Source organism: Acinetobacter sp. ANC 4973, from assembly GCF_002135275.1.
Lineage (GTDB): Bacteria > Pseudomonadota > Gammaproteobacteria > Pseudomonadales > Moraxellaceae > Acinetobacter > Acinetobacter kyonggiensis.
The window spans coordinates 1-57,671 of record NZ_NEGM01000001.1; the positions used below are offsets into that span (position 1 = coordinate 1).

Annotated in this window: 54 protein-coding genes, 2 tRNA genes and 1 riboswitch; of the genes, 35 read left to right on the forward strand and 21 right to left on the reverse strand. The window is 39.7% G+C overall.

The features are described from left to right. The first annotated feature begins 96 nt into the window (after positions 1-96). The 7 genes from B9T30_RS00005 (at position 97) to ribB (ending at position 3,921) form a co-directional block, all read left to right on the forward strand. Positions 97-171 (forward strand) — tRNA-Gln (locus B9T30_RS00005). Between the two features lie 93 nt (positions 172-264). Then, positions 265-339 (forward strand) — tRNA-Gln (locus tag B9T30_RS00010). Between the two features lie 36 nt (positions 340-375). Next, positions 376-1,329 (forward strand): ribose-phosphate pyrophosphokinase, encoded by a 954-nt coding sequence (locus tag B9T30_RS00015; RefSeq protein ID WP_004651241.1) that lies wholly within the window; start codon positions 376-378, stop codon positions 1,327-1,329. Positions 1,330-1,430: 101 nt separating this feature from the next. After that, the gene (gene rplY, locus B9T30_RS00020) at positions 1,431-1,727 is read left to right on the forward strand and encodes a 50S ribosomal protein L25 (protein WP_086164331.1); all 297 of its coding nucleotides are present in this window, start codon (positions 1,431-1,433) and stop codon (positions 1,725-1,727) included. A gap of 19 nt (positions 1,728-1,746) precedes the next feature. Beyond that, positions 1,747-2,328, forward strand: coding sequence for an aminoacyl-tRNA hydrolase (pth, locus tag B9T30_RS00025; protein ID WP_086164332.1), 582 nt, complete (start codon positions 1,747-1,749; stop codon positions 2,326-2,328). 144 nt (positions 2,329-2,472) lie between these two features. Next, positions 2,473-2,853, forward strand: coding sequence for an aspartate 1-decarboxylase (panD, locus tag B9T30_RS00030; protein WP_086164333.1), 381 nt, complete (start codon positions 2,473-2,475; stop codon positions 2,851-2,853). A gap of 147 nt (positions 2,854-3,000) precedes the next feature. Further along, positions 3,001-3,167, forward strand: a riboswitch (FMN riboswitch). Positions 3,168-3,261: 94 nt separating this feature from the next. Continuing rightward, positions 3,262-3,921 (forward strand): 3,4-dihydroxy-2-butanone-4-phosphate synthase, encoded by a 660-nt coding sequence (gene ribB, locus B9T30_RS00035; RefSeq protein ID WP_086183235.1) that lies wholly within the window; start codon positions 3,262-3,264, stop codon positions 3,919-3,921. A gap of 150 nt (positions 3,922-4,071) precedes the next feature. Here ribB and B9T30_RS00040 read toward each other — a convergent pair whose 3' ends face one another. Further along, positions 4,072-4,557: a DUF1289 domain-containing protein gene (locus B9T30_RS00040; RefSeq protein WP_086183236.1), complete on the reverse strand. Its 486-nt coding sequence runs from the start codon at positions 4,555-4,557 to the stop codon at positions 4,072-4,074. 205 nt (positions 4,558-4,762) lie between these two features. Here B9T30_RS00040 and B9T30_RS00045 point away from each other — a divergent pair, with 205 nt between their 5' ends. The 3 genes from B9T30_RS00045 to B9T30_RS00060 all read left to right on the forward strand — a co-directional run bounded on the left by B9T30_RS00045 (position 4,763) and on the right by B9T30_RS00060 (position 7,326). Beyond that, on the forward strand, positions 4,763-5,695 hold the full coding sequence (locus B9T30_RS00045; RefSeq protein ID WP_086183237.1) for a rhodanese-related sulfurtransferase: 933 nt from the start codon (positions 4,763-4,765) through the stop codon (positions 5,693-5,695). A 562-nt stretch (positions 5,696-6,257) separates the two neighbouring features. After that, entirely contained in the window at positions 6,258-6,869 is a 612-nt protein-coding gene (locus tag B9T30_RS00055; RefSeq protein ID WP_086183239.1) for a DedA family protein, read from the forward strand. A 40-nt stretch (positions 6,870-6,909) separates the two neighbouring features. Next, positions 6,910-7,326 (forward strand): ABZJ_00895 family protein, encoded by a 417-nt coding sequence (locus tag B9T30_RS00060; protein WP_227518928.1) that lies wholly within the window; start codon positions 6,910-6,912, stop codon positions 7,324-7,326. Between the two features lie 119 nt (positions 7,327-7,445). On the opposite strand, the gene B9T30_RS00065 is transcribed toward B9T30_RS00060, so the two are convergent. Next, positions 7,446-7,970, reverse strand: a complete 525-nt coding sequence (locus tag B9T30_RS00065; protein ID WP_086183240.1) for a YecA family protein — start codon at positions 7,968-7,970, stop codon at positions 7,446-7,448. Between the two features lie 69 nt (positions 7,971-8,039). After that, complete coding sequence (locus B9T30_RS00070) at positions 8,040-8,249, reverse strand: PA3496 family putative envelope integrity protein (protein ID WP_004651227.1); 210 nt, start codon at positions 8,247-8,249, stop codon at positions 8,040-8,042. Positions 8,250-8,620: 371 nt separating this feature from the next. Between B9T30_RS00070 and rpoD the strand changes: the two genes are divergently transcribed. The 6 genes from rpoD (at position 8,621) to B9T30_RS00100 (ending at position 15,195) form a co-directional block, all read left to right on the forward strand. Continuing rightward, positions 8,621-10,507 (forward strand): RNA polymerase sigma factor RpoD, encoded by a 1,887-nt coding sequence (rpoD, locus tag B9T30_RS00075; RefSeq protein WP_086183241.1) that lies wholly within the window; start codon positions 8,621-8,623, stop codon positions 10,505-10,507. A gap of 120 nt (positions 10,508-10,627) precedes the next feature. Beyond that, positions 10,628-10,915 (forward strand): YbeD family protein, encoded by a 288-nt coding sequence (locus B9T30_RS00080; protein WP_086183692.1) that lies wholly within the window; start codon positions 10,628-10,630, stop codon positions 10,913-10,915. 147 nt (positions 10,916-11,062) lie between these two features. Beyond that, a complete protein-coding gene (gene lipB / locus B9T30_RS00085) occupies positions 11,063-11,737 on the forward strand; it encodes a lipoyl(octanoyl) transferase LipB (protein WP_413772542.1) in 675 nt (224 codons plus the stop codon). A gap of 76 nt (positions 11,738-11,813) precedes the next feature. Then, positions 11,814-12,347, forward strand: coding sequence for a hypothetical protein (locus B9T30_RS00090; protein WP_086183243.1), 534 nt, complete (start codon positions 11,814-11,816; stop codon positions 12,345-12,347). Between the two features lies 1 nt (position 12,348). After that, a complete protein-coding gene (locus tag B9T30_RS00095) occupies positions 12,349-13,533 on the forward strand; it encodes an iron-containing alcohol dehydrogenase (protein WP_086164344.1) in 1,185 nt (394 codons plus the stop codon). Positions 13,534-13,797: 264 nt separating this feature from the next. Next, positions 13,798-15,195 carry an APC family permease gene (locus B9T30_RS00100; protein WP_086183244.1) on the forward strand — a complete coding sequence of 466 codons (1,398 nt, stop codon included), beginning with the start codon at positions 13,798-13,800 and terminating at the stop codon, positions 15,193-15,195. 140 nt (positions 15,196-15,335) lie between these two features. On the opposite strand, the gene B9T30_RS00105 is transcribed toward B9T30_RS00100, so the two are convergent. The 8 genes from B9T30_RS00105 to rplU all read right to left on the reverse strand — a co-directional run bounded on the left by B9T30_RS00105 (position 15,336) and on the right by rplU (position 22,652). Further along, entirely contained in the window at positions 15,336-15,815 is a 480-nt protein-coding gene (locus B9T30_RS00105) for a tRNA (cytidine(34)-2'-O)-methyltransferase (protein WP_086183245.1), read from the reverse strand. Positions 15,816-15,851: 36 nt separating this feature from the next. Next, the gene (gene cysG, locus B9T30_RS00110) at positions 15,852-17,228 is read right to left on the reverse strand and encodes a siroheme synthase CysG (protein ID WP_086183246.1); all 1,377 of its coding nucleotides are present in this window, start codon (positions 17,226-17,228) and stop codon (positions 15,852-15,854) included. A gap of 90 nt (positions 17,229-17,318) precedes the next feature. Next, positions 17,319-18,590 carry a serine--tRNA ligase gene (gene serS / locus B9T30_RS00115; protein ID WP_086183247.1) on the reverse strand — a complete coding sequence of 424 codons (1,272 nt, stop codon included), beginning with the start codon at positions 18,588-18,590 and terminating at the stop codon, positions 17,319-17,321. 119 nt (positions 18,591-18,709) lie between these two features. Further along, positions 18,710-19,501, reverse strand: a complete 792-nt coding sequence (locus B9T30_RS00120; protein WP_086183248.1) for an RsiV family protein — start codon at positions 19,499-19,501, stop codon at positions 18,710-18,712. A 290-nt stretch (positions 19,502-19,791) separates the two neighbouring features. Continuing rightward, a complete protein-coding gene (lolA, locus tag B9T30_RS00125) occupies positions 19,792-20,490 on the reverse strand; it encodes an outer membrane lipoprotein chaperone LolA (protein WP_086183249.1) in 699 nt (232 codons plus the stop codon). A 227-nt stretch (positions 20,491-20,717) separates the two neighbouring features. Further along, positions 20,718-21,776 (reverse strand): YadA family autotransporter adhesin, encoded by a 1,059-nt coding sequence (locus B9T30_RS00130; protein WP_227518929.1) that lies wholly within the window; start codon positions 21,774-21,776, stop codon positions 20,718-20,720. A 288-nt stretch (positions 21,777-22,064) separates the two neighbouring features. Beyond that, complete coding sequence (gene rpmA, locus B9T30_RS00135) at positions 22,065-22,322, reverse strand: 50S ribosomal protein L27 (RefSeq protein ID WP_004651212.1); 258 nt, start codon at positions 22,320-22,322, stop codon at positions 22,065-22,067. Positions 22,323-22,340: 18 nt separating this feature from the next. Next, positions 22,341-22,652, reverse strand: a complete 312-nt coding sequence (gene rplU / locus B9T30_RS00140) for a 50S ribosomal protein L21 (RefSeq protein ID WP_067723976.1) — start codon at positions 22,650-22,652, stop codon at positions 22,341-22,343. Between the two features lie 438 nt (positions 22,653-23,090). On the opposite strand from rplU, the gene sdsA reads away from it, so the two are divergent. From sdsA to B9T30_RS00180, 8 genes are all read left to right on the forward strand, one after another. Further along, entirely contained in the window at positions 23,091-24,068 is a 978-nt protein-coding gene (gene sdsA, locus B9T30_RS00145; protein ID WP_086183250.1) for an All-trans-nonaprenyl-diphosphate synthase, read from the forward strand. 33 nt (positions 24,069-24,101) lie between these two features. Next, positions 24,102-26,156: a site-specific recombinase gene (locus B9T30_RS00150; RefSeq protein WP_086183251.1), complete on the forward strand. Its 2,055-nt coding sequence runs from the start codon at positions 24,102-24,104 to the stop codon at positions 26,154-26,156. A gap of 144 nt (positions 26,157-26,300) precedes the next feature. Further along, entirely contained in the window at positions 26,301-26,906 is a 606-nt protein-coding gene (locus B9T30_RS00155) for a phosphatase PAP2 family protein (RefSeq protein ID WP_086183694.1), read from the forward strand. 32 nt (positions 26,907-26,938) lie between these two features. Then, positions 26,939-28,201, forward strand: a complete 1,263-nt coding sequence (locus B9T30_RS00160; protein ID WP_086183252.1) for an efflux RND transporter periplasmic adaptor subunit — start codon at positions 26,939-26,941, stop codon at positions 28,199-28,201. A gap of 12 nt (positions 28,202-28,213) precedes the next feature. Beyond that, complete coding sequence (locus B9T30_RS00165; RefSeq protein WP_086183253.1) at positions 28,214-31,402, forward strand: efflux RND transporter permease subunit; 3,189 nt, start codon at positions 28,214-28,216, stop codon at positions 31,400-31,402. Continuing rightward, on the forward strand, positions 31,402-32,862 hold the full coding sequence (gene adeK, locus B9T30_RS00170; protein ID WP_086183254.1) for a multidrug efflux RND transporter AdeIJK outer membrane channel subunit AdeK: 1,461 nt from the start codon (positions 31,402-31,404) through the stop codon (positions 32,860-32,862). The genes B9T30_RS00165 and adeK overlap by 1 nt, the downstream gene beginning before the upstream one ends. Positions 32,863-32,966: 104 nt before the next feature. Next, positions 32,967-33,317, forward strand: a complete 351-nt coding sequence (locus tag B9T30_RS00175) for a YbjQ family protein (RefSeq protein WP_086183255.1) — start codon at positions 32,967-32,969, stop codon at positions 33,315-33,317. A gap of 8 nt (positions 33,318-33,325) precedes the next feature. Beyond that, a complete protein-coding gene (locus B9T30_RS00180; protein ID WP_086183256.1) occupies positions 33,326-33,766 on the forward strand; it encodes a YbjQ family protein in 441 nt (146 codons plus the stop codon). 62 nt (positions 33,767-33,828) lie between these two features. Here B9T30_RS00180 and B9T30_RS00185 read toward each other — a convergent pair whose 3' ends face one another. The 3 genes from B9T30_RS00185 to B9T30_RS00195 are packed head-to-tail and all read right to left on the reverse strand — an operon-like array spanning position 33,829 to position 36,046. Next, on the reverse strand, positions 33,829-34,536 hold the full coding sequence (locus tag B9T30_RS00185; protein ID WP_086183257.1) for an ATP-binding protein: 708 nt from the start codon (positions 34,534-34,536) through the stop codon (positions 33,829-33,831). After that, positions 34,533-35,339, reverse strand: coding sequence for an SDR family NAD(P)-dependent oxidoreductase (locus B9T30_RS00190; RefSeq protein WP_086183258.1), 807 nt, complete (start codon positions 35,337-35,339; stop codon positions 34,533-34,535). Before B9T30_RS00190 ends, B9T30_RS00185 begins: the two co-directional genes overlap by 4 nt. Positions 35,340-35,383: 44 nt before the next feature. After that, complete coding sequence (locus B9T30_RS00195; RefSeq protein ID WP_086183695.1) at positions 35,384-36,046, reverse strand: hypothetical protein; 663 nt, start codon at positions 36,044-36,046, stop codon at positions 35,384-35,386. Positions 36,047-36,232: 186 nt separating this feature from the next. Between B9T30_RS00195 and B9T30_RS00200 the strand changes: the two genes are divergently transcribed. Genes B9T30_RS00200 through B9T30_RS00210 form a run of 3 tightly spaced genes read left to right on the forward strand, consistent with a single transcriptional unit; the run spans position 36,233 to position 41,051 of the window. After that, positions 36,233-39,124, forward strand: coding sequence for a valine--tRNA ligase (locus B9T30_RS00200; protein WP_086183259.1), 2,892 nt, complete (start codon positions 36,233-36,235; stop codon positions 39,122-39,124). 60 nt (positions 39,125-39,184) lie between these two features. Continuing rightward, positions 39,185-40,324, forward strand: coding sequence for an AAA family ATPase (locus tag B9T30_RS00205; protein ID WP_086183260.1), 1,140 nt, complete (start codon positions 39,185-39,187; stop codon positions 40,322-40,324). Continuing rightward, positions 40,317-41,051, forward strand: a complete 735-nt coding sequence (locus tag B9T30_RS00210) for a DUF4435 domain-containing protein (RefSeq protein WP_086183261.1) — start codon at positions 40,317-40,319, stop codon at positions 41,049-41,051. The genes B9T30_RS00205 and B9T30_RS00210 overlap by 8 nt, the downstream gene beginning before the upstream one ends. A 192-nt stretch (positions 41,052-41,243) precedes the next feature. On the opposite strand, the gene B9T30_RS00215 is transcribed toward B9T30_RS00210, so the two are convergent. Both B9T30_RS00215 and B9T30_RS00220 read right to left on the reverse strand, forming a co-directional pair. Beyond that, positions 41,244-41,609, reverse strand: a complete 366-nt coding sequence (locus B9T30_RS00215) for an endonuclease domain-containing protein (RefSeq protein WP_086183262.1) — start codon at positions 41,607-41,609, stop codon at positions 41,244-41,246. Between the two features lie 210 nt (positions 41,610-41,819). Next, positions 41,820-42,881 carry a molecular chaperone DnaJ gene (locus tag B9T30_RS00220; protein ID WP_086183263.1) on the reverse strand — a complete coding sequence of 354 codons (1,062 nt, stop codon included), beginning with the start codon at positions 42,879-42,881 and terminating at the stop codon, positions 41,820-41,822. A gap of 175 nt (positions 42,882-43,056) precedes the next feature. On the opposite strand from B9T30_RS00220, the gene B9T30_RS00225 reads away from it, so the two are divergent. The 7 genes from B9T30_RS00225 to B9T30_RS00255 all read left to right on the forward strand — a co-directional run bounded on the left by B9T30_RS00225 (position 43,057) and on the right by B9T30_RS00255 (position 50,791). Continuing rightward, complete coding sequence (locus tag B9T30_RS00225) at positions 43,057-43,587, forward strand: hypothetical protein (RefSeq protein WP_086183264.1); 531 nt, start codon at positions 43,057-43,059, stop codon at positions 43,585-43,587. A gap of 203 nt (positions 43,588-43,790) precedes the next feature. Beyond that, positions 43,791-44,960, forward strand: coding sequence for a sterol desaturase family protein (locus B9T30_RS00230; protein ID WP_086183265.1), 1,170 nt, complete (start codon positions 43,791-43,793; stop codon positions 44,958-44,960). A gap of 819 nt (positions 44,961-45,779) precedes the next feature. After that, positions 45,780-46,721: a transporter substrate-binding domain-containing protein gene (locus B9T30_RS00235; RefSeq protein WP_086183266.1), complete on the forward strand. Its 942-nt coding sequence runs from the start codon at positions 45,780-45,782 to the stop codon at positions 46,719-46,721. 67 nt (positions 46,722-46,788) lie between these two features. Then, complete coding sequence (locus B9T30_RS00240) at positions 46,789-47,532, forward strand: amino acid ABC transporter permease (RefSeq protein WP_086183267.1); 744 nt, start codon at positions 46,789-46,791, stop codon at positions 47,530-47,532. After that, a complete protein-coding gene (locus B9T30_RS00245; protein WP_086183268.1) occupies positions 47,532-48,215 on the forward strand; it encodes an ABC transporter permease subunit in 684 nt (227 codons plus the stop codon). The genes B9T30_RS00240 and B9T30_RS00245 overlap by 1 nt, the downstream gene beginning before the upstream one ends. A gap of 14 nt (positions 48,216-48,229) precedes the next feature. Next, entirely contained in the window at positions 48,230-48,955 is a 726-nt protein-coding gene (locus tag B9T30_RS00250) for an amino acid ABC transporter ATP-binding protein (RefSeq protein ID WP_171065358.1), read from the forward strand. A 648-nt stretch (positions 48,956-49,603) separates the two neighbouring features. Further along, positions 49,604-50,791: an ammonium transporter gene (locus B9T30_RS00255; protein WP_086183269.1), complete on the forward strand. Its 1,188-nt coding sequence runs from the start codon at positions 49,604-49,606 to the stop codon at positions 50,789-50,791. 114 nt (positions 50,792-50,905) lie between these two features. On the opposite strand, the gene B9T30_RS00260 is transcribed toward B9T30_RS00255, so the two are convergent. Continuing rightward, the gene (locus B9T30_RS00260; RefSeq protein WP_086183270.1) at positions 50,906-51,592 is read right to left on the reverse strand and encodes an HAD family hydrolase; all 687 of its coding nucleotides are present in this window, start codon (positions 51,590-51,592) and stop codon (positions 50,906-50,908) included. Positions 51,593-51,806: 214 nt separating this feature from the next. On the opposite strand from B9T30_RS00260, the gene B9T30_RS00265 reads away from it, so the two are divergent. Next, entirely contained in the window at positions 51,807-52,490 is a 684-nt protein-coding gene (locus B9T30_RS00265) for a phosphatase PAP2 family protein (RefSeq protein ID WP_086183271.1), read from the forward strand. Between the two features lie 23 nt (positions 52,491-52,513). Here the strand turns inward: B9T30_RS00265 and B9T30_RS00270 are convergent, their stop codons facing one another. From B9T30_RS00270 to B9T30_RS00285, 4 genes are all read right to left on the reverse strand, one after another. Further along, entirely contained in the window at positions 52,514-53,818 is a 1,305-nt protein-coding gene (locus tag B9T30_RS00270; protein ID WP_171264107.1) for a sensor histidine kinase, read from the reverse strand. 18 nt (positions 53,819-53,836) lie between these two features. Then, positions 53,837-54,514 (reverse strand): response regulator transcription factor, encoded by a 678-nt coding sequence (locus tag B9T30_RS00275; protein WP_086183273.1) that lies wholly within the window; start codon positions 54,512-54,514, stop codon positions 53,837-53,839. A 10-nt stretch (positions 54,515-54,524) separates the two neighbouring features. After that, positions 54,525-56,183, reverse strand: coding sequence for a phosphoethanolamine transferase (locus B9T30_RS00280; RefSeq protein WP_086183274.1), 1,659 nt, complete (start codon positions 56,181-56,183; stop codon positions 54,525-54,527). Between the two features lie 141 nt (positions 56,184-56,324). Next, positions 56,325-57,431, reverse strand: coding sequence for a porin (locus tag B9T30_RS00285; RefSeq protein ID WP_086183275.1), 1,107 nt, complete (start codon positions 57,429-57,431; stop codon positions 56,325-56,327). Between the last annotated feature and the right edge of the window lie 240 nt (positions 57,432-57,671).

Below are 57,671 nucleotides of genomic sequence, written 5' to 3' on the forward strand. Positions count from 1 at the left end.
AGGCACCGGGTTTTGATCTCGGCATCCGTTGKTTCGAATCCAGCCGCCCCTGCCATTTAAACTTATTGTTTAAATCAATTTACAGTGATCAAATTTAGGGGCGTCGCCAAGTGGTAAGGCACCGGGTTTTGATCTCGGCATCCGTTGGTTCGAATCCAGCCGCCCCTGCCATCTATTTTCAAAAAAGACAGAATAAAGTTTGCTGGTTCATTTGTTAATTTACCTTGACATTGAACAGTAAAAATATTAAAGTTCTGCCGCATTAGGGGCGTCGCCAAGTGGTAAGGCACCGGGTTTTGATCTCGGCATCCGTTGGTTCGAATCCAGCCGCCCCTGCCATCTATTTTCAAACATTCCAACCGCCAAGGGTGCTTCATGCCCAATCTTGTCGTTTTTAGTGGAACTGCACATCCACAATTCGCCCAAAAAGTCGTAAGCCACCTGCACATTCCGTTAGGAGCTGCTGCTGTCGGTAAATTTTCTGATGGTGAAATCACTGTCGAAATTACCGAAAATGTTCGTGGTAAAGACGTATTCCTTGTACAGCCTACTTGTGCACCAACGAATGACAACCTTATGGAAGTCCTCGTTATGGCTGATGCCTTACGTCGCGCAAGCGCAGGTCGTATAACTGCTGTCATCCCTTACTTCGGATATGCTCGCCAAGATCGTCGTCCTCGTTCAAGCCGTGTTCCAATCACTGCAAAAGTTGTCGCAGACATGCTCACAACTGTAGGGATTGACCGTGTTGTAATGATCGACCTTCATGCCGACCAAATCCAAGGTTTCTTCGATATTCCTGTAGACAATATCTACGGTACTCCTGCTTTACTTGCTGATCTTCGTCAACAGCAACACCATAATCTTATGGTTGTTTCTCCTGACGTTGGTGGTGTAGTACGTGCACGTGCTGTAGCTAAACAAATGGGTGATATCGATCTGGCAATCATTGATAAACGTCGCCAAAAAGCAAATGAATCACAAGTGATGCATTTGATTGGTGATGTAAAAGATCGTGACTGCGTAATCGTGGATGATATGGTTGATACCGCAGGTACATTGTGTAAAGCTGCTGATGCACTGAAACAATTTGGTGCTCGCCGTGTTGTTGCCTATGCAACTCACCCTGTACTTTCTGGTAAAGCCCTTGAGAATTTGAAAAATTCTGTACTCGATGAACTCGTGGTAACAGATACGATTCCTCTTTCTCAAGAAGCATTAGAACTTGGTAAGATTCGCCAAGTTTCAGTAGCCGGCATGGTTGCTGAGACAATTCGTCGTATTAACAACGAAGAATCTATTAGCGCGATGTTCGATAGTTATTTATAATAGCGCAAATTTTTTGAAGCTCTGCCCTTAAAAAGCAGGGCTTTCTATCACTGGACTGGTCGAAGGTTCAGTCAATTTAAACTCAATGAGGAAATGTCATCATGGCAAACTTCGTATTAAATGCAGTAGCTCGTGACGAATCAGTACAAGGGAAAGGTTCGAGCCGCCGCCTTCGTCTTCAAGCTAAAGTTCCAGCAATCATCTACGGTGGCGAAGCTGCTCCTGTAACTGTTACTTTAGAACTTCGTCAACTTGTTAAAGCACTTGAAAACAATGCTTTCTTCGAAGAAGTTATTGAAATCAATATGGGCGATAAAGTTGAAAGCGTTAAAATCCAAGCTTTACAACGTCACCCAGCTAAAAACACGCCTATGCACGCTGACTTTAAACGCGCATAAGTGTTGATGGTGTAAATTAGTGTCAAAACTTTCACTGATTGTAGGTTTGGGTAATCCGGGAACGGAATATGCCCAAACCCGCCATAATGCAGGCTTCTGGTTTGTTCAACGCCTTGCAGAACAATATGGTATTCAACTCAAAGCTGATCCCAAATATAAAGGGATAAGCGGTCGTGGTAATATTGAAGGTCAAGACGTTCGTCTGTTATTACCCACAACCTTTATGAACCTCTCGGGTCAAAGTGTTGTACCCTTCGCCAAATTCTATCAAATTGCTCCCGAAGCAATACTCATTGCGCACGATGAACTTGATATGAACCCCGGTGTCATTCGCCTAAAAACAGGTGGTGGTCACGGTGGACATAACGGTTTAAAAGATATCGTACCGCATATTGGTTCAAATTTTCATCGCTTACGTATTGGCATAGGACATCCTGGTTCTAAAGAACGTGTCTCTGGTCATGTACTCAGCAAAGCACCAAGCAGCGAACAAAATTTAATGGATGATGCCATTGCTCACGCTTTATCTCGCATTCAATTGCTGGTAAACGGTGACACACAGCAAGCCATGAATCAAATCAATGCTTACAAACCGAACTGATCAATCCACACATTGTTGAACAATCCTTCTTGCCATGATGCTTGTTTCAGAGCAAAATGCGTTTTCTGCGGATTACTTACCCAGTAAAAAGTGATTGATTTAACCATAAGATAAAATCTTAGCTCGACTAAGGAGACGCCAGCCATGCTATCTCGTTTATTAAAATGCAAAATTCACCGTGCTCAAGTTACTCATGCAGAGCTTCACTATGAAGGTTCATGTGCAATTGATGGCGTACTCATGGATTTAGCAGGTATTCGTGAATATGAAGAAATCCACGTATGGAATGTCACGAATGGTAAACGCTTTGCCACTTATGCGATTCGTGGTGAAGATCATTCAGGGATTATTTCTGTCAATGGTGGTGCTGCACATCAAGCTGACGTCGGTGATTTAGTGATTATTGCGACCTTTGGTGATTTTACCGTAGCTGAAGCCAATGCACATAAACCACGCCTTGTTTATGCCAATCCAAACAATACTGTAAATCACACTGCGAACTGTATTCCTGTTCAAGTGGCTTAAGTCCAAAAATACGAAAAGCTCGCAATATGCGGGCTTTTTTATTGCCTACTGATTTTTACTTTATTATTCACATAATTACTATAGATATGACTGATTGATCTATAGAAAGCTGCACCCTTGATTAAAAACAGGTCTATAATCATTACACATCGCTTCAGGGCGGGGCGAAATTCCCCACCGGTGGTAAGTTAAACTTAACAAAAATGATAAGATTTAATCAGCCCACGAGCCTGTCAATTTTTATTAAAAGATTGACTCGCAGATTTGGTGAGAAACCAAAGCCGACGGTATAGTCCGGATGAAAGAAGACGACGTAACGGATATTTATATTTGATATATCGCTGCGACCCCATTTCTACATCAGTCCTGAAATGTTCAACCGTATTTTTATTTTACGAGAGCGTTTCAATGTCTAGTTTAATTCAACCCGAAATTTTCTTTTCAGCCCTTCCTCCTGCTGAACAACGTATTCAAAAAGCTTTAGAAGATATCCGCCAAGGCAAACCAGTGTTGGTGATGGATGATTTTGAACGCGAAAATGAAGCCGACTTAATTGTTGCGGCAGAAACACTGAATGTTGAAACCATGGCACGTATGATTCGTGATGGTTCTGGCATTGTCTGCTTATGCCTAACAGATGAGCTAGCCAATCATTTAGAACTCCCACCAATGGTGGCTGACAACTCAAGCCAGTTTAAAACAGCATTTACCGTGACAATTGAGGCAGCTGAGGGCGTGACCACCGGTGTATCTGCCAAAGATCGAACCACCACGATAAAAACCGCCATTAAAGATGGTGTTGTTGCGAGCGACCTTAACCGCCCTGGACACGTCTTTCCTTTACGTGCACGTGAGGGTGGTGTTTTAGCTCGTCGTGGTCATACTGAAGGCACTATCGATTTAGCACGCTTAGCAGGCTTAAAACCAGCAGGTGTGTTATGTGAATTGACCAATCCCGATGGCACAATGGCTTCTGGCATTCAAGTTTTGGCTTATGCTCAAACTCACCATTTAACCGTAATTACCATTGAAGAAATTGTGCAGTATCGTTTAGCACATCAGCTCTAAAACTCAATACATTGATTATAGAAAAAGCCTCAGTTCAATACTGAGGCTTTTTAATTTAAAATTTGATTTAAGAACTATTTATAATCAATACAATCAAGTAACCGCATCCAATTATTGCATTCAAAAACATTCCCATAAAGAACAATACATTCAGTCTTGTTCCAACATATGCAATAAACTAGAACGAATACCATCTGCACGTAAAAAAGCAAAATCATAACTTGCTGTAGCCAACGCTAAGACGCGGCGTTCAAATTCCTGCCAAAGTGGTTTCACTTGTTTATCCTGAATTCCTAAACCACTTTCTTCGGCTAAATTTTTATTCTTCTCACAAATTTTAAGTGCATGATAAAGCTTACGCCCGTTTGATGCATCATCACGTAAACGCACGCGTTTCGACAAGACAAAACCTTCTACATGATGCAAATCAGCATGCGGCAACATCGGCACTAAAATTTGATCCAATTGAGCATCCAGTCGTTTCCACACAGCCGTATGCTGTTCAGGGCTATAAGTATTCCATTGAATAACCTCATGATTAAAACGACGACATCCACGACATACCGAATCACCAAACACCGTAGAACAACGCCCTGCACATGGGGTCAAAGAAGCAATTCGACGATCAGTACTCAAAACACACTCCTACACATTTAATACTTAAATAAAATCAATCATCTAGAATCATTTAAAATGATAATTTTAATCAACACCAACTTACGAGCAACTTCTTTCAGTTAAAAACCATATTTTAGTTATGGTTTTCTCGCTTATTCGCACAATTCACGTTAAAATACGCGCCTTGAATTTTATCCCTATCATAATACATTTGGAGTTATCCATGAACGCTACTGTAGAACAGCTTGCACCTGTAGAACAGCAAGCGACCACAAGTTGGGTTGTTGCCGCACTATATCAATTTAAAGAAGTTCAAGATCCTGCCGATCTTCAACAACGTCTTTTAGACTTAGTCAACAGCATTAACTTGTGTGGAACTCTAATTGTAGCGGGCGAAGGGATTAACGGTACTGTCGCTGGGGATCGTAAATCGATTGATCAAATTCAAGCCTTTCTTCTTAATGAAGGGTTTAAGGCGATGGAATACAAAGAATCTCATAGCGATGAAAAACCTTTCCGTAAAATGAAAATCAAACTTAAAAGTGAAATTGTCACTTTAGGTGTAGAAGTTCAACCACGTGATCTTGTCGGGCATTATTTAGACCCAAAAGAATGGAATGAACTGATTGCACGTGATGATGTCATTTTGATTGATACACGTAATGATTATGAATATAAAGCAGGTACATTCAAAGGTGCTGTTGACCCTAAAACAGAAACATTCCGTGAATTCCCTGAATATGTAAAACAAAATCTTGAACAACATAAAGACAAAAAAATTGCCATGTTCTGTACGGGCGGTATCCGCTGTGAAAAATCAACTTCTCTTCTGCTTCAAGAAGGCTTTACAGATGTTTATCATCTGAAAGGTGGCATTTTAAAATACCTAGAAGAAACTCCAGCGTCCGAGAGTATGTGGGAAGGTGAATGCTTTGTATTTGATGGTCGTACTGCCGTAACTCATGGTGTAGAAGAAGGTCAAAATATTAAATGTCATGCCTGTGGTTGGCCTCTACTTCCAGCAGAAGTTGAGCTTCCAAGTTATGAACACGGTGTATCATGCAAATATTGCATCGAAAAAACCACAGAAAAGCAAAAAGAAGGTTTTCGTATGCGTCAGTCACAAATTGCAGCAGCAAAACGTAAACGTCTGTAATTCTAGATTTTAAGATCATCTATTAAAAAACCTCAGCACACGCTGAGGTTTTTTTTATTTACAAAAAGAACAAAGCTTAAACAAAAAGACAATCAGCACTATTTATCAATTCATTAAAAATTTGATAATCTGAGATTTGCAGAACATTAATTAAGCAACTTATTCATAGATAATGTGAAAAAGGAATTAAATTATGCCAAGATCAATTAGTCATTCAGCCGAATATACGCGGCGATTTCACTTAGTTCGTGAAAAAAATCATCAAAAAACAGCAGCAATAAAAAGTATTTTAAATCAAGAATCTCATCTGTTTATTGTGGTTTTAGGCACAGTGATTGGTGCTATTTTATCTATATTTATTGTTTACCATTTAAACTCCAATCCGCTTAGTTATACATTAATCAGTGTGGTTCCATTTTCGCTCGCATATAGTTTAAGAAAAGTCTACATACACACATTGATCCATAGCCAAGAATAATCTGACTTGATGACTTGACCGTACTTTACCCTGCAACGAATAGTCTTTAGGATAGTTCAGATATCATTGTTATTTTATACACTCATGAATCTGACTGAATGGATTATTTCTATTATGGAACAATTGGGCTACTTCGGTATTGCTCTACTGATGTTCCTCGACAATATTTTTCCCCCCATTCCCTCTGAAGTGATCATGCCTTCCGCAGGCTACTCTGCATCTCAAGGGCAACTTCTCCTTGTTGGCGTGATTATCGCTGGTTGTATTGGCTCATTGACTGCGGCTGCAATTTTATATTGGATTGGGTATAAATTTAATCATGATAAAATTTTTCGATGGGTCGATCGCTATGGAAAATACTTATTTATCAAATCCAGCGATGTACAGAAAGCATTAACATGGTTTGAACAGTATGGACACCGTATTGTCTTTTTTGGACGCATGATTCCTGCTGTACGCTCACTGATTAGTATTCCTGCGGGCATGAGCCATATGCCCTTTTGGAAGTTTATGCTCTACAGTGCGCTTGGTACAATCATCTGGACAACATTCTTAGCCTGTGTCGGATTTTATTTTGGTGAAAACCAAGCATTGATGCACGATATTTTTAGCCAAGTGGGCTATGTCATTATCAGCATTGTGGCACTTATCATTATTTGGGTTCTATACCATCGACATAAATATAAAATAAAATAATGGATATATTTTTAGTTCAATTTAATTGGGGAAAATTTAATTGATAAAACATTATTTGATCTACTTTGCTGCTGTTTACAGCATCGCATTATTACTTTTAGGCATCATGTTCAGCTTACTCAATTTAACGGGTTCAACCAGTGTACCCACACTGATTGCAGCTGGATTTATTACAGCGGGACATTTTGTTAAACGGGAACAACGTATTCCCAACTCTGATGAGAAAATTCAATTGGTTTGGGGTTGCACCATCGTTTCACTATTCATTTCCAGCATACTGGTGTTCTTATATAGCTTGGTCGATCCTACTACGGGAAATATATTAAAAACCGTTGAAAATACAGGTTTAATTCTGATCGCAATTGTAATGCTGCTGCTCATTTTAATTCATGCTGCAATCTTTTTTGTTAGTTTTGGTTGGTATGCCAAGATCTGTGCACGAAAACTAAAACCATAAATACCACCATCACAAATATAACGCTAAAAAAACACCTCTATTGAGGTGTTTTTTGATTTCAATGAATTAAGTTGGTGTGTGATACATGAGCCGCGATTGTAGCGGCGCAAGATGTAACATCACGCTGGCGTGTGGTACATTAAATAAATTTCATTTAAGTTCTCTGGAATTTCTTCTGCAATTTCGTCCATAAGCTGACCATTGCGACGGAAAGATTCCATTTGCGGATCTTCATCGTCCACACCACTAAATACCATCATTGGTAAAGTTAAATCCACCAACTGTTCTTCATGTTCAGGTGTAAACCAAGCATCTTCATTTAAGAACATTGCATCGACGAAGCCAACACTCCAATCGCCTAAACTTGACTCAACATCAGCTTCTTCAATTTCAAAAGGAAACTCAATTCCTTCCTCATTGGCTAAGTTTTGACGAATTGCTTCTAACCATGCTTTTATTTGTACAATGATTTCAGCTGGTACTTTCTTTTGATTGTTATCGAAAAGTTCATCGAGCCATTTATCAAAAGTTGGTCCAACCGCAGTTGCACATAAAAAACCATGAGTTGCCGCAAAATCTAGACCATGTTCATTTTGGTCACCATCTAGATATTCGCTCAATAAGTCTAAATCTAAAGCACTCATTTAAAATCCAAGTTCAGTAAAATAACTGTGGATAGCATAGCATTTTAGTGCGCTATGCTGAATCACAATTTAGTCTTCATCGTCATCAAAGCCGTCATCATCATCAAGATCATAATCAAAATCTTTCAGTTCACGTTCTAAACGACGTTGTGCGAGAAGGTCATCAATTAGACGACGTTTTTCTAACGACTCTTTAGCACTAATTTTGCTTGATGCCTCATCAAAACTAACATCATCATCATTGTAGCTATCATCTAATTCGAAATCTGTAGAAGACACTAAAACCACCTCATGGTGAAAAAAGTAAATGGGTCTAGGCGCTATTTATCTTTGTTAGCAAATCTTGTCAAGTTATTTTTACTTTTTATTCTAACAAACTCAATTTACACTTGTTTTTTGACCCTAAAATTGTGTATTTATGGGTATGTAAAATTTTAATGAGAATGCCGATAAAAAATTAAGATATTTTTGAATGCATTCCATGCAAGAGACTTGAAAAAAAAAATTCCAACCCAATATTGAAAACAATTGTTAAATCAAAATGCTATTTCCCAATAGCATTTGAGCAAGCAATTCAAAACAATTTTAAGCGAATTGTGCTATCATGCACGGTTTTTCACTGCCACAGATTCAACGAAGAGTAAGCAAAGATGAGCGATATGACTTCCCCTACTTCGCAAGTAGCGGCTCTGATTAGCCGAGGCAAAGAGCAAGGTTACTTAACTTACGCTGAGGTTAACGATCATCTCCCAGACTCGATCACGGAAAGCGAACAGATTGAAGACATTATTCAAATGCTTCAAGATGTCGGCATTCCAGTGCATGAACGTGCGCCTGAATCTGATGACACCATGTTCGACGGTAACAATGCCGAAGCAACCGATGAAGTCGCTGAAGAAGAAGCGGCAGCTGTTCTTGCTTCAGTTGAAAGCGAACCTGGTCGTACCACCGATCCAGTACGTATGTACATGCGTGAAATGGGAACGGTTGAACTATTAACGCGTGAAGGCGAAATTAGCATTGCGAAACGCATTGAAGAAGGTATTCGTGACGTTCTTCATTCGATTGCGTATTGGCCGAATGCAGTTGAAGTTGTATTAAAAGAATATAGCGATGTTGCTGAAGGTGAACGTCGTCTTGCTGATATTTTATCTGGTTATTTAGACCCAGAATCTGACGAAGAAATTCCAGAAGTTTTAGAAGAAGAAGCTGAAATTGTTGAAAATGATGAAGCGACGACTAAAACCACTAAAGATGTAAAATTGGATGATGACGAAGAAGAAGAATCTGAAAGTGATGATGATTCTGAAGGTGAGTCTGGTCCAGATCCAGAAATTGCACGTGTTCGTTTCACTGAACTTGAAGATGCGTGGAAAGTAACCAAAGCCGCGATTGAAAAGCATGGTCGTAACAGCAAACAAGCAGATGAAGCGCTTGAAGCACTTGCGACTGTGTTTATGATGTTCAAATTTACCCCACGTTTATTTGAAATCATTTCAGAAATGATTCGTGGTACGCATGAACAAATTCGTACAGCTGAACGTGAAGTAATGCGTTATGCCGTTCGTCGTGGTCGTATGGATCGTACTCAATTCCGTACATCATTCCCAGGTCAAGAGTCAAATCCAGCTTGGTTAGATGAACAAATTGCTAAAGCACCCGCTGATCAAAAAGGTTATTTAGAAAAAGTACGTCCAGATGTTGTTGCATTCCAGCAAAAAATTGCCGATATCGAAAAAGAATTGGGCTTAGATGTTAAAGACATTAAAGACATTTCTAAACGTATGGCTGTTGGTGAAGCAAAAGCACGTCGCGCGAAAAAAGAAATGGTTGAAGCAAACTTACGTTTGGTAATTTCGATTGCGAAAAAATATACCAACCGTGGTTTGCAATTCCTTGACTTGATTCAAGAAGGTAACATCGGTTTGATGAAAGCCGTAGACAAGTTTGAATACCGTCGTGGTTATAAATTCTCGACCTATGCAACTTGGTGGATTCGTCAGGCGATTACACGTTCTATTGCCGATCAAGCACGTACCATCCGTATTCCAGTACACATGATCGAAACTATTAACAAGATCAACCGTGTATCTCGTCAACTTCTTCAAGAAATGGGCCGTGAGCCAACACCTGAAGAATTAGGTGAACGTCTGGAAATGGACGAAGTTAAAGTACGTAAAGTGCTTAAAATTGCCAAAGAACCAATTTCGATGGAAACACCGATTGGTGATGACGAAGATTCGCATCTTGGTGACTTCATTGAAGATGGTAATATTACCTCTCCAATTGATGCTGCGACTTCAGAAGGCTTAAAAGAAGCAACACGTGAAGTGCTGGAAAACTTGACTGAACGTGAGGCGAAAGTCTTAAAAATGCGTTTTGGTATTGATATGCCAACTGACCATACTTTGGAAGAAGTGGGTAAACAATTTGATGTAACACGTGAACGTATTCGTCAGATTGAAGCCAAAGCTTTACGCAAATTACGTCATCCTTCTCGTTCTGAACACTTACGTTCATTCTTAGAAAATGACTAATTTTTGATGATACCAATGGAGACTTGAAATCTAAATGTCAGTCTCCATTAAGTATCTAAGAGAAATACAACGCCTGCATTCACGCAGGCGTTTGATATATGAGGACTGGCTCTCATGACGATGTTAGACCGTACACCATCACGTGAACTTCAAGAAGAACTATGGGTTTTCCCTATGGATTATCCAATCAAATTGATTGGTGAAGCGCATGAAGATTTACATTGTGCTGTTGTTGAAATTTTAGTAAAACACTTCCCTGATTTTGATAGTACAACCATCAAAGTACAACCATCGCGTACAGGTAAGTATCACTCGTTAACGGCACAAATTATTTTTGTGGAACTTGAACAAGTTCATGCACTATATGCAGATTTAGCTGCCTGCACATTGATTAAAACAGCACTTTAATCAATATAAAAAACACGCCTCGAAGCGTGTTTTTTTATGTATGTAGAAAAATATTGCATCCAGACCAATAAAAATAGCAAATCATCTGGGTATCATCTCCCATCTCACCCCAATTTCATTATAATCATTTCTCATGTTTAAACTTTTATGGACGCACTTCACGTGACTGATGCTGTTCTAAAACCTAATTTAATTATCCGTCAATTTAATCAACTTACCCCTTATCTCGACCGTTTTCAGGACATGAAAAAGTTAACTGAAACCCGTGATGAAAATACCCCAGATGAACTGTGGATTTTGCAGCATCATGATGTTTTAACCCAAGGGCAAGCAGGAAAACCAGAACATATTCTAATGTCGAGTACGATTCCTGTGGTACAAACGGATCGTGGTGGACAAGTCACTTGGCATGGGCCGGGTCAGCTGGTTGCCTACTTCATGTTTGATTTAAATCGCTTAGGCTGGAACGTCCGCACGTTAGTTTCCTATGCTGAAAATTTAATGATCGACCTACTGAAAAAATACCACATTGAAGCCTATGCCAAACCCGATGCACCAGGCGTCTATGTCAATGAACGTAAAATTGGCTCATTGGGTTTTAAAATTCGCAAAGGACGTAGCTATCATGGCCTTGCACTCAATATTGATTGTGATCTGTTTGGATTTCACACCATTAATCCATGTGGTTATGCAGGATTAGAAATGGTTCGCGTCATGGACTTGGTTGAAAACCATCCTCATTTTAATGATTTATGTGTGGATGTGATTGAAACTTTAGATCACAGCGGTTACTTTAATAAAGTCCAAGTCATGCAACAATAACTTTGCTTTTGCGATAAAAATAAATTAGAGTATTTACTCTAAACTAATAAATATTTTTTAGATAAGGGATGCGCGAGTGATTTCAACCAAATCCGTAAAGCCCGCTTTACAACTAACCTATGTCAAACTCATGATGGATGTCATTGGCAGAGGTTTAGTCATGGCGAGCCAAGTCGATAAAGAAGTAAAACAGGAAGTTGCCAAATTCCCTGTTGGTTTTGTTCTTTCGATGAAAGTATTTCCCAATGGCCCCGCTTTTATTGCAAAAGTCACGGAAGACCATCAATTAAAATTACTACAATCCGTAGCAACTAAGCCTGATTTAACCATTACATTTAAGCATTTAAGTCATGCTTTTTTAGTGTTTTCTTTCCAAGAAAGTACTGCTCAAGCCTTTGCCCATGACCGCATGATTGCAGACGGTGATTTAGCATATGCCATTCGTCTGGTGCGTTGTTTAAATAAAATGGAATCACTTATTTTACCTAAACTCTTAGCCGAGCTTGCTGTAAAACAATATCCAAGTGAATTAAGCCTAAAAGAAAAATTAACAGGAGCTGCAAATATTTATTTGAAAGTGGCTCAATCCTATTTTAAACGGAGTGTATAACATGGCTAAGCCTTATTACGAATTTTTCTGTCCAGTAAAAGTCATCGCAGGTCATGCCGCGTTAGAACATATTCCTTTTGAACTTGCAACCTTAGGTGCAAAACGCCCACTGATCATTACCGACAAAGGCGTACGTAGTAATCATCTACTTGCTCCAATTGAAGCAGCTTTTGAATCTACCGATGCCGTGATTGGCTATATTTTTGATGATGTTCCACCCGATTCAAGCGTAGAAACAGTGCGTAGTGCAGCAAAAGCCTATCGTGAAAATAATTGTGATGCGATTATTGCTGTCGGTGGCGGTTCTGTGATTGACACTTCAAAAGCGACCAATATTTTGGTGACTGAGGGCGGTGACGACTTACTGAAATTTTCAGGTGCGCACAATCTTCCAAAAGCACTGAAACCATTTTTTGTGATTCCAACCACATCAGGCACTGGTTCTGAAGTAACTATGGTTGCTGTGGTTTCCGATCTGGAAAAAAATGTCAAAATGGCATTTGCATCTTATTATTTGATGCCGCATGCAGCGATTCTTGACCCGCGTATGACGCAAACTTTACCCCCCCATTTAACAGCTATGACCGCTATGGATGCACTAACGCATGCGGTTGAAGCCTATACTTGCATGGCTGCAAATCCAATCAGTGATGCTTATGCCACTGCTGCAATCAAAAAAGTAAGCAATAATTTATTTAAGGTACTTGACCATCCAACAGATGAGTTTGGTCGCCTTGAATTGGCGCAAGCTTCAACCATGGCAGGTATTGCATTCTCTAATTCGATGGTTGGTTTAGTGCATTCATTAGGACATGCTTTAGGTGCTGTAGCACACCTGCCCCACGGGTTATGCATGAATTTATTCCTACCATATGTACTTGAATATAATAAAGAAGTAAATGGTGACAAAATTGCAGACCTACTACTTCCTTTAGCTGGAGCAGATATTTTTGCACAAACACCTGCACATTTACGTGCCGATAAAGCGATTGCAACCATTTTAACCATGCGCGATCGTTTATATACCCTCACCAAATTACCACGTACTTTACGTGAAACGGGTAAAGTCTCTGAAGCACAATTAGATGAAGTCGCAGAAAAGGCTTTAAATGATGGATCTATTATTTACAACCCTAAAGAAGCGACCTTCAGTGACTTAAAAGCACTGTTAGAAAAAGCTTGGTAAATATTGAAAAATAAGCGGATATAGTGGAAAAATTAGCCTGATGTTTTTTTAAGCATCAGGCTTTTCCTTTGTGAAAATCAACGACCGTTTTTTATTAAATGGCACATTTCATGCTATAAAAAGTTTATAAAGTGATTGGCAAAAGGTATTCAATTGGAGTAGATTGGCGCACTTTTGTTTTATTCATATAGGGGGGATCGTTCGTCTCAAACGATCCTTATAAACATGACTGATCCTTGATCAACGATTAAGAGGATAACGCCGTTGACAAATATCTCTGGGACTCCATCGGTAGCTAAACTACAAAAAACGCTGGGACTCTGGCACATCATTATTATTGGTTTAGCTTATATACAGCCCATGACGTTATTTGACACTTTCGGTTTAGTCGCGGAAGAAAGTCATTTTCACGTACCGACATCCTACATATTTGCACTCGTTGCAATTTTATTAACATCTCTAAGTTATGGTCATATGATTCGTCGCTACCCGTCTTCGGGTTCGGCCTATACTTATGCCCAAAAGTCGATTCATCCCAATGTTGGTTTCATGGTGGGTTGGTCATCTTGGTTAGATTATTTATTATCACCAATGGTCAACATCATTCTTGCTGTGATTTATCTTGAAGCATTGTTTCCAGATGTAAACCACTGGGTATGGGTCATTATACTGACTGCATTTATGACAGGTGTAAACTTAAAAGGTGCGCGCTTTGTTGCCAACTTTAATAGTTTAATCGTAGTGATTCAGCTGGTTGTGATCGCTGTCTTTACCTATTTGGTTTATAGCAAACTACAAGCAGGTTTTAATGCAGATGGCCCTATTTCTGCTGAGCAACGTTATCAGCTTTGGAGCCTTGAGCCATTTTGGAATGAGTTAACTTCAGTCGGTGCATTGGTTACTGGTGCAACCTTACTGTGTTTCTCTTTCACTGGTTTTGACTCTCTCAGTTCACTTGCCGAAGAAACCAAAGATACTGAAAAGACCTTGCCTAAAGCGATTTTCTTAACTGCTTTAATTGCAGGTGTGATTTTCATTGTCAGCACCTATTTCATGCAAATTTACTTCCCAAATGATCCAAAAACCTATTTTGCAGATGTAGCGGCTACTCAACCTGACATTTTAATGTTGGTTGGCGGTTCACTATTCCAATCTTATGTGCTGGCTTTTGCAATCGTGACGGTTATGGCATCGGGTATTTCAGCGCATGCGGGTGTATCACGCCTCATGTTTGCCATGGGCCGTGATGGCGTGATTAACAAGAAAATCTTTGGTCATATCAGCCCTAAAAGCCTCACCCCGTCATACAATATTTTAATTGTAGGCGTTGTTGCCTTAACTGCTGGTTTTATGAATCTGGATACTGTGATTTCTTTAATCAGTTTTGGTGCTTTAACTGCATTTACCTTTGTCAATTTGTCGGTCATTTCACGTTATGCATTACGTGATGGGCGTACCAAAAATACGAAAGACATTTTAAACTTTGTGGTTGTTCCATTACTTGGCTTTATCAGTGTATTTGCACTCTGGCTAGAAATTGAAGAAACCTCATTAAAATATGGTTTATGGTGGGCAATGTTCGGTATTTTATACTTAGGTTATAAAACCAAAGGTTTTAAACAACCTGCACCACAGCATAACGAATTTGATGATTCACACTAACCTACTGATTCATTCAATAAAAAAGACGCTTTATGCGTCTTTTTTATATGCTTAATGTTTTCTGTAGCCAATGATTCTTCATCTTTTTGAAATTTTAGACATAAAAAAGCTGCTTGAAGCAGCTTTTTAACCATCTGTTTTTAAACTAATGCTTCAAAACCTTGTTGACGCCATGCTTCATAAAGAATAATCGCTGTCGCATTCGATAAATTCAAACTGCGTGAATTTGCTGCCATTGGCAAACAAATCCAATGTTTTTCTGGGAACATCATACGTACACTTTCAGGAAGACCACGTGTTTCAGGCCCCATTAACAATGCTACTGGACGGTTTAAATTTGAAGTATGTGGCGTTTCAGAACCTTTGGTGGTTAAAGGATAAATCGCATCATTTTCAATACCCTGTTCTTTTAAATGCGCGACACATTCAGCAAAGTTTTCCCATACTTTCATATGCGCCCATTCATGATAATCCAAGCCTGCGCGTCTGAGCTTTTTATCATCCAGTTCAAAACCTAATGGCTTCACCAAGTGCAATTGCGCACCAGTATTAGCACATAAACGAATGATATTTCCTGTATTCGCAGGAATTTCCGGCTCATATAAAACAACATGAATCACAAGATTTCTCTACTCTTTCAATGCAACAGGGCTTGTTTAGCCCTGCCACTGTAATTGTTCACGTAAACTGACGACCTCACCAATAATAGTGAGGGTTGGCGCTTGAATTTGATGTTCTGTCACTTTCGATGCAATATCAGCCAAAGTTCCCACCACAACTTTTTGCTCTGGTGTCGTGCCTTTAGAAATAAGGGCAACGGGCATATTCGGACGCTGACCATGTGCAATTAATTGAGCACATATTTTTTCTAAACCCACCAAGCCCATATACAACACCAAGGTTTGGTTTTCATAAACCAGTTCCTTCCACGGTAACTCGGGTGAACCTTCTTTCAAATGCCCGGTTAAGAATCGAACACTTTGAGCATAATCACGGTGTGTTAAAGGAATACCAGCATAAGCCGAACAGCCCGATGCTGCGGTAATCCCAGGGACGACTTGAAAAGCCACACCCGCCGCAAACAGCTCTTGAATTTCCTCACCACCACGACCAAAAATAAATGGATCTCCGCCTTTTAAACGACATACCCGCTTACCTTTTGCAGCATATTCCACCAATAAAGCGTTGATGCCTTCTTGAGGAACGCTATGATTGGAACGTGCTTTTCCAACATAGATTTTATCTGCATCACGACGGCATAATTCTAAAATCGCAGGAGAGACCAAACGATCATAAATAATCACATCCGCTTGCTGCATTAAGCGTAAGGCTTTTAAGGTCAATAATTCAGGATCGCCCGGCCCTGCACCCACTAAATAGACCTCACCTTTAGGTGTTTTCCACTCTAGCAATGCCTGCTCAATTAATCGATTTGCTTCCGCAATATTGTCATTAAACACCTGTTCTTTGAGTGGGCTGGCATACAAGTCCTCCCAAAAAATACGACGCTCATCTGGATTGATAATTTTCGCTTTAACGCTAGCACGCCATTGTCCAGAAAAATCAGCCAATTTCCCCATCCCATGTGGAATTGTTGCTTCAAGCTGGGTTCGAATTTGGCGCGACAACACGGGAGATGTACCATTGGTCGCAATTGAAACCACCAAAGGTGAACGGTCAATAATTGCAGGAACCATAAAACGACAATGCGGAGGATCATCCACACTATTGACCAATATTTTCTCTGCTTCACAGGCTTCAAAAACTTGAATATTGGTCGCTTTATCATTGGTTGCTGCAATCACCAAACGATAATTGCGCAGTTGAATATCTAAACTAAAAGGTGCTTGAACATATTGCCCTTGGCTTGATTCAACAAGCTCAAGTAAATTACTTTCAATTTCAGGGGCAATCACATGAATCACTGCACCCGCTTTTGCCAAAAGGACGGCCTTACGATAGGCAATATGCCCGCCACCGACAATCAGACAAGGTTGCTGTTGCAACTTTAAAGAGATTGGAAAGATATCCACGGACTACCTCAACATTTTAGATCTGATTGTCTTAAGCAATTTTCATGCACAAAACTGTGCCATTCATCTATTTAATAATCAAGCTACTGATTAATCAATAAATTCCGTACCACCCATATACGGACGTAGTGCTGCTGGAATCTCAATAGAACCATCTTCGCGTTGGTAATTTTCCATCACTGCCAGTAATGTACGACCAACGGCCAAACCAGAACCATTCAAAGTATGGACGAATTCAGTTTTCTTTTGGTCTACACGGTAACGTGCTTTCATACGACGTGCTTGGAAGTCACCCATACATGAACAGCTTGAAATTTCACGATAGGTATTTTGGCTCGGCACCCAAACTTCTAAATCATAGGTTTTGATTGCGCCAAAGCCCATATCGCCACCACATAAAATGATTTTACGATATGGAAGACCCAAGGCTTGCAAAATACCTTCTGCATGACCCGTCAATTCTTCAAGTGCGTCCATTGATGTTTCAGGTTTAACAATCTGCACCATCTCAACTTTGTCAAATTGATGCTGGCGGATTAAACCGCGAGTATCACGGCCATATGACCCTGCTTCACTGCGAAAACAGGGTGTATGCGCTGCATATTTTAACGGTAAGCGATCTGGATCAACAATTTCATCACGCACGAAATTGGTCACAGGCACTTCGGCAGTTGGAATTAAATAAAGTTCTTTTTCACCTTGTAATTTGAATAAATCTTCTTCAAATTTAGGTAGTTGACCTGTACCACGTAAAGAATCAGCATTGACTAAATATGGCACATACGCTTCGGTATAGCCATTTTTCAAAGTGTGCGTATCCAACATGAACTGAGTCAATGCACGTTGTAAACGCGCCAATGGCCCTTTTAAAACACTGAAACGTGTACCTGTAAGTTTGGTGGCAGTTTCAAACTCTAAACCACCCATCCATTCGCCCAAGTCCGTATGATCTTTAATTTCAAAATCAAACTGACGCGGTGTACCCCATTTTAGGATTTCAACATTATCGTCTTCATCTTTACCTTCAGGTACAGATTCATGCGGCATATTTGGAATGCTTAACGCTTTATTTTCAATTTCGGTTTGTAATGCAGCAAGCGCAACTTCAGCAGCTTTAATGTCATCACCAATGGCTGCCATACGCGCCATAATTTCGGACGCATCGCCACCAGATTTTTTAATTTGGCCAACTTGTTTAGCACCCGAATTACGCTCTGCCTGCAAAGCTTCAGTTTTGGATTGAAGCTCTTTACGCTGCGCTTCAAGCGAAGCCCACTCTTCTACATTCAGCTGTACGCCACGTTTTGCTAAGGCTAAATTTACAGCCTCAATATTATTTCGGATTAATTTCGGGTCGATCATAGCCAATCTTTTGCAAAGAAAAAAACTGGCTATAGTGTAAGCGCTAAATGTTAAAAAAGACAGTGACCGAGCTTGTAGCTGCGCCTTATTACAGCAAATTTAACCGAATTAAGCTGAAATTATGGGCTTGGATACTTTGGCAAACTTGGCAGATATTCTGCTTTAACCAGTTTGGTCAATGTTACATAAGGCAAGGTCAGTTCAGTCATGCCTTCGGCATAAGAAGCCAACTCATATAAGGGATAAACAAAAACAAGACCGTTGGCACCATAGTAAAAATTATCACTTAATTTCAGCTTGTCTCTTTCAATGCTATGTTGATCCAGCCACATTGTATTGGCGTCATATAAGGCATCTAAAACTTGTTGCTCTGCGCCTTTGACTAAAATATCAGATAAAGCCAAACGCTTTTGGGTGTTTAAATCAAAATTTACAAATTCTTGATGATACATACCATGTGCTGCACCCGCCGAATAACTATAACTCTGAATGGCAAATGTCGCCTGATCATAGTATTGACTGACGAAATGCACATAGGTCGAACTCTGACTTAAATTAGGTGCAGCTCCGTCTGAGGTATTTATTTTTTGATTTGGTTCGGTAGAAAATGCGATTGGGTCAGTTTTTTTAATTCGAGCAACAAAATAATCATCAATCCATTTAAGATTGGTATTAACCGTTTGAATATCATATTGAATACACCCTTCAGCATCACAGGCTTCAGGTTTGGTCAGTTTAACTGGCACTACTTTGGCTTGAATAGCGCTAATGGTATTCTCTTTATTTTGTGCTTGTTGCTGCTTTGGTGCTTCAGCTTTCACATCAGCTTTAGGTTGACATCCCGCAAGTACTCCGCCCCCAATAACCAGCGTACAAACCAAGAACCATGGCTTTAATTGTGTTTGTTTCATGCTGTAACCCTATACTTTTCTTAAAATGAATCATCGCACTATACAAACGCAACCCGCCAGATAAAATTACAAAATGTAGCAATGAGCAAAACCCATTCAAAACACTATTTAATTTTCGAGAACTGATGTTTTTACGCACATATTTGAAGCAAATTCATTTTTATCAGGATGATTTTGCATTCAAAGTGATCAACCTGCTTTTTCTGACCATAAGGCGCGCCAATATATTTTCCATGATGACAATTGCAATAAAAAACCACCCGAAGGTGGCCCTTTATGGAACAGCGATATTATTGATCAATAATATCAGTGCCCTTAGGTGGTGCAAAATTAAAGGTTGATGCTGCAATTGAAGGATTTAATTTCACGTTATTGAAACGAACATAAGTCGTTTGCCCCAAGGAGTCTTCCAAAATCATCAAACTTGGTGCTTTATTTGCACCAAAACTGATGGTTAAACTTTGAAATGCCCCATCACGATCCTTAGGCAGCAAAGTGTAATAGGTCTTGGTTTTATCTGGTTGCGTCACACGATATGACTGCATAATTTGATTGGTATTACCTGACAATAACAATGCGGGGGTATTCGCCACTTGATCATCTAGACTTTGACGAACCGCTTGTTGTAAATCAGGGTCATAAATCCAAACGGTTTTACCCGAAGTCACAATCGTTTGTTTGGATGGACTGGTGGTCTCCCAAAAAAACTTACCGGGACGAGCAACTTTCATAACCCCTTTAAAAGTCTGATTCATGTGCTGGCCAGTCAAACCTTTTTTCTGTGGTGCTTTACTTGCAGACGTAGCTTTGGTGGTTTGCTCAAAATTTGCCGACAAACTATGAATGCCACCCAATTGTTTGACCAAATTTGCGGTTGCTTGTTGCTCCGATGCTGCAACAGGTGCAGCAAAAACAGTAGTACTCATTAGCGGTGCAAGCGTTGCTGCACCTAATGTCATAGCACATAGGGTTGTACGAAGCATTTTCATATCATTACCTTTTTATTTGCTGTATCGCTATTTATTCAATGTCTCATCTTAAACCAATTTTTATTTGTAATAATTGAGAAAATAAGAAGTTTTGTATTGTTATTAATATTGAATGTACAAATTTCTACATCATGATGAAGAACAAGAACAGTTTTAACTCATTTCTCGAAATAAAAAACCCACATTTTGCTGTGGGTTTTTATGCTGACTAAGCTCAATATATTGCATTATTTCCATTGCCAACCCACCGCAGCGCCGCCCCCTAAATTACCTTCAGTATTGGTTGTTGCCGCCGCTTTGTAGACAAATTTATTATTTTCCGTTACGCCACTTACACCGATAGCAAAACCTTGTTTATTTTCCCACGTACCCATCCCCACGCTCAGCATACTATAACCCGCTTCGGTTGGTTGCGGTAAGGATGCGATTGCTAAGCTGGATGCAACAGCAGCATAAGTCTCATTTTCAAATTCACTCATATTACGATTTAATGCATCAACACGGCTATTAATATATGCATTCGCTTGACGCATTTGCACCACATTTACAGCATCGGTATCTTGTGTACCTGCTGCAACATTAGTAATTTGTCTTTCCGCACCTGCTGCACCCACCGAAACGGTATTATCCCGATTCGATGTAGAGCCATGACCTAAGACCACGCTATTGTTTGCCGCTGTGGTGACATTATTACCAAGCACATAGCTATTATTGCCACTGACATTGTTATTACTCCCAATTGCCCCTGAGTTTTGACCTGTAATATTGTTATTTACACCCAGTCCTATCGATTGCCCACCTGATACATTCGTGGCAGTTCCTATTGCAATCGCACCTTGACCTGTTGCTGTCGGTTTAGGTACGGTATTCAATTGATGTGACTCAATTTCAACATAAGGATTATCTCCAATTAAGCTGGCTAGCCACTCACGTACTGTACCAGCATAACCATCGTTTACAGCAATTTCATAGGCACTAAACCCAGCTGCGCCTGTAGCTCCAGTATCGCCTTTTGGCCCTTTAGTTCCAGAAGAATGATGTGGCTTAGGATGATGACCATATCCATTACCATGAGATTGATGGCTATTTCCAGCATTTGCCAAAGCACTGCTACCCAAAGCCAACATAATACTTAACAACAATAATTTCGGAGTTTTAATGGTTTTTATTTGTGCAAATAAACCAAGATGATGAATTTGCTGTATTGCTATTCTTGGCATTTGGCCTTGTTCAATTTTACAATCATCTTTTGATGCATCAACATGATGGTAAAGTAATTTATTCAAGACCTTTCTGAATATTCTTCTCATGTCTGTTAGCCTTTTTTCTAATTTTGCTCTTAATATTTTACATCCAAAAAATGAGACTTAAGTCTCAATATGTCACAGTATTGCGACTTATTTGTAATAAAAAACAACAGGAAATATGCAAAACAAAAAACAAGTATTTGATTTTTATTATTTTAAAATAAAGCACAGCCAATCCCCATATTTCTTGACTGTAGCTAATTAAAAAGAAATCATCCAGACATAAAAAAACCCGCAAAAATGCGGGCTCTTTTTAAAAATTAAAACTTATACAGTTTCAACTTTTACGTAGCGACGGCCAAATTGACCCTTCACTTCGAATTTGATCACGCCATCAGCGGTAGCAAATAAAGTATGGTCACGGCCCATACCTACGTTTGCACCAGCGTGGAATTCTGTACCACGTTGACGAACAATGATGTTGCCCGCAGTCACAGATTGACCACCGAACATTTTAACGCCTAACATTTTAGGGTTCGAGTCACGACCGTTACGTGTCGATCCACCAGCTTTTTTAGTAGCCATGTTTCATAATCCTCGTAATTAGCCTGAAATAGCAGTAATTTTCAACTCGGTAAACCATTGACGGTGACCTTGTTGTTTACGGTAATGTTTACGACGACGCATTTTAACAATACGGATTTTGTCGTGACGACCGTGGCTAACTACTTCAGCAGTTACTGTAGCACCAGCAACAACTGGAGCACCAATTTGAATGCTTTCGCCGTTTACAAGCATTAATACGTCATCAAACGTAATAGTTGTACCGGTTTCAGCTTTCAATAATTCTACTTTAAGGGTTTCACCCTCAATAACACGGTGCTGTTTACCACCGCTTTGGATTACTGCGTACATAATGTACTCCAAACATGCCCGTGTCGTCGTGTCGATAAAGGAATATATCGATCTTAATACGAGCGCCACTGGGGGATATCTAAGGGCAAACATATTAAGTGATAATAAATCAAACGACAAGCCATTTTAGTGTTTTTTTGCGCCTTACCCATGTTTATTTTATAAACAATCAAATTGCTAAAAAGAAATGATTGCGACATCTAAAGCTGAGATTTTATAAAATGAAATAGATTTTTAAAATCAATTCGCTACTATATGGCATAGACTACAAAATGCCAGCTAAGTCACATATTATATTGGTTGTTAGAATTAGGCCTAAGATAAAACCATTTGCTTAGCCATGATTTAAACATCTATATTAAGATCTTCGCTATATCACTAGATATAATTGCTACACTATATAATAAGCAATTCAATTTTATAGAGGTTTCTCTTCATATGGCCATCGACTTTAAGCAAGATATTCTCGCTCCTGTTGCTTCCGACTTTGCTGCGATGGACACATTTATTAATGAAGGGATTACGTCAAAAGTCGCCTTAGTCATGGCTGTGAGTAAACACGTGGTTGAGGCAGGCGGAAAACGCATGCGTCCTATTATGTGTTTATTGGCAGCAAAAGCATGTGGTGCAACCGATTTAGAACGTCAACGTAAGTTAGCGGCCATTATCGAAATGCTGCATACTGCAACACTGGTGCATGATGATGTAGTCGATGAGTCAGGCTTACGTCGTGGTCGTCCTACTGCCAATGCCACATGGAACAATCAAACTGCGGTTTTAGTCGGTGACTTCCTGATTTCCCGTGCTTTCGATTTGTTGGTCGATTTAAACGACATGACCTTACTGAAAGATTTTTCCACGGGAACCTGTGAAATTGCCGAAGGTGAAGTGCTACAACTTCAAGCACAACATCAACCTGAAACCACAGAACAAACTTATCTCGATATTATTCACGGTAAAACTTCACGCTTATTTGAATTGGCCACTGAAGGTGCAGCCATTTTAACCGGTACGCCAGAGTACCGTGAACCACTGCGAATCTTTGCAGGTCATTTTGGTAATGCCTTCCAAATTATTGATGACATCTTAGATTACACCTCTGATGCGGAAACATTAGGTAAAAATATTGGTGATGATTTAATGGAAGGTAAACCTACTTTGCCATTAATCTCAGCATTACAGAAAACCACAGATCAAGAACATGAAATTGTGCGTTCAAGTATTGCAACTGGCGGTATCGCTCAACTCGACCGTGTCATTGAAATTGTGCAAAACTGTGGTGCACTCGATTATTGCCGCCAACGTGCTACAGAAGAAACTCAATCTGCGCTACATGCTTTAGACCGACTACCAGAGAGCGAATATCGCCAAGCACTGGTTAACTTGACTCAACTTGCTTTAAATCGAATTCAATAATGAATTTCATGAAAATAGATTTTACACTCGCCTATGCATATAAATTTTAATGATCTATTTTTAACCATGCAAGAACAGCTTGAATCTCATCAAGCTGTTCTTGATGATTCGCTGCTCATTGAATTGGTCAATCGTATTCGACCCAATGATGCTACTGATAACGAAGAAATTCAGCATAAATTTCAAGCTTTTCTACAAGCCCTCCTGATTACACCCCATGCTACATCTACTTTACAAACTTTTATCTTAAAACTGATTAGCCAATATAAACAGACCAGTTTATATGCCGACACGGGTATTTTATCACTGGATGGATTTTGGAATCAGCTCGCCCAACGTTTAGGCGCTCACTTTCTGCCCCTGATTAATGATGAAAGCCAACTGCAAGATTTAGTCCGTCGTGTCTTTTATCAACGTAGTGATAAATATTGGCTGGACAGCATTTCTCATGCTGATTGGCAAAAGTTATTTACACTACTAAATCAAGGTCATGGCAATCAATCAGAAAAGCTTAAAATTAAAAGTGAGCTGATTAAAGCGATTACTGTTTTATCTTATCGAATTAGTGGGATTGGGCTGTATCCAGAGTTCATCAATGCACAACCCGACTTAACCGAATATGAGTCACCTTTTCTGGTGCAAAATCGCGAAATTGTAGAGTTTATTCAATACTATAAAAAGCTACATCAACATACAGACACTATAGCCGTGACGGTTCCACCTGATGCCGCACAAGCCTTGGTGATGATTGAGCAATGTCGTGATGTGGTGTTAAAAATTCGCCGTGCCACCAAAAGAATTGGCGTTAGCCTTAGTCTGACCTATTTGCTGTCTTTACTTGAGCAATGTTTAGACCGAATTGAACTGTTACTCAATTTGATTGTGGATGAAAATAAAATTCGCTATGAATCTTTAGGCTTACTTATGGTGGATATCACCACCGCAATTTACAGTGAGCGTAGCGTTCGATCCCTTTTGGCCACCAACAGTGAATTAATTGCCTTACAAGTCACAGAAAATGCCAGTAAAACGGGTGAGCATTATGTGAGTACGGACAAGCAAGGCTTTTGGTCGATGTACAAGTCCGCTGCTGGTGCAGGCGTGATTATTGCTACCATGGCAACATTAAAAATATTGTCAGCACGTATGATCATGGCACCCATGATGCAGGCTTTTATTTTCAGCATGAACTATTCACTTGGTTTTATGTTGATTCACGTTTTGCATTTTACTGTTGCAACCAAGCAACCTGCGATGACAGCCGCTGCACTTGCTGCCACAGTACAGCATCGTAAAGGCTCTAAAACAGCACAGATTGCTGAACTTGCAGCACTGATTATTAATATTATCCGCACTCAATTTATTGCAATTTTAGGAAACATTTCAATTGCCATTCCAACTGCGGCAATCATTACCCTGCTCTGGCAATACGGAATGGATGAACCTCTTTTGAGTCATGCCAAAGCCACCAGAACCTTGCATTCACTCAACCCTTTTACGTCATTAGCCATTCCACATGCTGCCATTGCAGGTGTCTGTTTGTTTTTTTCGGGGCTAATTGCAGGTTACTTTGACAACATGGCCGTGTACCGCAAAGTCGGTCCACGTTTACAAGCCCATGCGCATCTCAAACTGATATTAGGACAAGAGCGTCTTAATACATTTGCTGCTTATATTGAACGTAATTTAGGTGCTTTGGCTGGGAATTTTTTATTCGGAATTATGCTCGGAAGCATGGGCACCATTGGTTTCATCTTAGGTCTTCCCCTCGATATTCGACATATTGCGTTTGCTTCTGCCAACTTTATTCAAGGCTTAATCAATATTAATGGTAGTCCTGAAATTGGCTTAATTTTTGTATCATTTTTAGGGGTGTTATTGATTGGTCTGACAAACTTATTTGTCAGCTTTACCCTGACCATTATTGTGGCACTTCGTGCACGACGGGTTCGATTTGAACAGTGGAAGCCTTTGGCTAAACTTGTACTCACTCATTTTTTAACCAGACCAAGTGACTTTTTTTGGCCACCCAAGACCCCCTTGGAAGTGGATGAATCTTCTCCATCACAAAAAATTATACATAAATAATTTTTTGTTTTACTTCTCATTTAAAAATGAGTAAAAAAGAAATGAGCATAATTTACACGCACTTGAAATAAAGTGTACTGATGAGTACACTTTAAGCATTAATTGGCCATGCTCCAATCGGCCAATATAACAAAGGTCAATCAAATGCCTTATTGGTTGCTTGGTGTAGGATTTTTCTTATTTTTTTTCAATGTATTAGTGATTTTCACTCCTTCACTCAGTCACTTTGATCTCGTGATTGTCGAATGGATAAGCCAACATCGCACAGTACATTTAAATACGATCTCCATGACACTTTCTGCTATGGGGGGCATACCATTTGTTCTATTTTTGACCTCCTTATGGTGTTTTCACCAAGGCTGGTACAAAAAGTATACAAATGTTGTTTTTATTGGTTTAGGCCTTATAGGGAGTACTGCCACAGTTTGGCTACTCAAATATATATTTTCAAGACCGCGACCACCTGAAATGTATCATCTGGTTCAAAGCTATGGTGCTTCATTTCCCAGTGCTCATAGTGTTTATGCCGCGACGTTGAGCTGTCTTGTCATTTATTTAAGCCAAAAACATTCAAAGCACCAACTTATTTGTGTCTGTGCTGTTACATGGTTGTTGATCATGGGAATTTCAAGGGTTTACCTTGGTGTGCATTTCCCCTCTGATGTCTTAGCAGGTTGGAGCATAGGTTTTATTTGGATCACACTACTTTATATGTTGTATGCCAAATTCAGTAGCGCGAAAACAAATTAATTTTTAGATAATAATCTAATCGAGGTGGAACAATGATGTCTGCAAAGCTATGGGCGCCCGCCCTAACCGCTTGCGCATTAGCAACAAGTATTGCACTTGTTGGTTGTAGCAAAGATCCCAAGGATGCACAGCAAGCTGCTGCTGCCCAAAAAATGCCTCCGACTGAAGTCGGTGTCATTGTTGCTCAACCACAAAGCGTAGAGCAATCGGTAGAACTTTCAGGCCGTACCACGGCATTTGAAATTTCTGAAGTCCGTCCTCAAACCAGTGGTGTGATTCTCAAACGTCTATTCACTGAAGGTAGTTATGTTCGTGAAGGTCAAGCGTTGTATGAAATTGACTCACGTACCAACCGTGCTAGCGTTGATAGTGCACGTGCTGCACTAAATCGCCAACAAGCAAACTTAAATGCTTTACGTGTTAAAGAAAGCCGTTATCGTCAACTTGTCGGCAGCAATGCCATTTCAAAACAAGACTATGATGATATGGTTGCCCAAGTTAAGTTAGCTGAAGCAGATGTAGCATCCACTCAAGCTGAACTGAAAAATGCTGAAATTAACCTCGGTTTTTCTACAGTTCGTTCACCTATTTCAGGTCAAACCAACCGTTCAACAGTAACAGTTGGTGCATTAGTCACGGCAAGCCAAGCAGATCCTTTAGTGACTGTTCAGCGCTTAGACCCGATTTATGTCGACATTAACCAATCTAGCTCTGAATTGTTACGTTTACGTCAACAACTGAGCCAAGGTCGTTTAGATAGCAGCAACAATACCAAAGTAAAATTGAAGCTAGAAGATGGTAGCTACTACCCAGTTGAAGGTCGTCTTGCATTCTCTGATGCCAGTGTGAATCCAGATACTGGAACCATTACCATACGTGCAGTATTCCCGAATCCAAATCATTTATTGCTTCCGGGTATGTATGCCACTGCTCAAATTGTACAAGGTGTTATTCCGAATGCCATCTTGATTCCTCAAGCTGCAATTACCCGCACCCCGACTGGTCAAGCAATTGCCATGGTGGTGAATGCCAAAGGTGTTGTTGAGACACGCCCTGTTGAAACGGTCGGTGTACAAGGCAAAGATTGGATCGTAACGAGTGGCTTAACCACTGGTGAAAAAGTAATTGTTGATGGTGTAGCGAAGGTCAAAGAAGGTGCAACAGTCGTTGCTAAACCTTATCAACCTCAAGCAGCTGCACCTCAAGGTGATGCTGCACAACCTGCGGCAGAAGCAAATAAAGCAGACAAACCAGCGCAGCCTAAAGCTGAACAAAAAGCTACTTCAAATACATAAGGGGTAGACTGAATGGCTCAATTTTTTATTCATCGCCCAATCTTTGCATGGGTGATTGCATTGGTGATTATGCTGGCGGGTATTTTAACCCTCAGCGGCATGCCAATTGCACAATATCCGACCATTGCTCCACCGGTGGTCACCATTGCTGCAACTTATCCAGGTGCATCTGCTGAAACTGTAGAAAATACAGTGACACAGATCATTGAGCAGCAAATGAACGGTCTTGATGGCTTGCGCTATATTTCTTCAAATAGTGCAGGTAACGGTCAAGCTTCTATTTCTTTGAACTTTGAACAAGGTATCGACCCCGATATTGCTCAGGTTCAAGTACAAAATAAATTACAATCCGCGACTGCACTGCTTCCTGAAGATGTGCAACGTCAGGGTGTAAAAGTAACGAAATCTGGCGCAAGCTTCTTACAAGTACTGGCATTTTATTCTCCGAATGATGCACTTACAGATGCCGACATTAAAGACTATGTGAATTCAAATATTTCTGAACCACTCAGTCGTGTAGCGGGTGTAGGTGAAATACAAGTATTTGGTGGTTCTTATGCCATGCGTATTTGGTTAGATCCTGCAAAACTGACGAGTTTCCAACTCACACCAAGTGATGTAGTTGTTGCTTTACGTGCCCAAAATGCACAAGTTGCAGTGGGTCAATTAGGCGGTGCACCGGCAGTTGCAGGTCAAGTTCTGAATGCTACGGTTAATGCACAAAGTCTTTTACAAACTGCTGAACAGTTCCAAAATATTTTCTTGAAAAGTATGGGTTCTGGTGCAAAAGTTACTTTAGGTGATGTAGCCAAAGTTGAATTAGGCTCGGACAATTATCAGTTTACTTCTAAATTCAATGGTAAGCCTGCTGGTGGTGTAGCCATTAAACTTGCAACAGGTGCCAATGCTTTAGACACAGCAGCTGCTGTTGAAGAACGTTTAGTACAATTACGTAAAAACTACCCAAGTGGCTTACAAGATAAACTGGCGTACGATACGACTCCATTTATCAAACTTTCAATTGAAAGTGTAGTTCATACTTTAATTGAAGCGATTATTCTTGTATTTATTGTGATGTTCCTGTTCTTACAGAACTGGCGCGCAACCATTATTCCAACCATGGCGGTTCCTGTCGTCGTGTTGGGTACGTTTGCCATCATTAACGTATTTGGTTTCTCCATTAATACACTGACCATGTTTGCCATGGTTCTTGCCATTGGTCTTCTGGTGGATGATGCCATTGTTGTCGTCGAGAACGTGGAACGGGTGATGGTTGAAGAACACCTCGACCCTGTTGCAGCAACTGAAAAGTCGATGAAGCAGATTTCGGGTGCCTTAATTGGTATTACTACTGTATTAACCGCAGTATTTGTACCGATGGCATTCTTTAGTGGCACAACGGGTGTCATTTACCGTCAGTTCTCTATTACTCTAGTCACTGCAATGATTTTATCATTGACCGTAGCTTTAACCTTTACCCCTGCGCTTTGTGCAACGTTGTTGAAACAACACGATAAAGACAAAGAGCAAAGTAATGGTATTTTTGCGCGCTTCTTTCGCTGGTTTAACCATCGTTTTGAACGCATGGCTGAAGGCTACCAAAAATGGGTCGGCAAACTGCTGATTCACAAGTTCATTGCGGGCGCAATTTATGCTGTGGTGCTTGTTGGTTTGTTGTTCCTCTTTAAAAACCTACCAAGCTCATTCTTACCTGATGAAGATCAGGGCGTCGTGATGACACTGGTTCAACTTCCGCCGAATGCGACCCTTGACCGTACTGAAAAAGTCATTGATCAAATGACGGGCTTCTTCTTAGAAGGTGAGCAGCAAAAACCCTATGTTGAATCTTTATTTAGTGTTGCGGGCTTCTCGTTCACGGGTGTCGGTCAAAATGCGGGTCTTGCATTTATTCAGTTGAAAGACTGGAGCGAACGTACCACGCCTCAATCTCAAATTGGTGCCATTATCCAACGTGGTATGGCACTCAATGTGATTGCTAAAGATGCATCTTACATCATGCCATTGCAGCTTCCTGCAATGCCAGAATTGGGTGTTTCTGCTGGCTTTAACTTTATGCTAAAAGATTCTGCGGGTAATGGTCATGAAAAACTGGTGACTGCTCGTAACATGATCTTAGGTATGGCGGCTCAAGACAAACGTCTTGCAGGTGTCCGTCCAAACGGTCAAGAAGACACACCTCAGTATAAAATTTATGTTGATAATGAAAAAGCCAGCGCTATGGGCGTTAGTATTTCAGAAATTAACAGTACCATGAGTATTGCTTGGGGCGGTTCATACATCAATGACTTCATCGACCGTGGTCGTGTGAAAAAAGTGTATGTACAGGCTGTTCCTGATGCACGTATGATGCCTGAAGATCTGAACAAGTGGTATGTACGTAACACTGCTGGGCAAATGGTTCCCTTCTCTACCTTTGCTACAGGTGAATGGACCTATGGTTCACCACGTCTTGAACGTTATAACGGTATTTCATCGGTTAACATTCAAGGTACACCTGCGCCGGGTGTCAGCTCGGGTGATGCAATGTTGGCAATGGAAGAAATCATGGCCAAACTTCCTTCGATGGGTATGACTGGTTTTGATTATGAATGGACTGGTTTATCTTTAGAAGAACGTGAAGCAGGTTCGCAAACTGCCGGACTTTATGCATTATCGATGTTAATCGTGTTCTTATGTCTTGCTGCTCTGTATGAAAGCTGGTCTATTCCATTTTCTGTACTGTTGGTCATTCCTTTAGGTATTGTTGGTGCGATTGGTTTAACCTTCTTAGGCATGGTTCTGCTTAAAGATCCGAACTTAACCAATAACATTTACTTCCAAGTCGCCATTATTGCCGTCATTGGTTTGGCTGCAAAAAATGCGATCTTGATTGTAGAATTTGCCAAGGAGCTACAAGAAGATAAAGGTGAGCCTTTACTTGAAGCAACCCTGCATGCAGCAAAAATGCGTTTACGTCCAATTATTATGACCACTTTAGCCTTCGGTTTTGGTGTACTTCCTCTAGCACTGTCTTCAGGTGCGGGTGCAGGTAGCCAACACTCTGTCGGTTATGGTGTACTGGGTGGCGTAATCAGTTCTACTTTATTGGGTATCTTCTTTATTCCAGTCTTCTATGTTTGGATTCGAAGTATCTTTAAATATAAACCTAAAAACCAAAATAATCAGGAGCAAGCATCGTGATGCAAAAAGTATGGTCTATTTCAGGTCGTAGCATTGCGGTATCTGCACTTGCGCTTGCTTTGACAGCCTGTCAAAGCATGCGTGGCCCAGAGCCCGTAGCTCAAGCAAATATTCCAGAACAAGGTTATTTAACCGATGTTTCTGGTCCTTCAATTGCTGAGCAAGGTTATAAAGACTTTTTTGCCGATCAACGCCTGTTACAGGTGCTTGATTTAGCATTAGCCAATAACCGTGATTTGCGTACTTCGACTTTGAATATTCAACGTGCGCAACAACAGTACCAAATTACTGAAAACAACCAACTTCCAACCATTGGTGCAAGTGGCGGCGTACTTCGTCAAGACACTTTAAGCAGCCAAAAGCCTATCACCAGCTACAATGTTGGCTTAGGTGTGACGGCGTATGAGTTGGATTTTTGGGGTCGTGTTCGTAGTTTAAAAGACAATGCTTTAGACTCGTATTTAGCAACCTCAAGTGCGCGTGATGCCACTCAAATTGCGTTGATTGGTCAAGTGGCTCAAGCATGGTTGAATTACTCGTTTGCCAATGCAAATTTAAAACTTGCTGACCAAACGCTAAAAGCTCAACTTGAATCTTATAATCTTAACAAAAAACGTTTCGATGTTGGAATCGACAGTGAAGTACCTGTTCGTCAGGCACAGATCTCTGTAGAAACTGCCCGTAATGATGTTGCAAATTATAAAACTCAGATTGCTCAAGCCAAGAACTTGCTGAACCTCCTTGTTGGTCAGCAAGTACCTGAAAACTTGTTGCCTAATCAACGTGTAACACGCATTAGCAAAAGCAATGTGGTTGGCGCTGGTTTACCAAGTGACTTGTTGAATAATCGTCCTGATATCCGTGCTGCTGAATATAAACTGTCTGCTGCGGGTGCCAATATTGGTGCGGCTAAAGCACGTATGTTCCCAACCATTAGTTTGACGGGTTCTGCTGGCTATGCGTCGACTGACCTAAGTGACTTGTTCAAATCAGGTGCATTTATTTGGTCTCTGGGTCCAAGCCTAGATATTCCAATTTTCGATTGGGGTACGCGTAAAGCCAACATCAAAATTTCAGAAACAGATCAACAAATTGCGTTATCTGACTATGAAAAATCAATTCAGTCCGCTTTCCGCGAAGTGAATGATGCTTTGGCCGTGCGTCAAAATATTGGTGATCGTTTAGCTGCGCAACGTCGTTTAGTCGATGCCACCAATACCACGTATAAACTTTCAAATGCTCGCTTCCGTGCTGGTATTGATAGTTATTTGACTGTGTTAGATGCTCAACGTACTTCTTATGCAGCGGAACAAGGTTTATTGTTGCTCGAACAAGCCAACATGAACAATCAAGTTGAAGTGTATAAAACACTCGGTGGTGGTGTTAAAGCCAATACCGGTGATGCAACTCAACAGCAGCCGTCTACGGCGGAGCGTAAAGCAGCAAACAACGCTCAATAATTCTAAACCCATATTAAAAAAGCCTGCGCCATGCAGGCTTTTTTATTGCTTTTTAAAGCCTGATTTCCTATCTTGATGACAACGTATTAATTTGAATATCAAAAATGCTTTTAAGTAATTTAGAATCTGTTCCCGGCCACACCATTAGCCGTCAAATTGATGTGGTTTATGGCAGTACTGTGCGTAGTAAACACGTTGGACGTGATTTGCTGGCAGGGCTGAAAAACATTGTCGGGGGTGAACTGACCGCCTATACCGAATTATTAGAAGAATCACGCCAAGAAGCCATGAGCCGTATGATTGATAAAGCACAATCCATGGGTGCCAATGCCATTGTTGGTATTCGATTCTCTACTTCAAATATTGCTCAAGGTGCATCTGAACTTTTTGTTTATGGTACGGCTGTTGTTGTTCAGCCTGTCGCACCTAAACTTCCTGATCCATTTAGCGCATAGGCGATTGTATGGATGGATTAATTTTTCAAATTGTTGTTTTTCTCATTCTATTTGCAGTAGGTTGGGGTTTTGGTCGTCATATCGAACAAAAACATCTGCGTGAACTCGATGAAAAAGAAAAGCAATTTGCACATATTGGTATTGATACCCATCGCTTTGTCGAGACATCTGCAAAAGGACAACTGGTCAGTAGCAATGTCGTCATCTCACATGATTATTTTAAATACGTGCTTGCCAATATTCAGAATTTTTTCGGTGGTCGTTTAACCAGTTATGAAAGTGTGGTTGAACGTGCGCGGCGTGAAGCCATGATTCGACTCAAGCAAGAAGCACATGCGATGGGTGCAAATCATATTATGGGCGTGCGTCTTAATACAACGGAACTCGGCATGCAAGGGGGCATGGTTGAAGTCTTTGCTTATGGCACGGCTATCATCAACCATCATTAGAAAAGCAAAACAATGTCCTGATCAGCTTTGTGACAGGACATCATCCCTACTGTGCAAAATCCCTACTCGGCAAATATCGCTTGCCAGTAGTGATAGGTTTTTTCTTCGCCGTTGTCTAACTTGAACTCATAAGACATGTTACGCGTTTCAACAATATTAAAATCAACAGGAGTTTTGAACAAACCACCTGCATAAGCAAAAGTGTGATATTCGCCATTTTCACCACACACATCGACTTCGGCTGGCATTAAGTCAATCAATGCAGAACTAATATCTTGCCCGATAAAAGCTTCACCCAACTTACTGGCATCGGTCACAATAATTTTGGTTTTTATGCCTGACGCTAAGAAATCTTGCATCACTTCATTCGAGTTTTGATTCCACAAAGGCTCAACCACTTCAATTCCCAGTGGATGCAAACGATCTTCACGATATTTACGTACATCACTTAAATAAATGTCACCAAAAATAAAGTGCTCTACCCCCTGCGCTTTAAAGTGATTGGCGGCATCCAACATGCGTTGCTCATACACAGGTAGATTCTTAGGTAGAAATACTGGATACAGTGGAATACCGATACTTTCAGCTTGCTTCAACAACAATGCATGAGGAATGGCATGCATTGAAGACAGTTCTGTTTCTTCATTCACTGTTGTTAATAAGGCAACAACCTCAAATTGATTTTGCTGTAAAACGTTATACAGTGCTAAAGCGGAATCTTTACCACCACTCCAGTTAAATACAGCTTTTTTACGAATATTCACACTTATTTCACTTTGGCTTTACGAATCATTTTATACAGTAAGCGTGGAGATAAGCGAGATACCCACACGCCCAGTTGTTCTTTTTTCCCGCCAACCACAATATATTCTTCATCTTTCAATAAAGCAGTCACCACTATTTTTGCAAAGGCTTCTGGCTCTAAACCATTTTCAATGGCTTCATCTTGATACCCTTGAGCTTTGCCTTCACCATTTAAAGCATTGAACGACACATTGGTTTTCACAAAACCGGGGAAAATCACAGAAACTCCCACACCTTCGTCCGCCACTTCGGCACGTAGACTATTCGCCCACATATGAATCGCGGCTTTAGCGGCTGAATAAGACGCACGATATTGTGTTCCTAACAAACCCGCCACACTGGAAACAAATGCGATTCGACCCGATTTTTGCTTTAAAAATGTCGGTAACACCGTTTTGGTAAGAAAGACTTGTGAAAAGTAATCCACTTCCATAATGGCACGTTCAGTTTGCATGCTGGTATCGGCAATTAAAGCACGCTGGCTCAAACCTGCATTATTAATGAGCCAATCAATACGACCTTTCTGTTCAAGGACTTGCGCATAAGCATGACGCACTTGCGCCTCATCGGTAATATCCGCAGTTAGACAAATATGTCGAGCTGGATGGACTAAACTTTGGCGGACACCTTCCAATTCATCTATACGACGTGCAGTTAAGATAACCTGTGCGCCTTGTAAAGCGCACTCTTGTGCAAGGGCTTTACCTAAGCCAGAAGATGCACCTGTAATCCATACCACTTTATTGTCTAAACTGCCCTGCTTTGCCATAGTACTTTCCTGTTTTTACTCAATCTTACACATTTGTGCATGGGTTATTGTTTTGGTACATGACTCAAAAACATGAGGAAATGATCAAAATAACGTGGTGTCGTTTCAGCATCATACTGTGTACCCAATTTTTCTAAACGCTTATAACCCATTTGCGTGGTCAAACTAATCACCCCATTTAATGTTTTATCAACCACCAAGTTGAATTTCAACATTTTTTTAGGCTCACGTACCAAACTTGTCACGCCCTGATCCACCATTTGAGTAAATGCCTTTAAAGCTGGTGAAGCATAGTGAATATTTCCCTGTTTCATTTGCTCTATACACTCAAAAAGTTCCACTACCAACAAGTGATCGACATGATAAGAAATATAATTTTGACCATCTTTTTCATGGGCCATATTTTCTAAATAATTCACCATCGGCGTCAGGCGTTCATTGGCAAAGAATGAAACTGACCAAGGCATATATTTACGTACCATCTCTAAAATTTGCTGAACGACTTTTTCTGATTCATGATCTTTAGATTGCGATAACCGTGCAATTTCACCAAACACTTGATCGACAATTTCACAAGAAATATCTGCCAGCACTTCACCTAAGGGTTTGGCCAAACTTTCAGTTTCACCTTGATTCAATTGTTGATGAATCTGCTGAAAGCGTTGGTGGGTTTCGGGTGTTAATTTTAAAGAAATTACATAATTCATCATGATGACCTCCTTGTTAGAATTATTCTGCGACCATGCGTGCTGTTCTTATTGAATGCTTATCATAAGATACTTATTCAGTCTGTGCCAAACGCTTATTTTTTGCATTTGCTTAACATGCCTAATCTGTGTTTTTTTTTGCTACAATAGAACCAATTTTTTATTCACTTTTGATCTGTTTTTACTATGACTGATTCTGCTCAAAATATTGCTACGACCTACGATCCAACCGAGATCGAAAAAAAATGGTACAAGACTTGGGAAGACAATGGCTATTTTAAGCCGTCTCAAAAAGGTGATTCATTCTGTATCATGATTCCGCCGCCAAACGTCACTGGTAGCTTGCATATGGGTCATGGTTTTAACAATGCCATTATGGATGCCTTGACGCGTTATAATCGTATGTCGGGTAAAAATACCTTATGGCAACCGGGGACAGACCATGCGGGTATCGCAACGCAAATGGTGGTTGAACGCCAATTGGCGGCACAAGACATTAGCCGTCATGACTTAGGTCGTGAAAAGTTCATCGACAAAATCTGGGAATGGAAAGAACAATCGGGTAATAACATTACCAACCAGATTCGTCGCTTAGGGTCATCTGTCGACTGGTCACGTGAACGTTTCACCATGGATGATGGTTTATCCAATGCCGTGAAAGAAGTCTTCGTTCGTTTGCATAAAGACGGTTTAATTTACCGTGGCAAACGCTTAGTCAACTGGGATCCAAAATTACAAACTGCCCTGTCTGACCTTGAAGTTGAATCAGTAGAAGAAAAAGGTTCACTTTGGCATTTCAAATATTTCTTTGAAGATAAGTCACTCAAAACGCAAGATGGCAAAGACTATTTAGTCGTTGCGACGACGCGTCCTGAAACCTTACTTGGTGACTCGGCTGTTGCGGTGCATCCTGAAGATGAACGCTATGCGCACCTTGTAGGTAAAAACATTGTACTGCCAATTACAGGTCGCCTCGTCCCTGTCGTTGCTGATGAATATGTTGAAAAAGATTTCGGTACAGGCTGTGTAAAAATCACTCCTGCGCATGACTTCAATGACTATGAAGTGGGTAAACGCTGTGAATTACCTATTATCAATATTTTCAACAAAAATGCAGAAGTGTTGGCTGAGTTTGAATTCATTGCCAAAGCGGGCGAACAAATTTCTAAAACCATTGCTGCCCCTGCGGACTACATTGGTTTAGAGCGTTTTGCGGCACGTAAAAAATTGGTTGAACAAGCTGAAGCTGAAGGTTGGTTAGAACAAATTCAACCGTATGACTTGAAAGCACCACGCGGTGACCGTTCAGGCGTGATCGTTGAACCATTATTGACCGATCAATGGTATGTAAAAATTGCACCTTTGGCTGAACCTGCAATTCAAGCTGTAAAAAATGGCGACATTAAATTTGTGCCTGAACAATACAGCAATATGTATATGTCTTGGATGAACAACATTCAAGACTGGTGTATTTCACGTCAATTGTGGTGGGGTCACCGTATTCCTGCTTGGTACGATGTAGATGGCAACGTTTATGTCGGTCGTAATGAAGCTGAAGTCCGCGAAGAAAATGGCATTGTTGCTGATGTTCAATTGACGCAAGACGAAGATGTGTTAGATACGTGGTTCTCATCGGGTTTGTGGACATTCTCAACACTTGGTTGGACTGGCGACGCGAAGAAAGATGCGGAAAACTATTTCCTCAATACCTTCCATCCAACGGATGTATTGGTAACAGGTTTTGACATTATCTTCTTCTGGGTTGCCCGCATGATCATGATGACCATGCACTTCATGAAAAATGAAGATGGCACACCTCAAGTTCCGTTCAAAACGGTGTATGTGCATGGTTTGGTGCGTGATGGCGAAGGTCAAAAAATGTCTAAATCTAAGGGGAACGTGCTTGATCCTTTAGACCTCATTGACGGTGTAGACCTTGAAACCTTGGTACAAAAACGTACCACAGGTTTGATGAATCCAAAACAAGCAGCGAAGATTGAAAAATCAACCCGTAAAGAATTCCCAGAAGGCATTCAAGCTTACGGTACAGATGCAGTTCGTTTCACATTCTGCGCGCTTGCCAACACAGGTCGCGACATTAAGTTCGACATGAAACGTGTTGAAGGCTACCGTAACTTTGCCAACAAAATTTGGAACGGTACACGTTTTGTTCTGATGAATGTTGAAGGTCAAACGGTTGGTCAAACAGCGCGTCCTGATCTTTGGGAACTCCCTGAACAATGGATCGTGAGTCGTTTACAGAAAGCCGAACAAGCTGTTCAACAAGCCTTTGCGACTTATCGTTTAGACTTGGCTGCGCAAGCGATTTACGAGTTCATCTGGAATGAATACTGTGACTGGTATGTAGAGCTGACCAAGCCTGTTCTAAATGATGAAAATGTTGCTGAAGAACGTAAAGCAGAAGTTCGCCGTGTATTACTTGCGGTAATGGAAGCGTCTTTACGTCTTGCACATCCAATCATGCCGTATTTGACCGAAGAAATTTGGCAAACCCTTGCACCAATGATTGGTTTGGGTGGCGACACCATTATGACCGCGGCTTACCCTATTGCTGACCCTGCAAAAATCAATGATCAAGCTGAAGCAGACATGCAATGGCTACAAGGTTTGATTGGCGCTGTACGTAATATTCGTGGTGAAATGGGCTTAGGTAATGCACGTTTACTGCCTGTATTACTACAAAACACCACCGATGCTGAAAAAGCACAGATTGCACGTATTGAACCTTTGGTGAAAGCATTGGCTAAAGTGGAAAGCATTACTTTCCTGACTGAAGCTGAGCAACCACCATTGTCTTCATCAAGCGTTGTCGGTCATGTGTCTGTATTCGTTCCAATGAAGGGTTTAATTGACCCGAAAGCGGAATTGGGTCGTTTGCAAAAAGACTTTGATAAAGTTCAAAAACAGCATGACCAAATTACAGGCAAACTTTCAAATGAAGGTTTTGTGGCAAAAGCACCTGCTGCTGTGGTTGAAGGTGAAAAAGTGAAATTGGCTGAGTTTGCAGATCAATTAGTTAAAATTAAAGCGAATATGGATCAGATTGCGGCGCTTTAATGTGTTGTTAAATATCTAAAAAATAAGATAAAATCCCTTCATAATTGAGGGGATTTTTTTATGAAAATTAAATATGTCGAAATTGATTCACTATTTGGGCGCGAAGGTACAATATCTTTAAACTTTCAAGAAGACCTAAATGTTCTTACAGGTAAGAATGGTGCAGGAAAAACCAATATTCTTAAATTAATTTGGTACATTATCAGTGGTAACATTGATAAAGCAATTGAAGAGATTAATTTTAGAAGTTGCCTAATAAAAACAGATTTATATGAAATTAGAGTCAATTTAATTAGAAAAAATTATTGCACTGCCTTAATTACACCGAAAGATAAAGAAACAATTACCTTCATGGATTATGAAGATGAAGATGTTCTTATATCAGCAGAAGATGAAGCAAATCGATACATAAAAAATATCGGAAGCAGTGTATTTTTACCAACGTTTCGAAGGATCGAAGGTGGATTTACTTTAGATAACAATTACAACAATTCTTTCTACAGAAAAATTACAAAAAATGAAATTGAAGATGCATTAGGTAAATTATCAACTCATTTAACTAACAAAGATCATGTTTTTGTAACTTCAATTTCATCCGTTGATATTTCCAATTTATTATTAAAAGAATATACTAAAATTTCAGAGTATTCTAACGAAATTCAAAAAGATCAAGCTAATAAAATTATTAGATCAATTTCAAGTTTTTCAAAAGATGATAAAAATAGGAAAGATGAATTAGAGGAAGCAATTAAGTTAATTGATAATATTAAAACTGAAATTGAATTTTCTGAAAAACTTAGAAATAAGGCTATGAAGCCATTATTAGAAGTACAAAATGTAGTACAAAAAATATTTAAAAAATCTGGCATCGAATTCACTAAAAAAATTACTTTTGGTGATGCGGCTACTGCTATTAAATCGAATATGCTATCAGCAGGCGAAAAACAAATGCTGAGTTTTATTTGCTATAATGCCTTTTACAATAATACTATCTTTTTCATAGATGAACCTGAATTAAGCCTGCATGTAGATTGGCAAAGACGGCTTTTTTTAATGCTTAATCAACAAAACTCTTCTAATCAATTTATCATTACCACTCACTCACCATTTATATATAGTAAATATCCAGAAAAGGAAGTGTGTGTAGATCTACGTCAAGATAAAGGAAATTCAGAAAATTTAGGGGAAAGCAATGAGTGATCCTAAATATCCGTCGGTTTCCGAGATCATTAGTACTATTAAAAGATCAGATCTATTAAATGTAATCATAGAAGGTAAAGATGATATTCTTGTATATAGAAAACTTGAAAAAATTTATTTCGATCAAGATTTAAGTTTAATTGCCGCTGGATGTAGACCGAAAGTTCTGCAAGTTTTTGATGAAATAAAATCTACTGAAGAACTAAAAAATTGTATATTTATAGTAGATCAAGACACTTGGATTATTAATGGCGTTCCCCTAAAATACTCTCATGATAGAGTTTTAACTACTACTGGATATTCTATTGAAAATGATGTTTATATTGATACCAAAATTGAAGATATAATTGATACACATAAAAACATCCATGAATATAAAGACCATCTAGAGAAATATATTAAATGGTTTACTTTGGCACTTTCAAGAAATTCTTCTCTAAAAATAACTCCATTCAAATTTTTTGAAAGCGAAAATAGTATAAATAAGTTTACTTTATTAGATAATGGAGAGGTATTTAATGATCAGCTTCATCAAGATCTGAGTCAAAATTATCATTATAAATTAAGAGGTAAAAACTTACTTTCATTAGGTGCATGGTTTTTAAATGATAAGGCTACCTCAGGACATTTTAATACTCAATCTTGGATGATTCAAACCCCTATTAATATAGATAATGGTCATATTCAAAATCTGTTTAATAAAGTTGGTGATCTGTGTCCTTCGTAGGCTCTACTAAGTATTAAAAAACCTCTTTTATACCTCTTCCTTTTGGGAGAGGTAAATCACAAAACCCCATGCCCCAACAACATCTCCTGCCCACTCTCTTTTCCCATAAAGCTAAGCCTTTGCTTTTCCGCTTTTAACTATTGCTTCACCCCCTCATCCCCCACCTTCTCCCAAAGGGAGAAGGTGCTTTCATTACATATCACCTTTCAGCTTATTGCACACCTGCCACAAATCTTCCAAAACCACATCCATCCGATTTAACACATCATTATTCCAATACCTCATAACTATCAACCCCAAAGCCTCTAAAAATTGAGTTCGTTCTGCATCATATTCGATACCATCATCTGTACCGTGCTGACTACCATCTAGTTCAACAACCAAACCCAATTCATGGCAATAAAAATCCACAATATAAGGTTTTATCACATGCTGACGGCGAAATTTTAGATTCATGAATCGCTTAGCACGTAAAAGTTGCCACATTAAATTTTCAGCATCAGTGGCATTGTGTCGCATGGTTTTAGCGAATTCTAATAATTGTGGGTCTAATTTCATTTTTATCCTCTTTTTATTATTCGAACACCCTCACCCCAACCCTCTCCCTGAGGGAGAGGGAGAATCCTTTGTGAATTTTAATAATTACTTGATACGCAATGAAGTTCCCTCTCCTGAGCAAGTTTTAAAGCACTGCTTTAAAACGAAGCGCAAGTGATGAGCATCCTCAAAATATATTTTGAGTGCGCAAGCAAGAGGTAATTTTAAAAATCACAAAACCCCATTTTCCAACAACATCTCCAATCCTTTCAACTTGCTCATATATTTAAGCCGTTCTTTTTCCCATTTCACTTGCTGTTTTAATTCAACACAATCCGCGTCTAACTTCTTATACAGATCAGCAATTTGTATTGGATTTGAGGACTTTTTAACTTTCAATTTCGCTTGTTTCATCCAATTCAATGACTCAATAATCTCTTCAATTTGAGCATCTAACTGCTGTTTTTGCGCATCTAAAGCCAGCTTATAAAACTTCACTTGTTCATTACTCAAACCTTTTTGAGCCACTCCTCTATTCTGCTCCACCTGTATTTGCAGTTTCAGCAAATAAAATAAATCCTGCTTCTCATAAGCTGCGTTGGCATGTTGCAGCATCTCGGTTTTTTCGACTTTCAGCTGTTCATCTTGCTCACGGTCAGGGTGAATAATAGACGCAATTTTTAAATACACTGTTTTGAGTGATTGCTCCGCCATTTTTTGCGCTTGCTCACGTTTTTGTTTTTGTCTACTTAACCTGTGTTGTTCACGTTCTACTTCATGTTGCTGTTCATCATATTCGTAGCCATCTAAATCAACTTCCACTTGCTCATACTCTAAGTGCTGCTCATAGGTTTCCGTCGAATCATGACTTTCAATCGTTGCCTTTTTCTTATTCTTTTTAGCTTGATTATGTTCTGCATGTTGTTGGTAAAATTCATCAATTTGAACAACTTTAATCTTCTGTTGTTCAGACAGCACTTGAGAGTTTTTTAGCAGTTTTGCTAGATTTCTAATTTTATCATCCAGCTGTGCAATATCCGCTTTTGAAAATTCATGTACTTGCAAGCAACTCCATAACTGTTCAAGTTGCTGAAACAGTATGTTATGCAATTCACTATAGATGGGAACAAGGGTTTTACGTGCCTGTTGCTGAATTTCGGCTTGAGCTTTTTGCCACGCTGCCAGTTGTATTTTTTGCTGTTCAATTTGCTCAATCAGCCGATTTAACTTTTTTTGTTGTGGTGATAAATTTTGCGAATCTTGCTGCACACTGAGTTTTAAATCGAACGACATAGAAAAATTAAGCAAAAGAAAAACGATATCAATAATAACATTCCATCAGCGCAAAGCTAATGATGCTTTTATAAAGCCAACGGCATAACTTTACTGATTATCAAAAATTGCCCTTCATTAAAAGATGAATCCAACATAGACTAGAGTCAATACAACAAAAATTCATGAGGAAAATATGGCACTTACACAAGCCAGTCTTATTTTTAATCAGGAACTTGCCGCTTGGGTACAAGCCATCGGTTCAGTCATTGCAATCTTTGTTGCTGTTGCCGTTCCCCTGCATTTTGACCGCAAGCAGCGTTTATATGAACAGCAAACACTGAAAAACCAAAAACAAAAGTTTTTTATTACCCTATTGCCTACACTTTACCAACTTCGCAATAGCACATTTGCCTTTCTTCAACAGTTTCAGCACCAACAAAAAAGTGAAATAGATGCCATCAAAACATTAGAGTCCGAATATTTAAACCTGATTCCTGTCTTTGCCAAAGAACTACATATTTTTGTGCACAGTAATATTTACGATGAACAATTAAATCAGCTGGCTTTTGAACTGTTCCATTCCGAAGAAATTTTATCGCAACATTTAAGGCTACCTTCTGAACAAAAATGGATTGAGCATCAACAGAATTTAATTCAACATGCGCAGCAAATTGACCAGTTCACCTCAAAAATCATTCAAAAAATAGAAACCAACTATTCTTAAACCATAACCGAATAAGAGCACTACCATCTAAAAATAATTTTGATTTACAGCCACGTATGATGTCTTTTTATATAGACCATCTGCTATAGGGTGCTGACCACTATCCAGCTTAATCATCGACCACCTTTATGAGAATTTTTACATCCTTGATCAATTTTTGTTAACATTCACAGCATAGACAATAATAAATTTTGATATTCACAATGACTGATCAGCTTAGAGCCAAATTCGAAAACCTAGAACTAAATGCTGGACTCGGTAAAATCAGCGCCTTTATTTCTGTGTCTACAGCTTTTCTCTGCTTATTTGGCGCATTGTGCTTCTTATTTCCCAGCGTGCTGACCACACCAGAGCTTCGACCACTGTATACACAGCATTATGATGCGTTTTATTTTAGTCTGATGCTTGGCATTGTGATCAGTGCAGGCTTTGGTGCATTCAGTGCCATTGCCCGTCAAAACCGCTATGGTTTTTATGGTCTCTGCCTTGCATTAATTGCTGCTGTTCTGGGCTGTGGCGTGATTAAAGCGCCTGTGCTGCCCAGTCTGCCTTTCTATGCAGGCTTCGACTACTTTGTGCTGACACTGTTTATTCTGGCTTTGGTCTTTATTCCGCTGGAAGGCTTTTTTGCCAAAAATCCCGAACAGAAAATTCTACGTGTCGGTTGGGTAACCGATATGAAATACTTCATGTTTAGCCATGTCGGTATTCAGCTGTTCAGTTTTTTAACCGTCATGCCTATTCAGTATTGGATTACCCATATTCCAAATAATCCAATTGTCCCTCTGGTACAAGCGCAGCCCATTTGGCTACAGTTTATTGAGTTGCTAATTGTGGTGGATTTCACCAGTTATTGGCTGCACCGCGCCATGCATGAGGTCAATTTCCTATGGCGTTTTCATGCCATTCATCACTCGACGGAACATATGGATTGGCTGGCATCTTCACGCCTACATATTGTAGAAGTGCTAATGACGCGATTTATCGCCACTTTGCCAATTTTTCTTTTAGGCTTTCACACTTCAGCGGTGTTTGCTTATTTAATCTTTATTTCTTTTCATGCCATTTTTATTCATTCCAATGTCCGTTTTCGTTTTCCTTATCTGCGCTGGATCATTGCCACACCTGAATTTCACCATTGGCATCATTCTTCTGAAAAGCCAGCTATTGATAAAAATTATGCAGCATTTATTCCGCTTTACGATGTCATTTTTAAAAGTGTGTATATGCCCAATCACCTTGCTAGTGTGTATGGCACCGTCGGTTATAACATTCCAAACAGCTTTGTGAAGCAATTTACTTGGCCCTTTAAACGATATGTAAACCGCATGAAAAAACGTTTTGGCAATTCATCTGAGATTAAAAAAGATTAATTAACAGCCCTGCTGACGAGGTAATGCCAGTCAGTTAAGAAATTTTTTAATCCTCCCCAACCCTCCTTTTTCAAAGGAGGGAGTATTTTGAATTCAGAATAGCCTTTAATTCAAAAGCATTCTCCTCTTTTGTAAAGATAAGAAGCATTGCTTCGCAAGAGGCGAGATTTATCAATCAGTAAAAATGAAATTAAGCTTAACTAATCAGCATTACTACAAACTAGGGGCTTTTGTATTTTCTATACGCTGGATCAACATTTGTGGCTTCAAGAAGGTAAAACATTTCTAGCTATATCTTTAATTTTTAGCTCTTTAAGCATGCCAAGTACAGCCTAAAAAAATTAGCCCAAATCCATTCCCTCTTACAGTTTTTTTTGTACAGGTCATTATAAATATTCAAATGTCATTTCATCTGACAAAATTGGCATCATCCAAACAATTCTCAATATTCAATAAAAAATATATTTCAGCGATTTACCATTCATCCTACTGCTGTATTTTTTAGAAAATTAGCCCTATTGGGCATACTACCTTTATCTTTTGTCTAAGCTGAACTTAAAAATGAATATAGCTGGCATGTATTGTGCTGTACTTTTATCGTAATTTACTGTTCATAAAAACTGTTTAAATCCTAAAGAGTTACCGTTAACAAAACCGCAAAAAAATTTACTTGAGCAATCCCTCAAATCTCGCTTAAGATGAATTCGATGTGTTTTTTTACACAGACAAAAAAGCCTGATGGATTCAGGCGCTGATTGACGGTTCATCAGTAACAATGACAGCAAATGATAATGAAAAACACAAAATGGAGTTTTATACATGACACAGAAACGCACCATGACCTCTCTACTTTGTGCAAGCGCGCTCATGCTTGGACTCAGTGCTTGTAGCGATAATAAAGCACCAGCATCGGGCGAAAAACCTGCTGGAGATGCCAGTACTTCTGGCACACTCGATAAAATTAAAAAATCGGGCACCATTGTACTGGGTTATCGAGACTCATCTATTCCGTTCTCTTATATTGCCGACAACCCAACCCAACCAGTTGGCTATGCACATGACTTACAAATGAAAGTGGTTGAAGCACTGAAAAAAGATCTGAATATGCCAGATTTAAAAGTGCGCTATAACCTTGTCACCAGTCAAAATCGAATTCCATTGGTTTCAAACGGAACAGTTGACCTTGAATGTGGTTCAACCACCAACAACAAAGAACGCCAACAACAAGTTGATTTCTCTGTGGGTTATTTTGAAGTCGGTTCGCGTCTACTCACTGCAAAAGATTCTGGAGTGAAAGATTTTGCAGATTTAAAAGGCAAAAAACTGGTCACCACAGCAGGAACAACATCTGAGCGTTATATCCGTCAGCACGAAAAAGAGTTAGGTATTGGCGAAATTATTTCTGCCAAAGACCATGCAGAATCTTTCTTGATGTTGCAAAACGGTCGTGCCGCCGCATTTATGATGGATGATATTTTACTTGCAGGTGAAAAATCCAAAGCCGCTGAGCCAAACAAATGGGACATTGTCGGGACTGCGCCTATCCACGAAATTTATGGCTGTATGTTACGTAAAGGTGACACCAGCTTTAAACAGGTGGTTGATAGTGCCATCAAAGCCACCTACAGTTCTGGTGAAATTAACAAAATGTATGAAAAATGGTTCCAGCAACCGATTCCACCAAAAAATATTAACCTAAACTTCCCAATGTCAGAACAATTGAAAGCACTGATCAGCACACCGCATGATCGCGATCAATAATCCTTAAAAAATAACATTCAGCATCGGGCAGAAGGGATTCTTTGCTCGATGCTTATCGGGAGTTGCTATGAATTATAGTTGGAATTGGGGCGTTTTGTGGCAATCCACAGGGATCGGTGATAGCACCTACTTAAGCTGGGTTTTAATTGGTCTCGGTTGGTTATTGGTCATTGCTATTGTGGCATGGAGCATTGCGATGGTGCTCGGAAGTATTCTCGGCATCATGCGTACCTTACCCAATCAAACTGCCCGTACCATTGGTACAGCCTATGTCACCATTTTCCGTAATGTTCCCTTATTGATTCAATTATTTATCTGGTTTTATGTGGTTCCCAACTTTTTACCCAGCGGCATTCGTGATTGGTGGATTAATGACTTAAGTGCCAATACCACAGCACTAATTTCTGCCAGTGTCGGTCTTGGACTCTTTACCGCTGCACGAGTTTGTGAACAGGTACGCACAGGGATTGAAGCCTTACCGCAAGGACAGATTAATGCAGGTTATGCAATGGGATTCAATACGACACAGCTTTATCGCTATGTTGTTTTACCCCAGTCTTTTCGCACCATCTTGCCGCCCCTAAGTTCAGAGTTAACCAACTGTGTCAAAAACACCTCGGTTGCATCACTGGTCGGTGTGGCTGAAATTATTTCACAGATGAAAACCATCAGTGAATACACCCAAAATACCATCGAAATTTATACTTACGTCACCCTCATTTTCATTGTGATTAATGTCTGTTTAATTACCTTAATGACTTTGCTAGAAAAACGTTTGCATGTCCCTGGTTTAATTGCAGGAGCTAAATAATGGAATGGCTAACTGCATTTTTCAATGATTTTCAAAACTCTGCACCTGCGCTATGGCATGGTTTCAGCATTACCTTAAAAGTTGTGGTCATTGCGACCATTGGTGGTATTTTTATTGGTACGCTACTGGCTTTAATGCGTTTATCTTCCAGTAAAGTGCTGAACTTTATCGCGCAAGGCTATGTGAACCTGTTTCGTTCCATTCCTTTGCTCTTGGTCTTGATGTGGTTCTATTTTGCAGTCCCTTTTTTGTATACTGCAATCACAGGGAATTACCTGACTATTGATACAGCATTGGTCTCAAGTACTGTGGCATTTATGCTGTTTGAAGCAGCTTACTTTTCTGAAATTGTCCGTGCTGGTATTCAGTCTATTCCACGTGGGCAATCTGCTGCGGCTTCAGCTTTAGGCATGAGCTATGGACAATCCATGCGCTTAATCATCTTGCCTCAAGCTTTTCGTAAAATGACGCCCTTACTGCTACAACAAACCATTATTTTATTCCAAGATTCAACCATGGTGTATGCCATCGGTTTATTAGACTTTTTCAGAACCAACTATGTCCGTGGTGACCTCATGTCGCTACTGACTCAATACATTTTATTTGCAGGATTGGTGTATTTCACCATTAGTATTTTGGCAACCTATGCCGTTAAGAAATTACAAAGAAGGTTACGCGTATGAATGATAACAAAGTGATGATCGACATTCAGAACGTGAGTAAATGGTACGACAAATTTCAGGTACTCACAGAGTGTAATACGCAAATCCATCAAGGTGAAGTTGTGGTGGTCTGTGGTCCTTCTGGTTCAGGAAAATCGACCCTAATTAAAACAGTGAATGGTCTAGAAGCCTTTCAGCAAGGCAATATTGTGGTGGATGGCATTTCCATCAAAGACCCCAAAACCAATTTAAACCAATTACGCAGCCGTGTGGGTATGGTGTTTCAGCATTTTGAACTGTTTCCACATTTAACCATTACTGAAAATTTAACCATTGCCCAAATTAAAGTCTTGGGACGTTCTGAAGCAGAAGCCAAGAAAAAAGGCTTAGCTTATTTAGACCGTGTTGGACTCAGTGCTCAAGCCGATAAATTCCCTGCCCAACTTTCAGGCGGACAACAGCAGCGTGTTGCCATTGCTCGTGCTTTAAGTATGGACCCAATTGCCATGCTGTTTGATGAACCGACTTCTGCACTTGATCCTGAAATGATTAACGAAGTGCTGGATGTGATGGTGGGTCTGGCCAAAGAAGGTATGACCATGATGTGTGTAACACATGAAATGGGCTTTGCGCGTCAGGTTGCCAATCGGGTGATCTTTATGGATCAAGGGAAAATTGTCGAAGATTGTACCAAGAATGAATTCTTTAATAGCCAACGTGGCGAACGTGCTCAGCAATTCCTAAATAAAATTTTGCATTAAAGCGAAAGGTATTCAAAAAAGCAGATCGAAGGGTCTGCTTTTTTATTGTGCGTCTATAATTGGCAAGCTAACAGTGTATTACTGAATTCTATAAAATGGATAATGATGCGCCATTCACCTTAAAAGACACATCGTTGTTGTCTCGGTATTCCATTTTTTAATGATTCATTACAGCATACTTTTATAAATTCGATCATTTCACCACTAGGTTTTCTCGCTTCCCTCTTTTTTGGTTACATTGAGAAATCAAAATAATTTTTTAAATGCACCATAATGGATGATCAAAACTACTAAAACAGCCTCATCAAAATGCATTTTTAGATCTTATTTTTTAATTATTTTTATCTTTTGAATAATTTTTTTCAACTGACAGCATTCAGATTTAAAAAAACTTTAGATTGAACCAAACTAAGTTTTAAAATTTTATTATTAATATTCAATATCTTATAAAAACACTCTTCTGTTAAAAATGCTCCAAAAAAATGCATAAACACCAATATGGTGCACAACCTTGCTTTATATCGAGTCTTGTTATTTTTTAGCACAGCTTAATCAAAATTTCCCTTTCTCGAACATCTTCACGAAAACCATCACATCGTTATACTAAACTTCTTTTTGTGAATTAACGCACTAGAATGGGGCTATAAAATGCAAAATACAGATTTACTCTTTCTCCTTCTTGGTGCAGTTTTAGTTTTAGCCATGCATGCAGGTTTTGCATTCTTGGAACTTGGCACTGTGCGCCATAAAAACCAAGTCAATGCGCTCAGTAAAATTTTGACGGATTTTGCCCTGTCTGCCATCGCTTACTTTTTTGTGGGTTATTATATTGCCTATGGACAACATTTTTTCCATATGGGCGCAACCTTAGCCGCAGATCATGGCTATAACCTGATGCGCTGTTTCTTTCTCCTGACTTTTGCCGCTGCTATTCCGGCCATTATTTCAGGGGGTATTGCCGAGCGTGCCAAAATGCGCTCCCAAGCAATTGCAACTTTATTGTTAGTGGCATTAATTTACCCTTTCTTTGAAGGGATTGTATGGAATGGAAATTTTGGGCTACAAAAATGGTTAGAAACCACTTTTGGTGCCAGTTTCCATGATTTTGCAGGTTCTATCGTGGTTCATGCGATGGGGGGATGGATTGCCTTAGTCGCTGTGATTTTACTCGGTGCCCGTCATGGTCGCTATAAAAAAGATGGTCGTGTGAGTGCACACCCACCATCTTCCATTCCTTTTTTAGCACTGGGCTCATGGATTTTAATTGTCGGTTGGTTCGGTTTTAACGTGATGAGCGCACAGCGTCTCGATGCAATTTCAGGTTTAGTCGCGATCAATTCATTGATGGCGATGGTCGGTGGCACTATTGCGGCAAACTTTATGGGTAAAAATGACCCAGGCTTTTTACACAATGGCCCATTGGCGGGTTTAGTGGCAATTTGTGCAGGTTCTGATGTGGTGCATCCTGTTGGGGCGCTTATAATTGGAGCAGTTGCAGGCATGATCTTTGTGAAACTCTTTACCTACACTCAAAATAAACTTAAAGTTGACGATGTACTCGGTGTTTGGCCACTACATGGTATCTGCGGTACACTGGGCGGCTTAGCTGTTGGACTTTTTGGTCAAAAATGGCTTGGTGGACTGGGTGGTGTTTCCATGATTTCTCAAATGATAGGTACTCTGCTTGCAATCGGGATTGCACTTGCTGGCGGCTTTCTGGTTTATGGTACACTTAAACTCACCATGGGTATTCGTTTATCACAAGAAGATGAATTTCGTGGTGCGGACTTATCCATCCATAAAATTTCAGCCAATTCAGAAGATGCGATGTTTTAAATCCTATTTTGATTTTCAGCGCGACTCGAAAGAGTCGCTTTTTTTTGCCTCTGTCAATGCAAAAATTAGTGCCACAAGCATCCAAACAAGCACATAAAGACCAAAAAATAAAACCTATAAAAACTGCTTAATCTCCGCTAAATTTTGAATCCTGTTTATCGGGCGATGTTCACCAACATCATGAAAACCTTCCAACCAGATTGCAGTCATTCCAGCAGCGGTTGCACCTTGTATATCATTTATCGGATGATCACCAATATAAAGACACTGTTGTACAGAAATGCCCAATTGATGGCTGGTATGTAGAAAAATCTCAGGATTCGGTTTGCTAATACCGAGCAAACCAGAACTGACAATTTCATCAAAATAATGACCAAAACCCAAACCTTGTAAAATGCTTAACCGTGTTGCATGCCCTCCATTCGAAATTACTGCCAGTTTGTAACCACGTTGCTTTAATTCGGTTAATAATTTTTTTGCACCCAGCATCGCCACTGCCGAAAGGCCAAATTGCTGAAACCAAAATTGTGATAATTCATCCAAATTGGGCAAACTGTGCCATCTCAATTCTTGCTGTAACGCATACGCCACAGAAGCAGCAATACTCGGGTGAGTTAAGTCTTCTTTTTTAGGGTAGCCACCATGATCAATACGGCGAATAATCGACTGAATTTGATTGCTATCACCCTGCTGTAATTGGTGTTGATAGTGATCCGCCAAATGCTGACTATAAGCGGCAATACTTTGATCACGATGAGTTAAAGTATTATCAAGATCAAACAAGACTGCACGAATTGTCATTTTAAAAATCTACGCAAATTTTATGGGCTAATGTAGCACCGAAAATATCTTTGATTATGCTGTTTCCTAAATATGCTTATGACAATTCGATACAACCTAAATCGAGTGTAGCAGTACTTGCCTCATGCTTTAGCCAAGCCATCCAGTCAGCACTTAAGTCTCAATTAAGTTTTTGTTGTTGTAATAACACAAATAAAATCCATTGATCTTTTCTATGCACGACAAGCAACGCTTCACTCTTTATCAAGGCTGCTTTTTGGTCATGAGCTTCTGCATACTTTGGGTATGCTTTCCTATCGGCGGTTCACTCGATCTTGCCTTGATTGCCCCATGGGTCAATAAATCAGGACAGTTTTTATTACGAGATAACTGGTATTTGGCCGAGCTAAATCATCGCTATGTTAAAGATCTGTTGATTTTGCTCTATGCCAGTTTTTTGGCTCTATGGTTGGCCTCTTTCAAATTTGAAAGCAAAAAATCGCTACGTTGGACTTATGGCTATTTCTTTTGTATGGTCATTCTTTCGACCTCAATGATTGGACTATTAAAATCCCAATCCGCCCATGCCTGCCCGTGGAATACCACTATTCCTACACCTCAAGGTTTCTTTTGGGACTTTTCTACCACCACGGGTCACTGTTTCCCAGGTGGACATGCCTCAACAGGCTTTGCGCTCATGGCTGGATATTTTGTCTTTCGCCGATCAAATAAAAAGCGTGCTTATTTTTTTCTATTCTCGGGCTTGATTCTTGGTTTTGCTATGGGTTGGGCACAGATGATGCGAGGCGCACATTTTCTCAGTCATAATTTGTGGACAGCATGGATTATTTGGTTAATAAATGTCATCTTTTATCTCTTTTATAATCAAAAATTTAACATTATCCAAGAGCAATCCTAAGCATTCACTTTGTGAAGCAAACGCTATAGTGGTAATTGTACATTGACCTGTAAGCCGCCCAAACTCGCACTTTGAGTAAAAGAAATGCTGCCGCCCAATCGTTCGGTGGCTTTATCGACAATCGATAAACCCAAACCACTGCCTATTTCTAAGTGATGATGGACCCGATAAAAACGTTTCAGAATTTTCTCATGTAATTCAGGGGCAATACCCGGCCCACTATCTTCAATTTGAATTATGGCAGAACCTGCTTGTTCAAATACAGATACGTTAATCATCCCTTGATTGGGGGTATATTTAATCGCGTTATCAATCAAATTAAAGATAATCGAATGTACCGCTGATTCTTGACTGTGCAGCACAATATGGTCTTGGCGCTCCATACCTAAATCAATTTCTTTTTGCATCGCCAAATGAATCAATTGCTCGACACAATTTGCCGCAACATGATTGAGTAAAAACTGCTGTTTCGTCTCGATCTCTAAAATTGAAGCATCTTGTTTTGCCAAATTGAGTAACTGACTGATCAAATGCTGAATACGGATTAATCCTTTACTTAAATTCTGTAAATCTGAATTGTCAGGAAGTTGTTTTAGTAAAATTTGCATTTGTAAATTTAAGGCGGTGATGGGCGTGCGTAGTTCATGTGCTGCATCGGCAATAAATTGGCGCTGTTCTTGTTGTGACTGTGAAATACGCTCAAACAAATAGTTCATTTCAATAATGGTTGGCACAATTTCAATAGGATAATGATTAAATTGGATTGCACTTAATTCATCTGAATCTCGATGTGCGACTTCCTCTTTGAAATCATCTAAAGGCTGTAAACTGCGACTAATAATCCAGCTTAAGCCCCAAATCACAAAAGGCATAAACAGCAAATAAGGAATAAACATACTGCCTGCAAGTTCTAAGGCCAAATGCTGTCGTGTCGATTGTTGCTGACTGACTTGAATCTGATAATGCTTTAAAGGTAAAACATAAGTCCGCCAAGTGCCTTGTGCCGTTTGATGGGTATAAAATCCTGCTTTTTGTACAGGATGTACCAATAAATTTAAGGCATGATTTTTATGCTCTTGGTTGGCATAAGACCAAACATCCACAAATAAATCTTCTTCATGGTAATGCTTGGCTTGATCAAAGTGACTTTTAATTGGTTCAGGATCATGCATGGCGATGCGTTCGGCTAAATTTTGCATCTGTGCATCTAAAATTTCATCAATTTCTTCGAGTGAAATCCGATACGCAAAAAAGACCAGTAAACAACCTAAGGCGATACTAAAAATAGAAATATAAATGATCAGACGTTTTTTTAATGAATACTGCAATTGCACCAGTTGCTGACCTTATAGTTGTCCAAGTCGATAGCCTAATCCACGAATGGTTCGAATAAAATCTTTACCGAGTTTAGCGCGTAAATGATGAACATACACCTCAATGGTATTGCTGCTAATTTCACTATCAAGGTCATATAATTTATCTTCTAAATTCGCTTTGGAAAATATCTTATTCGGATGGCTGACCAAAGGAATCAGAATCGCCCATTCACGATTAGACAGATCAATATATTGCCCCTTATATTTGGCAATATGCTGTTCGACATCCAAGACCAAATCGGCATAACGTAAAACTTGTGGGCTGTCGTGTAGCGCCAATTCTGCCCCACTACGGCGTAACAAAGCATGAATACGTGCCAATAACTCATCAAACTCATACGGTTTAATCAGATAATCATCAGCTCCCTGATTCAAACCATCGACACGGTTTTGCAATTGGTCACGGGCAGAAATAATCAGCACAGGTAAAGCAGGCCATTGTTGTCGAATTTGTTTTAACACTTGCATACCATCCATCATGGGTAAGCCTAGGTCAAGCAAAACAATATTAAACTTCTCTTGGCTTAACCTTTTTAAACCATCAATGCCATTATTCACCCATTCCACATCATATTGCTGATATTTCAATAAAGTCATGCTTGATTCAGCAATCATAAAATCATCTTCAATCATTAATATTTTATTCATGCTTTTAAACTCACGCCTTTGTTTTCAATTGACATTGCTGCAACATATTATTTTTTTCATCAATGACTTGTGTTTTTACATCCAATAAGCTGAGCAAACTTGGAAACAAATTATCTTGACTCAATTCTTTGCTTTTTTGTTGGGCTAAGCAAGTCATTTGCGCGGAGTTTTGTTTGCTCCATTCCGTTGAAAACCACATCAGCATTGGAATATGGGTCTGCTGTGTGGGTGCAATCGCATAAGGCGCACCATGTAAATACATACCACTTTCGCCCGTCGATTCACCATGATCGGATAAATACCAAAAACCCGTTTGAAACATGCTATTGGCTTTGAGTTGCTGAATCAGTGAACTTAAAACATGGTCGGTATAGACAATTGAATTATCATAACTATTGAGCAGTTCTGTACTGCTACAGCCTTGAATGGCATTGCTATCACAACTCGGTTTAAAGGGCTGAAAAGCAGCTGTTGAACGTTGGTAATAGGCGGGGCCATGACTGCCCATTTGGTGCAATACAATCAGGCGCGGTGTCTTGTCGGTTTTAGGAATACTGGCAAGGTAAGCTTTTAAACTATCGAGCAAAATTTCATCATGACATTCACCATCTTTGCTACACCATTGGTCTTTAATTTGCTGTGGAATTTGATACTGTTCAACACGATCACAAGCCCCTTTACAACCTGAATTGTTATCAATCCAAGTCACTTTATAACCTGCACGTTGTGCAATATCGAGTAGCCCTTCGCGGTGACTGGCAAGCTGTTCATCATAATTTGCACGTGGCATGCCTGAAAACATACACGGTACTGAAACAGCTGTTGCTGTACCACATGAACTGACATTGTTGAAATTGATAATATCCAATTTAGATAATTCAGGATTGGTATTTTTAGCATAACCATTTAAAGAAAAACTTTCTGCACGCGCCGTTTCACCCACCACCAAAACCATCAATTTCGGTTTCTGCTGCGTGCCAACTTGCTCGAGTAAATGTGCATCTTCACCATAAGTCACTAAAGGTAAATTTTCCTTCGGTGTTTTCTTTTTATAATATGAAGCAAAAGATGAAATCATGTTTTGTGGTGAAATCATGCTCTTTAAATCACGATGTTCACGAAAAATTGCAGCGTAATCAACATAAAAAATAAATAATAGCCCACCCATCATGACCAAAGACAGTACAGAAGCCAGCGCTTTTTTCCAGAGTTGACGAACGATAGGCTCTGGCTTAATTTTGACCATTAAAGCCACAATTATCGGCAAGACAATCATCCCTAAAGTCCACAGCACCAAATGCCATGACCACGTATCACGTGCTTCAGAGGCATCCGTTTGCATCAAATTTTGAATTTGATCTGGGGTAATGAGTACGCCCAAAGAAGTCACGGCATAAGAAGCAAAACCGCCAATAAACAGCAGCGCAATCGTAATGGGCTTCGCTGTCCATTTCCAATTCAAAAGCTGAAAGATAAAATAATATAGCGCCACAATGACCAGTACCGTCGCCCCTAAAAATAAATAGGCTTTCGGACCTTGATAAGGCGTCAAACTCTGAATTTTTTGAAAAAAGGCCAAATTCAGCGCTACCCCCAACCAAATTGCGAGCAATAAATTAAAATAGCTTAAGGAAATTGGCTTAATTTTATTTCTTATTTGGACAAACATATTGAGCATCATTTTATCGCTAATCTTTTTTACTGATACTTTAATGTAAAACGCTAAACTTAAAAATGACTTAAATAAAAAAAGTGATGTAAACACCACATTTTTATTCACTTAAAATCAGTAACATAAATTAAATACTGATTAAAATTTAAATTCTAAACCTGTTCCTACCACAGGCTGCTTTGTTTCAGCATCAGCACGTTCAAGGGCTAAATAACCTGCATAACCATAAGCTTTCACTTGTTTATTAAATGCATAATCTACGCCTGCAAAAATTTGTTCGGCATCCAAATCTGCGGTCGCATTTTTAAAACTGGTGCTATTTTGACTATATTGGGCTTTTACTGTCCACGCTTTAGCCGTTGGAAGATTATATTCTGCACCCACGAGCCAACCTTGAGCATCATCAATAAATTCTGCCCCCACTGCATTGCCTTCGGCTTGTTCTACTTCTGACGTTTGATACAGGGCTTTAAGCGCCAAACCACCCTGTAAATTCACCCGACCAATGGCACGAATGGTATTCGCGGCAGCAAATAATGAACCACCTGTGACTTCTGGCTCTGAAGCATTGACAAAACCACGTCCAAGGAAGTTACTTGGAATTGCTTTATCATAAGCAATACCTGCAATTACGGCAGGACTTTCATACGCCACGGAAGCCGACCATGCATCACCTAAACCGCGACCTGCTGTCTTCACCACACCATTGTCCGATTTAATTGCACTGGCTTCACCCGTCGCCAATAATGCATTGACTTTAATTGCACCTGTAGGCAAGGCAATTGCAGGCGACTCATAAACCACAGCATTTGCGACACGGTTTTCACCAGTGAAAATACCACTGACATCTGCTTTATTTGCCACATAGTTATTGAAGGTATCAACCACGCTTGAAAATTGTTTTAATGGCGTGTCATGTGCACCAACTTTTAAAGTCCCCAATTGACGATCTTTTAAACCGACAAAACGGTTACGTTTAGCCCAGTCAGCCCCTTCACCATCGGCATTAAATGCCCACTCAATCGCATAAACTGCATTTAAGCGTTCAGTGAGCTTTTCTTCCCCTTTAATTCCGATAAAAGAACTATTTGAGCTTAATTCCCAAACATCACGGTCGGACTTGGTCGCATTATCTTCAGGTAAATAATCTAAACTTGCATCAATTTCACCATACAAGGTAGGTGCTGCAAATGTAGATCCGGCCAATAACGTTAAAGCGATTGCTGCTGCAATTTTGGTTTTCATGTATCAATACCCCTAAACTATTCTGTAACAGATGTTACTGTTTAGAAATATTTTAAAAAATGATTTAAATTTTATTAACTTATCTTATTTAATCATTAGATTTTTAATGCATATTAAATTGAATTAAAAAACTTTTACCCTATTTATTATTTGAATGAATTAATTTTAAGCAATTGAAAAACAAAATATTTTCACCATTTTTCCAATCTTTCAAAAATCAGATGAGCAGCGATATAATCG

What these genes read in the sequence shown, in the direction of transcription:
- B9T30_RS00015 (WP_004651241.1), top strand. Translation starts at nt 376, where the DNA reads ATGCCCAATCTTGTCGTTTTTAGTGGAACTGCACATCCACAATTCGCC.
- rplY (WP_086164331.1), top strand. Translation starts at nt 1,431, where the DNA reads ATGGCAAACTTCGTATTAAATGCAGTAGCTCGTGACGAATCAGTACAA.
- panD (WP_086164333.1), top strand. Translation starts at nt 2,473, where the DNA reads ATGCTATCTCGTTTATTAAAATGCAAAATTCACCGTGCTCAAGTTACT.
- ribB (WP_086183235.1), top strand. Translation starts at nt 3,262, where the DNA reads ATGTCTAGTTTAATTCAACCCGAAATTTTCTTTTCAGCCCTTCCTCCT.
- B9T30_RS00045 (WP_086183237.1), top strand. Translation starts at nt 4,763, where the DNA reads ATGAACGCTACTGTAGAACAGCTTGCACCTGTAGAACAGCAAGCGACC.
- B9T30_RS00055 (WP_086183239.1), top strand. Translation starts at nt 6,258, where the DNA reads ATGAATCTGACTGAATGGATTATTTCTATTATGGAACAATTGGGCTAC.
- B9T30_RS00065 (WP_086183240.1), bottom strand. Translation starts at nt 7,970, where the DNA reads ATGAGTGCTTTAGATTTAGACTTATTGAGCGAATATCTAGATGGTGAC.
- rpoD (WP_086183241.1), top strand. Translation starts at nt 8,621, where the DNA reads ATGAGCGATATGACTTCCCCTACTTCGCAAGTAGCGGCTCTGATTAGC.
- B9T30_RS00080 (WP_086183692.1), top strand. Translation starts at nt 10,628, where the DNA reads ATGTTAGACCGTACACCATCACGTGAACTTCAAGAAGAACTATGGGTT.
- lipB (WP_413772542.1), top strand. Translation starts at nt 11,063, where the DNA reads ATGGACGCACTTCACGTGACTGATGCTGTTCTAAAACCTAATTTAATT.
- B9T30_RS00095 (WP_086164344.1), top strand. Translation starts at nt 12,349, where the DNA reads ATGGCTAAGCCTTATTACGAATTTTTCTGTCCAGTAAAAGTCATCGCA.
- serS (WP_086183247.1), bottom strand. Translation starts at nt 18,590, where the DNA reads ATGATCGACCCGAAATTAATCCGAAATAATATTGAGGCTGTAAATTTA.
- B9T30_RS00120 (WP_086183248.1), bottom strand. Translation starts at nt 19,501, where the DNA reads ATGAAACAAACACAATTAAAGCCATGGTTCTTGGTTTGTACGCTGGTT.
- lolA (WP_086183249.1), bottom strand. Translation starts at nt 20,490, where the DNA reads ATGAAAATGCTTCGTACAACCCTATGTGCTATGACATTAGGTGCAGCA.
- rpmA (WP_004651212.1), bottom strand. Translation starts at nt 22,322, where the DNA reads ATGGCTACTAAAAAAGCTGGTGGATCGACACGTAACGGTCGTGACTCG.
- rplU (WP_067723976.1), bottom strand. Translation starts at nt 22,652, where the DNA reads ATGTACGCAGTAATCCAAAGCGGTGGTAAACAGCACCGTGTTATTGAG.
- sdsA (WP_086183250.1), top strand. Translation starts at nt 23,091, where the DNA reads ATGGCCATCGACTTTAAGCAAGATATTCTCGCTCCTGTTGCTTCCGAC.
- B9T30_RS00150 (WP_086183251.1), top strand. Translation starts at nt 24,102, where the DNA reads ATGCATATAAATTTTAATGATCTATTTTTAACCATGCAAGAACAGCTT.
- B9T30_RS00155 (WP_086183694.1), top strand. Translation starts at nt 26,301, where the DNA reads ATGCCTTATTGGTTGCTTGGTGTAGGATTTTTCTTATTTTTTTTCAAT.
- B9T30_RS00160 (WP_086183252.1), top strand. Translation starts at nt 26,939, where the DNA reads ATGATGTCTGCAAAGCTATGGGCGCCCGCCCTAACCGCTTGCGCATTA.
- B9T30_RS00165 (WP_086183253.1), top strand. Translation starts at nt 28,214, where the DNA reads ATGGCTCAATTTTTTATTCATCGCCCAATCTTTGCATGGGTGATTGCA.
- adeK (WP_086183254.1), top strand. Translation starts at nt 31,402, where the DNA reads ATGCAAAAAGTATGGTCTATTTCAGGTCGTAGCATTGCGGTATCTGCA.
- B9T30_RS00175 (WP_086183255.1), top strand. Translation starts at nt 32,967, where the DNA reads ATGCTTTTAAGTAATTTAGAATCTGTTCCCGGCCACACCATTAGCCGT.
- B9T30_RS00180 (WP_086183256.1), top strand. Translation starts at nt 33,326, where the DNA reads ATGGATGGATTAATTTTTCAAATTGTTGTTTTTCTCATTCTATTTGCA.
- B9T30_RS00190 (WP_086183258.1), bottom strand. Translation starts at nt 35,339, where the DNA reads ATGGCAAAGCAGGGCAGTTTAGACAATAAAGTGGTATGGATTACAGGT.
- B9T30_RS00195 (WP_086183695.1), bottom strand. Translation starts at nt 36,046, where the DNA reads ATGAATTATGTAATTTCTTTAAAATTAACACCCGAAACCCACCAACGC.
- B9T30_RS00200 (WP_086183259.1), top strand. Translation starts at nt 36,233, where the DNA reads ATGACTGATTCTGCTCAAAATATTGCTACGACCTACGATCCAACCGAG.
- B9T30_RS00205 (WP_086183260.1), top strand. Translation starts at nt 39,185, where the DNA reads ATGAAAATTAAATATGTCGAAATTGATTCACTATTTGGGCGCGAAGGT.
- B9T30_RS00210 (WP_086183261.1), top strand. Translation starts at nt 40,317, where the DNA reads ATGAGTGATCCTAAATATCCGTCGGTTTCCGAGATCATTAGTACTATT.
- B9T30_RS00215 (WP_086183262.1), bottom strand. Translation starts at nt 41,609, where the DNA reads ATGAAATTAGACCCACAATTATTAGAATTCGCTAAAACCATGCGACAC.
- B9T30_RS00220 (WP_086183263.1), bottom strand. Translation starts at nt 42,881, where the DNA reads ATGTCGTTCGATTTAAAACTCAGTGTGCAGCAAGATTCGCAAAATTTA.
- B9T30_RS00225 (WP_086183264.1), top strand. Translation starts at nt 43,057, where the DNA reads ATGGCACTTACACAAGCCAGTCTTATTTTTAATCAGGAACTTGCCGCT.
- B9T30_RS00230 (WP_086183265.1), top strand. Translation starts at nt 43,791, where the DNA reads ATGACTGATCAGCTTAGAGCCAAATTCGAAAACCTAGAACTAAATGCT.
- B9T30_RS00235 (WP_086183266.1), top strand. Translation starts at nt 45,780, where the DNA reads ATGACACAGAAACGCACCATGACCTCTCTACTTTGTGCAAGCGCGCTC.
- B9T30_RS00240 (WP_086183267.1), top strand. Translation starts at nt 46,789, where the DNA reads ATGAATTATAGTTGGAATTGGGGCGTTTTGTGGCAATCCACAGGGATC.
- B9T30_RS00245 (WP_086183268.1), top strand. Translation starts at nt 47,532, where the DNA reads ATGGAATGGCTAACTGCATTTTTCAATGATTTTCAAAACTCTGCACCT.
- B9T30_RS00250 (WP_171065358.1), top strand. Translation starts at nt 48,230, where the DNA reads ATGATCGACATTCAGAACGTGAGTAAATGGTACGACAAATTTCAGGTA.
- B9T30_RS00255 (WP_086183269.1), top strand. Translation starts at nt 49,604, where the DNA reads ATGCAAAATACAGATTTACTCTTTCTCCTTCTTGGTGCAGTTTTAGTT.
- B9T30_RS00260 (WP_086183270.1), bottom strand. Translation starts at nt 51,592, where the DNA reads ATGACAATTCGTGCAGTCTTGTTTGATCTTGATAATACTTTAACTCAT.
- B9T30_RS00265 (WP_086183271.1), top strand. Translation starts at nt 51,807, where the DNA reads ATGCACGACAAGCAACGCTTCACTCTTTATCAAGGCTGCTTTTTGGTC.
- B9T30_RS00275 (WP_086183273.1), bottom strand. Translation starts at nt 54,514, where the DNA reads ATGAATAAAATATTAATGATTGAAGATGATTTTATGATTGCTGAATCA.
- B9T30_RS00280 (WP_086183274.1), bottom strand. Translation starts at nt 56,183, where the DNA reads ATGTTTGTCCAAATAAGAAATAAAATTAAGCCAATTTCCTTAAGCTAT.
- B9T30_RS00285 (WP_086183275.1), bottom strand. Translation starts at nt 57,431, where the DNA reads ATGAAAACCAAAATTGCAGCAGCAATCGCTTTAACGTTATTGGCCGGA.